The organism is Actimicrobium antarcticum (assembly GCF_039536745.1).
Taxonomy (GTDB): domain Bacteria; phylum Pseudomonadota; class Gammaproteobacteria; order Burkholderiales; family Burkholderiaceae_D; genus Actimicrobium; species Actimicrobium antarcticum.
In genome coordinates this window covers 972,551-1,019,610 of record NZ_BAAAZE010000008.1, presented here as the reverse complement: position 1 = coordinate 1,019,610, position 47,060 = coordinate 972,551, and the positions used below count along the sequence as shown (strand labels likewise).

Genomic DNA, 47,060 nt, shown 5'->3' with positions numbered 1-47,060 from the left:
CGAGAGTATGGAGGTTTGCCGCGCTGCCGTCAACTGTTTCGTTGCCGTGTTCTGCTGGTTACTGCCAGCAAAACCTGCGCTCCTTGATCAACTGCTACCAAAAGAACGCCTGCGCTTCAAACCCTTACTTACTGCGTACTGCTGCCCGTCTCTCGACGGGAGCCGAACTATATCAAATACCCCGGAAGGCTGGCAAGTATTTGGTATAAATAATTTCAAGGTTTCTTGTCAGACTTACGTTCGTGCCCGATCTCCGCGATCACTGCTTGAAATTCAGCGACATCCTCGAAACTCTTGTAGACCGACGCAAATCGGATATAGGCAATCTTGTCGAGGCGTTTGAGCTCATGCATGACCAGTTCGCCGATATACCCGGAAGTCACTTCGCGCTCGCCACTGGACCGAATTTTTTCTTCAATGCAATGAACCGCTGCGTCGACTGCTTCGGCAGGGACCGGACGCTTACGCAACGCAAGCATCAGGCTTCCACGCAACTTGCTGGAATTGAATTCGGTCCGGCTGCCGTTCTTTTTGACGATAGCAGGCATGATCAGTTCGATGCGCTCATAGGTAATGAAACGCTTCTCACAATTCGCGCAGCGCCGCCGCCGGCGTATGGCATCGCCCTCTTCCAACACACGCGTATCTAATACCTGCGTGTCGCCGTGCTGACAGAATGGACATTTCATTTTGCAGATACCGGACAGTGGCACTTAAAGTAAGGGCCCAAGGCGTTCCGGGCTACGCAGGAACCGGCACCAAAACCGGCCCCCTTTTTTTCCAAATCAACCGTAGACAGGGAAAGCCTTCGTGAGTTGCTGCACTTCTGTTTTCACCCGCTCGATCGTTGCCGCATCATGCGGATTGTCCAGCACGTCCGCGATGAGATGACCAACCTTGGCAGCTTCCACTTCGGTGAATCCACGGGTTGTCATTGCCGGACTTCCCAGTCGAATACCCGAAGTCACGAATGGCTTTTCGGGATCGTTTGGAATCGCATTTTTATTACAGGTCATGTGCGCCGAACCAAGAATGGCTTCAGCCTCTTTCCCTGTGATGTTCTTCGATCGCAAATCCACCAGCATGACATGCGACTCGGTACGCCCGGACACAATACGCAATCCGCGCTGGATCAAGGCTTTTGCAAGCGCATCGGCGTTTTTCACCACTTGCTGCTGGTAAATCTTAAACTCTGGCGACAGCGCTTCTTTGAACGCAACCGCTTTAGCCGCAATCACGTGCATCAGCGGCCCACCCTGAATTCCGGGGAAGATCGCCGAATTGATCATTTTTTCGAACTCGGCTTTCATCAGGATGATTCCGCCGCGCGGTCCACGCAACGACTTGTGCGTCGTCGACGTCACGAAATCGGCGTGCGGCACCGGGCTAGGATAAACACCAGCAGCGATCAGTCCCGAGTAGTGCGCCACATCAGCCAGGAAGTAAGCTCCGACTTCCTTTGCAATTTTTGCAAAGCGCTCGAAATCGATCCGCAGCGAATAGGCTGATGCGCCGGCAATAATCAGTTTCGGCTTGTGCTCCCGAGCCAACGCCTCCATCGCTTCATAGTCGATTTCTTCTGCGGCATTCAAGCCATAAGAAACCGCCTTGAACCATTTGCCGGACATGTTAAGTGACATACCGTGCGTCAGATGACCGCCTTCAGCCAAGGACATACCCAAAATCGTATCGCCCGGTTTCAATACGGCAAAAAACACCGCCTGGTTTGCCTGGGAACCGGAATTCGGTTGCACATTGGCGGCTTCTGCACCAAACAATTGCTTGATGCGATCAATCGCAAGCGTTTCAGCCACGTCGACATATTCGCAACCACCGTAATAACGCTTGCCTGGATAGCCTTCAGCGTACTTGTTGGTGAGCTGCGAACCCTGCGCTTCCATCACCGCAGGCGACGCGTAGTTTTCAGAAGCGATCAACTCGATGTGATCTTGCTGGCGCGCTGTTTCCAGTTGCATTGCTGCCCACAATTCCGGGTCAGTCTTGGCGATGGTGAGGTCTTTATTGAACATGGGGTACTCCAATCGATGAACGTGCAATAGGTCATTGCAAAGATCAACTGAGGCGCCAATAGGAAGTGACAGGCAGCCTCAGTCGTGCGCTCCATTTTTGGGCTGCCCAGGCGAACGGCTGATGAAAATCTCACGTTCCCCGGTGGTATCCACCTTGTCGTCGGCTTTGAAAAAAGCCGACTTTTCGCCAGTCACGTGAGCTGAAATGGTACGAAATTGTAAGTGAACGCGCTGCTTTCAGCAAGACAGCCGACAATCCGCGCGGATCGTAGTGGCCGTTTCGGCTACAATTTTGACCATTGTCAGTTCGAACCACACAAAGGAAAACCATGATTATTCTCATCACTGGCGCTACATCTGGCTTCGGCGCCGAAATGGCACGCAAATTTGCCGCGAACGGACACCAGGTCATTGCAACCGGCCGCAGGCGCGATCGACTCGACGCACTCAGTACCGAACTCGGCGCCAGCGTGCTGGCCGTAGAAATGGATGTCACTGACAAAGAATCAATCAAGCACGCACTGGCAAGCCTGCCAGCGGACTGGTGCGAAATCGATGTCCTGATCAATAACGCCGGACTGGCACTTGGCGTTGAGCCTGCCCAGCAAGCATCCCTCGATGACTGGGAAACCATGATCGAAACCAACTGCAAGGGCTTGGTCTCGATGACGCGCCTGATTCTTCCGCAAATGGTCGAGCGTGGCCGCGGCACGGTCATCAACATCGGATCGACCGCCGGTGCCTACCCGTACCCGGGCGGCAATGTATATGGCGCAACAAAGGCATTCGTGGATCAATTCACGATCAACTTGCGGGCCGACCTGGTCGGAACCGGTGTACGTGCCTCGAATATCGCACCCGGCCTGTCGGGCGGTACCGAATTCTCGAACGTCCGCATGAAAGGCAACGACGCCGCGGCAGCAAAAGTATACGAAGGAACGGTACCGCTGAGCGCCATCGACATCGCCGAAACCGCCTATTGGATCGCGACCTTGCCAGCACACGTGAACATCAATTATGTTGAAATGATGCCAACATGTCAGGGATTCTCGCCATTCACCATTAAACGCAATCCATAAAACGCCACCCATAAAACACGCCTTCGATGAACGCAGCCAATCAGCGCCTACCAGACAGCATCCCGCAGTCAGAATTTAGCTGGACGATTCGAGTGTATTACGAGGATACCGACGCAGGTGGTGTGGTCTTCTACGCCAACTATCTGAAATTTTTCGAACGTGCCCGTACCGAATGGTTGCGTGCTGCGGGCATCGGGCAACAGGCACTGTCCGAATCGGACGGTGTCATGTTCGTCGTGAAGAGCACCAGCGTCGACTATCATGCCCCCGCAAAATTAGATGATGAACTGAAACTAACTGTTGCGGTCGAACGGCTTGGACGGGCGTCGGTACAGTTTTTTCAGAAAGCGTGGAAAGTCACTGCATCCGGCTCAATGTTGCTTGCCGAAGGCAGGATCAAGGTCGGTTGCGTCGGCTGCGACAGCTTCCGGCCTAGCGCAATCCCGCAAGACATTTTGAATCGCATCCGGGAATAAACGCTGCGATGAACATCCGTTGCCGTCTATTTGAACGCTTCACCCGATTCACCCGATTAACAGCTGCAAACCGAACAGACCCTCAATGACCGTCACCCAAGACCTCTCTTTTCTTTCCCTGATCGCCAACGCATCGATACTGGTGCAACTGGTACTGGCACTGCTCCTCGCGGTATCCGTCATGAGCTGGACCTATATCTTTCGCAAAGTATTCGCGATCAAAAACGCTCAGTTGCAGACCGAAGAATTCGAACGCGCCTTCTGGGCGGGCGGCGACCTGAACACGCTCTATCAGGATGCAGCATCGACCCGCCGACGTACCGGTGCCGTTACCGGAGCACAGGAACGGATTTTTGCTGCCGGCATGAGCGAGTTCAACAAAGGCAAAGCCTCGATGTCCCAGCGCACTCCCGGGGACTCCGCAGTACTGATTGATGGCGCCCGACGCGCCATGCGCGCTGCCTATCAGCGTGAAATGGATGCCCTTGAATCGCACTTGTCGTTCCTGGCTTCAGTCGGCTCGGTCTCCCCTTACGTCGGACTGTTCGGCACCGTGTGGGGCATCATGAATTCATTTCGCGGACTCGCCAATGTGCAGCAGGCCACATTGACAGCGGTCGCACCAGGCATTGCCGAAGCGCTGATCGCGACTGCCATCGGGCTGTTCGCCGCCATCCCGGCCGTGGTTGCGTACAACCGCTTTTCGCATGACATCGATCGGTTATCGATCCGTTTCGAAAGCTTCGTCGAGGAGTTTTCGAATATTCTTCAGCGTCAGGCAAACTGACCATGAGCTCATCGATGCGCGGCAATCGTACCCGCAAATTCAAGGCTGAAATCAATGTCGTGCCCTACATTGACGTGATGCTGGTGCTGCTGATTATTTTCATGGTGGCGGCGCCCATCACTAATCCTGGCGTGATCAATTTGCCCAGCGCAGAAAAATCATCGCTGCCGCCGACCGAATATATTCAGATTTCCCTCAAGCCTGATTCCGCCTCCACCATCGGCATCAATGGTCAAAAAAGCGGCGGCGCACAACCGGAGTCCGCGTCCAGTCGTAGCGACCTGATGAAAAAGCTGCGCGACATCCACGAGGCGAATCCGGAATTGCCAGTGATGATCTCTGGCGACAAGGAAAGCCGCTACGACGATGTCATCCAGATTATTTCAGAGGCCAAGAAATTCGGCATTACGCGGGTCGGCCTCGCGACCAAATCCTGACATGGTCATGAAACCGGTGGCACCTTATTCCATACCCAAAGAGCCGGGTCGCGGGCGCGCTATTGCCATGGCGATTGCGGTTCATGGCGCCTTGCTGGCACTGCTGTGGATCGGAATCAGCTGGCAAAGCGAGACGCCGGTTGCGGTGGAAGCCGAGATCTGGAGTCCACAGATTCGTGAAGCTGCGCCCAAGCCGCGTCCGGAACCGGAGCCTCAGCCTGAAGTACGGCCTGAACCCAAACCAGTGGTGAAAGAAATTCCGGCACCGATACAAAAAGCGCCACCAAAGCCTGTTGAAAAGATCGAGCCAATCAAGCCACCCGATATCGCGCTCGAACAGGAAAAAAAGCGCAAGGCGGAACAACTCAAGGAACGGCTTGAAGAAGAACACCAGGAGAAGCTGAAAAAACTGGCGAAAGAAAAGCTGCTCGACAAAGAGAAGCAGGACAAGCTCGCCAAACAGGAAGCAAAAGAGAAGCTGGAAAAACAGGAAAAGCAGGCCAAGCTGGACCTCAAGGAAAAGCTCGACAAGCAGGCCAAGCTGGAGACACAAGAAAAGCAGGACAAGCTGGACAAGCAGAAAAAAGACGACCTGAAAAAAGCCGACCTCGACAAGAAACGCAAGCAGGATGACGCCGACAACAAAAGGCTCGCCAAGGCCCGCGACGATGAAATGAAGCGCATCACTGGTGTCGCCGTCGGCACCGGCGGAACCGGCGACGCACCAAAAAGCCAGGGTCCACGCGGCGACCCGAGTTACATCCAGAAGGTCGGCGCAAAGATCAAATCGAACACCGTATTCAATGGTGCCGAAACGGTCGAAGGGAATCCAGCCGTCGAATACGCAGTCGAACTGCTACCGGATGGGTCGTTACGCGGCATGCGCAAACTGAAGTCGTCGGGTGTACCCGGTTTCGATGAAGCAGTGCGCCGTGCGATCGAAAAATCCCAACCATTCCCTGCCGATAAATCGGGTACGGCGCCTTCCGGCTTCACCGTGTCCCACAAACCCAAAGATTGATCAGCCCATGAAAAAATATTTTGTGACTACCCTCGGCGCACTTGGACTGGTGCTCGCCACCGGCGCCCAGGCGCAACTGCGTGTCGACATCGCCGGTGTCGGCGCAAACCAGATCCCTATCGCCGTCGCCGCCTTTGCCGATGAATCCATCGCACCGGCACAAGTCAGTGCGATCATCAAGGCAGACCTGGCCCGCAGCGGATTTTTCAAGATCATCGATGCAGGTGCAACGCTGTCAGAAACCGCCAGCATCAACTATGGCGACTGGAAATCCCGCGGCGCCGATGCGCTGGTGATCGGCAGCGTCCAGCGCCTGGCGGATGGCCGCTACGATGTGCGCTACAAATTGCTCGATACCGTCAAGAGTGCGCAATTGTCGGCCTTGTCGTTGTCTGCGCCGGCAGACCGCACGCGCGTGACGGCACACAAAATAGCCGACGATATCTACGAAAAACTGACGGGTACCCGGGGTGCCTTCGCAACGCGAATCGCCTACGTCACCAAGTCAGGCAAGGAGTACCGCCTTGAAGTGGCAGATGCCGATGGCGAAGACACCAACGTCGCATTGCGGTCCAACGAGCCGATCATTTCACCGGCCTGGTCACCGGATGGCACCCGCGTCGCGTATGTGTCGTTTGAAAACAAGAAACCGGTCGTGTATGTACAGAATCTGCTGACCCGCCAACGCACCGTGCTGGCAAATTACAAGGGCAGCAATTCGGCACCATCGTGGTCGCCCGATGGCACGCGGCTGGCGATTGCACTGTCACGGGACGGACTGACGCAATCCTATATCGTGAACGCCGACGGGTCCGGTTTACGACGCCTGACGTCGACCAGCGGCATTGATACCGAGCCACAATTTTCTGCCGATGGACAAAGTATTTATTTCACCAGTGATCGCAGCGGTGGGCCACAAATTTACAAGATGCCGGTCAGTGGCGGCGACGCGCAACGCGTGACCTTCAAGGGTGCCTACAACATCAGTCCGCGTGTCTCGCCCGATGGCAAAACGCTGGCGTATATTTCACGCCGCGATAGCGGATTTCAGTTGTACGCAATGGATCTGTCGAACGGTCAGGAACAACGTCTTTCGGACACCGCCAAAGACGAGTCACCCAGCTTTTCACCGAACGGCAAATACATCATGTACGCGACCGAATCGGGTCGCCGTGGTTCGCTTGCGGTAGTATCCGTCGACGGTCGGGTGAAGCAACGCCTGACCACCCAGGCTGGTGATATCCGCGAACCGACCTGGGGACCGTTCATCAAATAAGAGATCCGTCACCTCATAACGTTTTCATTACCCTCATCAGGAGAACTAAATGCGTACCTTGTCGACCCTTGCCATCATCGCTGCAAGCACCTTGCTGTTTTCTGCATGTTCATCGACCAAGCTCGATGAAAAACCACCGGTCGAAGATCGCTCCGGCACGTCAGGCATGACGAACCCTGCAGCCGATCCACGCACCGTGAACACGGTCAATGCCGGTTCAACCGATCCGCTGAATGATCCGCAAGGCGTACTGGCAAAACGCAGTGTGTATTTCGACTATGACAGCTATGTCGTCAAGGACGAGTTCAAGTCGGTCGTCGACGCGCATGCCAAATACCTGAACGCCAACAAATCACGCAAGATCATCATCCAGGGCAATACCGATGATCGCGGTGGCCGCGAATACAACCTGGCCCTCGGCCAGAAACGTTCGGAAGCCGTGCGCAAATCGCTGAGCTTGCTGGGTGTCTCCGAAGGCCAGATGGAAGCAGTCTCGATGGGCAAGGAAAAGCCGAAAGCCACAGGTAGCGACGAAGCTGCCTGGACCGAAAACCGTCGCGCTGACATCGTTTATTGATTATCGCCATGACGCGCTTCAAAAAATCCATTTTTGCTGTGGCCCTGCTGGCCGCAGCGTCTTCCTTCACCCTACCCGCCCGGGCCGGGCTGTTTGACGATGAAGAGGCGCGCAAGGCCATCCTCGACATACGTAACCGGATCGACGGGCTCAGGCGCGATGTCGATGTCAAGCTGGAAGCGAAAGCCGACAAGAACAGCTTGCTCGATGTCGCCAGCCAGAACGAACAGCTCCGCCAGGAAGTCGCAAAATTGCGCGGACAACTGGAACTGCTGACCAACGATCTGGCCAACACGCAGCAACGGCAAAAGGATTTCTACATTGACCTCGACACACGCTTGCGCAAGCTGGAACCGCAAAAGCTGACCGTTGATGGCAAAGAAACCAATGTCGAACCTGCCGAGCAAAAAACCTACGAAGCAGCACTGGCGTTGTTCAAGGCAGGTGACTACAAGAATGCCAGTGCGTCATTCTTCGACTTCCTGCGGCGCTATCCCGACTCGGGCTTTGCGGCCTCGGCGCAGTATTTTCTTGGCACGGCCTACTATGCGCAGCGTGATTACCGCAATGCGATTACGGCACAGCAGGCAGTGATCAAGAATTATCCGGACAGTCCGAAGGCGGCTGACGCCTGGCTGAACATTGCCAGTAGCCACGCCGAGCTGAAAGATCGTCCAGCTGCAAAGAAAGCACTGGAAAGTCTGGTGTCGCAATATCCGAACTCCCCGGCGGCACAAACCGCCAAGGAACGACTGGCCGGATTACGTTGATTTGACGGGATGGTTGCGTGAGCCGGAGCTGCCAATTCAGGCGATCATCCGACTCCCGCAAATTAGTTTATACAATTCATCCCGGTTCATTTGACAGACAGGGTCTTAGTTCTTATAATCTTGGTCTTTCGGGTCGTTAGCTCAGCTGGTAGAGCAGCGGACTTTTAATCCGTTGGTCGCAGGTTCGAATCCCGCACGGCCTACCACGAATAAGTAGTATGTAGTAATTGGTACTAAAAAGCCCACAGCGATGTGGGCTTTTTTTTGGCCAAAACACGTGCAGCGCCATGTCTGCCAACGCGACAACACGGACCGCGCTGCCGGTCCGCTGTCACGCACCACTACACCACCGGCAATTTCACCACCGTGATCCGGTTGATGAAAAATTCTCCGTCTATGCACGTCCGATGCGGCACACCGGCCACCTCGAATCCGGCACCGCCGTATTCCACCCAGTCGCTCGCCAGCACATCAAACTCCTGCTCGGTCAATCCCAGCATCGGTGCCGTGATGACAAATCGGGCGCCTTCCTTTTGTCGCTGCACGACATCTTCAATCTTTGCCATTGCACATCCTCACTGATTTAAAAACAGCGCCATGATACCGCCGCGCAAGCGCACGCCATTACGCCTGCCAGACGCCGTAACCCGCCTCGCGCAAACTGATGCCGACTTCCACTTCCATGTCGCACGCTGCGTGATACGGCATCGGGTTATAGATCGCATACAGATGCGGCAGCAGGCGCAAGCCGTACGCCTTCACAAACTTGTTGGCCTGGATACCCGCCATGTGTTTGTCGAAACGCACATCCGGGTCCAGTCCGGTCATGCCAACATACACGCAGGGCTGGCCGGGCAGGTAATCAGGATTGGCTTTCCGAAAGCGGGCTTCATACAGCACCTCGCGGGAAAGCTCGATCACATAGACATGATGGTGGTGGCGTGGCATCGCGATGTCGGATCAACGGGTTAGAGAAACGGCTTAGTAAAACTTCGGCAAGACTCTACCCCGCGCACGTTCCGCTGACCATCGATTCAATGGGATAATCACTGTCCGCCCAACACCACGTACAGGTCATCATGATTCTCGAACTCGCAGACATTCGCATCCAGCCCGGCAAGCAAGCCGAATTCGATGTTGCCATCGCCCGTGGCGTCGAACAAGCCATCAGCAAGGCCGTCGGCTTTCGCGGCTTCAAGATCAATAAAAGTGTCGAATCCCCGGAACGGTACGTGCTGATGATTTACTGGGACACGCTGGAAAATCATACCGTCGACTTTCGCGAATCCGCAGCCTTCCAGGAATGGCGCGGGATTGTCGGCCCCTTCTTCGCAGCACCACCCGTGGTCGAGCACTTCACGCTGCTGAGCAAATCCGCCTGAGCGACTCCGCTATCGACTATTGCGCGATCGCGCGATCGCGCCATCCACCCGGACTACGATGTCACCACATACTTTTCTCTGGCACGACTACGAAACCTTTGGCGTGCAAACCCGTCGTGATCGCCCGGCACAGTTTGCGGCGATCCGCACCGATGCCGAACTCAACGAAATCGGCGACGACATCATGCTGTATTGCCAGCCGGCGAATGACTATTTGCCCGATCCGCAATCCTGCCTGATCACGGGAATCACGCCGCAGGTCTGCCTTGCACGCGGCTTGCCCGAGTTCGCATTTGCGGCAGCCATCGAGCAGGCGTTTTCGGTCAGCGGCACCGTCGGTGTGGGTTACAACACGATCCGTTTCGATGACGAGATCACGCGCTTCATGTTCTGGCGCAATCTGATTGATCCGTATGCACGTGAATGGCAAAACCAGTGCGGCCGCTGGGATCTGATGGATGTCGTGCGCATGACGTATGCGCTGCGCCCGGAGGGCATCGTCTGGCCGCGCAATGACGAGGGCAAGCCGAGCTTTCGGCTGGAGCTATTGACCAAGGCGAATGGGATTGCCCACGCTGCTGCGCACGATGCACTGTCCGATGTGCGCGCCACGATTGCGCTGGCACGACTGATACGCCAGCAGCAACCGAAGCTGTTCGATTTCTGTTTTTCGCTGCACAAGAAAGATCGTGTCAGTGCCGAGATCGGGCTGCCGGTGCAACGGCCTTTCCTGCATGTCTCGGGGATGTTTCCGGCGGAGTACGGATGCCTCGGCGTGATGTGGCCGCTGGCGGTTCATCCCACCAACAAGAACGAAGTCATCAGCTGGGATCTGTCGGCCGATCCATCCGAGCTGGCAACGCTGGACGCCGCCACGATACGTACCCGCATGTTCACCAAAACCGCCGATTTGCCGGAAGGGATGACGCGACTGCCGATCAAAACCATCCACCTCAATAAATCGCCGATGGTGGTCAGCAACCTCAAGACGCTGTCGGCACCGATGGCCGAACGCTGGCAGATTGATCTCGGCGTCGCACAGCAACATGCCGGGATTGCCGCGGCACTGCCGGACATGAGTGCGATCTGGCAGCAAGTATTCCAGCGCCCGGAAGAGGCAACACCGGATGTCGACGAAGACCTGTACGGCGGCTTCATCGGTAATGGCGACCGGCGCAAGCTCACCGAATTGCGCGCGCTGTCACCGGCGGCACTGGCCAAGGCGCGACCCGGCTTCGATGACCCACGACTGGAAGAACTGGTGTTTCGCTACCGTGCGCGCAATTTTCCGGCCACGCTGGCGGCGGAGGAATCAGAGCGTTGGGAACAACATCGCAGTGATCGGTTATTCGAAGGCAGTGCCGGTGCCCGCACCGTCGATGCACTGTTCGGTGAAATCGACGCCCTCTCGGAAACGGCCGATGAACGCGGTGAAGAAATCCTTGGCGCGTTGTACGAGTATGTCGAACTGATCGCCCCGGCACCGCACTGATTCCGGAATCCGCGCAAAGTCGGTTATCGTAAGGGTCAACTTTTCTTCCCGCAAAGCCTCCATGAATCGACCGCCGCCAACCATCCGCAAGCCACGTCCGCGCAGCCCCGATAACAAGGCGTCCGACGACGCCACCGTCAAGGGTCTGCGACAGCGGGTCGCCAAATTGCTGATCAGCGCCGACCAGTTCCAGGCCAGTGCACTGATCGTCGCCGAGCGCATCGACATCCGCACCACCGGACAGCTCCCCATCATCGGCCAGTCGCCGTGGATGACGCGCTTGCCGGGCGGTGGCGTGGCGGCGATTTTCCGGTACGGTGCCGTGGCGCTGTTTGCCGAAGAACCGGGCGACCGCGAGTGGTTGCTCAGTGGCTTGCAAGAAAACATGAGCGGTGCCGGCGATGTGCGCACCGAAGAAACCGTCTGGGTCACGATCGACGCGCTGGCCGATGAAGGTCCGTACGGCTCCAAGGTACGCATCCGCAGCGCCGATCTGGAGCGCCTGCAATTGCTGGCCGAAGCGCTGTCGAAAGCGGCGATGCTGTCGTTCCAGGAACGCCGCGCCGCCACCGACTTCGACCGCATCGAACCACTTGCGCAAGACCTGGCCGATGACGGCAAGTTCTCCGTGAAATCCAGCGAACTGCTCAAGGCCGTCGGCAGCATGCTGTTGTCCGAACATCGCCTGACCGGTCGCGCCGAAGTGATGGATCGTCCCGATGTGCTGTGGGATAACCCGCATCTGAACGGCCTGTATGCGCGTCTGGAAGGTGACTATGAATTGCGCGAACGGGCAGTTGCGCTCGAACGCAAGCTGGCGACGCTCTCGCGCACCGCCGACACGCTGGTCGAAACCGTGCGGTATCAGAGCTCGCATCGGGTCGAGTGGTACATCGTTTTATTGATCATGATCGAACTGGTGGTCGCGCTGTGGGAACGCCTGGCCCACTGAGCAATCCGGTATTCAGCACAGCACAGCACAGCACCGCCCACCAAAAACGCACAGGAAAGCAGCAATGAATCATCCTCAGCAAGACATCGCACCCTACGGCGCATGGCGCTCGCCGATCACCTCGGCGGCCATCGTCGCCGAATCCGTTGGACTGGACCAGCCCACCATCGCCGGCGATGCGATTTTCTGGATCGAGGGTCGCGCCCGCGAACAGGGTCGCAGCGTGATCGTTCGCTGTGATGCCGACGGCCAGACCAGCGACCTCACACCGACCGGTTTCAATGCGCGCACTCGGGTCCACGAATACGGTGGCGGTGCGCTGCTGATCGATGGCGACACGGTCTATTTTTCCAATTTCACTGATCAGCGCGTGTATCGCCAGACCGGCAACGTAGCACCGCAGGCGCTCACTGCCGCTGGCGCCCGCCGCTTTGCCGACGCTACGCTCGACCGCCGTCACCACCGACTGATCTGCATCCGCGAAAATCATGGCGACACGGCGCGCGAAGCGGTCAACACCGTGGTCGCGATCGACCTCGACGATGGCAGCGAAACGGTGCTGCTGACCGGACATGATTTTTATGCTGCGCCGCGCCTGAGTCCGGATGGCAGCCAGCTGGCCTGGCTCTGCTGGGATCATCCGAACATGCCCTGGGACGGCACGACGCTGTGGTGCGCCGCCGTCGCCGACGATGGCACGCTCGCTGGCGCGCGACAGGTGGCCGGCAGCAGCGACGACCCGGTGTTCCAGCCAGCCTGGTCGCCCGCGGGCGAATTGCACTTCATTTCCGAACAAAGTGGCTGGTGGAATCTGTACCGCCTGCGCGACGGCAGCGTTCAGGCCCTGTGTCCGATGGCGGCAGAATTTGGCCGGCCGCTCTGGAATCTCGGTATCTCGACCTATGGCTTCGATGGCACGGGAAGGATCGTTTGCAGCTATGCCCAGGAAGGCGACTGGCATCTCGCATTGCTCGATCCCGAGTCGGGTCTGCTCGACGACATCACGACGCCATTCCGCAAGATTGGCGACCTGAAAGTGGGCCGTGATTTCGTGGTCTTCATCGGTGGTGCGCCCACCAGCGCGGATGCCATCGTCCGGCTCGATCTGACCACACGCACGCATCAGGTGCTGAAGCGGGCAATCTCGTTGCAGGTGGATGCGGGGTATCTGTCGGTGCCACGGGCGATCACGTTTCCGACCACGGATGCGCAAGTTTCGCATGCCTTCTCGCATGCCTTTTATTACGCACCAGCCAATCGCGATTTCACAGCGCCGGCCGGCACCCGTCCGCCACTGCTGGTCTTCAATCATGGCGGCCCGACCTCGGCAGCCAGCGCGACCCTGAACCTGTCGATCCAGTTCTGGACCAGCCGCGGCTTTGCGGTGGTCGATGTCAATTACGGTGGCAGCACCGGTTATGGACGCGCCTATCGCCAGCGGCTCAATGGCAACTGGGGCGTGGTCGATGTCGACGACGCGCTCAATGCGGCACGCTTTCTGGTGGCAGAAGGCGCCGCCGATCCCGAAAAACTGGCGATACGCGGTGGTAGTGCCGGTGGCTACACGGCGCTGGCCGCCCTTACCTTCCATGATGTCTTCAAGGCCGGTGCCAGCTACTACGGCGTCAGTGATCTCGAGACGCTGGCACGGGATTGCCACAAATTCGAATCGCGCTACCTCGACAGCCTGGTTGGCCCGTATCCGGCACGCAAGGATATCTATGTCGCGCGTTCGCCGATTCATTTCACGGACAAGCTGGCCAGCCCGCTGATCCTGTTCCAGGGGATGGAAGACCGTGTCGTGCCGCCAGCGCAGGCGCAGCTGATGTTCGATGCCGTGCGCGCCAAGGGCTTGCCGGTGGCGTACATCCGGTTTGATGGCGAGGCGCACGGCTTCCGGCGCGCCGAGAATATCCGGCGCGCATTGGAGGCAGAATTGTATTTTTATGGCCGTGTTTTCGGCTTCCTGCCAGCCGATAATATCGAACCCGTTGCCATCGACAATCTGCCTGATTGATTGCCGGTGCCTCATCACTCATTGACCTGACAGGAACAACATGAATATTGCTTACTGGTGCATCCTGATTGCTGGCGTGATGCCGCTCCTGACCGTCATCGTCGCCAAAGCCGGGCGCAGTGACTATGACAATGCCGCACCGCGCGCCTGGATGGACAAATTACAGGGAATGCGGCGCCGTGCCGATTACGCCCATCGCAACCACTTCGAAGCCTTCCCGTTTTTTGCTGCAGCGGTGCTAATTGCCGAACAGGTCGATGCCAATCCTGAATATCTGGATGCACTTGCCGTCGGTTTCATTGCGGCACGCCTGCTGTACACCGCGCTCTACCTGGCGGATAAACCGACGCTGCGCTCACTGGCCTGGATTGCAGGTTACGGCTGCGTGCTTGCCCTGTTCGGCATTGCCGCCTATGCGAGCTGACTGGTTTCCTGATTCCTGACATTACCTGAAAAATCCATGCAAAAAATTGACTTTGAATTGAACGATGAATTTGTCGAACTGAACCAGTTGCTGAAGCTGGTCGGCATTTGCGACAGCGGCGGCGCCGGAAAAATGCTGGTTGCCGGTGGCAATGTCTCGGTCGATGGTCGCAACGAATTGCGCAAAACCTGCAAGATTCGCGACGGCCAGGTGGTCAGCCTGAACGGCGTACGTATCCAAGTAAAAGCCGGCTGACGCGGATGACCCCGGATTTGTTTGCCGGGACAGATCGGGGGCTGGAATCCTTGCCGCTACCGGATGGCGACCTGCGTTTCCAGCGCAATTTCTATCCTGCGGCGACCTGCTCGGCGCTGCAACGCGGCTTGATCGACGACACCGCCTGGCGGCACGAGCAACTCACGCTATTCGGCAAACGGCACTGGCAACCGCGCCTGGTCGCGGCCCATGGGGATACCGGCGTGATCTATACCTACTCCGGGCTGACTCTGCCCATGCAGCCGTGGACGCCTGCGCTGCGGCAGATACGCGACGACGTGGAACATGCGGCAGGCTGCCGTTTCAATACCGTGCTGCTGAATTTGTATCGCGATCAGCACGACAGCATGGGTTGGCACAGCGATGACGAAAGCGTGCTCGGTGACGCTCCCGTGATCGCCTCGCTCAGTCTCGGCGCCACGCGCTTGTTCCAGCTCAGGCACAAGAACCGGCGCGACCTGAACACCGTGTCGCTGGCGCTGGATGATGGCAGCCTGCTTCTGATGGCGGGATCGACCCAGCGCTTCTGGAAGCACGCGCTGGGCAAATCGCGGCAGCATTGCGAGGCCCGCATCAACCTGACATTTCGCCAGGTTTTTTCAGATGCATGCGTGCCAGCACACTCGGGGGCGCGACCGGCACATGCTATAAACGGCGACGGATAGTTCACGACATCGTTCAAGACAACCAGCAAGGACTGCAACATGAAATGGGATGGCAACCGCGAAAGCGACAATGTGGAAGACCGCCGCGGTGATGGCGGCGGCGGAGGCGGCGGATTCGGATTGGGCGGACGCTCGGTAGGAATCGGTACGATTGCGATCGCACTGGCCGCGTCGTATTTTTTCGGGATCAATCCGGCTACGGTCATCAGCCTGCTCAGCGGCGGCGGTGTTGGCCCAACCACGCAACAGTCCCCCGCCAAAGCGCCGCCGGCCAATGACGAAGCGGCCCGCTTCGTGAAGGTCGTCCTGGCCGATACGGAAGATGTCTGGACAACGTTGTTTCGTGCCGAGGGCGCCAGTTACATCAAACCGAAACTGATCCTGTTCAGTGGCAGCACACCGACCAGCTGCGGCCAGGGACAAAGCGCGGCAGGCCCGTTCTATTGCCCGGCTGACCAGAAGGTATATATCGACCTGAGCTTCTACAAGCTGATGCGGGAGCGCTTCAATGTCGAAGGCGAATTCGCCCAGGCCTACGTGATTGCCCATGAAGTCGGTCATCACGTACAGAACCTGATGGGCATTGCCGGCAAGGTCGATGAAGCGCGTCGCAATGCCACGCAGGTACGCTCGAATGCGCTGTCCGTGCGCATGGAATTGCAGGCCGACTGCTTTGCGGGCGTCTGGGCCTTTCATGCCAACGAGGCGCGCAATATTCTTGAAAGTGGCGATGTCGAGACGGCCTTGAACGCCGCCACCGCAATCGGTGACGATGCCTTGCAGCGCCAATCGCAGGGACAGGTGGTTCCCGACTCATTTACCCACGGCACCTCGGCGCAGCGGGTACGCTGGTTCAAGCGCGGCATTGCCACCGGTGTGGTCGCCGACTGCGACACCTTCAAAGCGCGCCAACTGTAGCCTTCCCTCTCGCAGCCATGCACATCCATCCGGCAGCACATCGCCGGATGCGACTCCACGGCGTGCCCTTTCCGGCACGACCGTCCCAAAAAAATATTCTGCACGTTCCCACCGAACTACCGAACCAATGCCGCAAGGCGGCCACTTAATCGTGCATTCGGCAATTCACCTGGTACCTGGCTCGTCTCGGATGTCCCGATTGCGCGACATCAAAATAATATATCGATAACTTATTTATAAAAAGTCGGCGATGTACCGCCGTTTCAAATTAACCCGGATATGACTCCATTAATCTTCGTTCTGATCAAAGACATCTCGATCGCGCTACACGTCTTTTGATCGATGCAAGTCACGCCAGCATCAGGCATTTTGCAGCACCATTTTTACCGCACGACAATCAGGCGGTTGATCCCATCGATGCTGATGGGACCAACGGTCATCATCATTCGCAGATCACTTTTTCGGTGGGGAAGTCATGTACAACAAGGTCGGTGAAGACACGCTGTCTTCAACCAGCAAGGCACGTGTCATCGTTTCGGCACGTGAAGGCATTATCGAGATCGAAGGCAGCGAGTCGTTTGTCGCTGACCAGCTAACCCGTCTCAAAACGGTAATTTGCCAGGTCGTGGCATCCAGCGGCAAATGGCGACCTGGTACAGAAACCGGCCTGCCATTGAAAGCCGGAACCAGTCCGCTCGCACTCCAGGCACTTGAAAAATTTTCCAATTTGTACACCCAGACTGACGGCAGGCTCCGTCTGTTAAAAGACCTGCCCGGCAACAACATGGCCAATAAAACCGTCAACGCAGCGCTGCTGGTGGCCCATGCGCATGCCCTGATGGGTGCAGAGCACACCACACTTGATACGATCCGCTCGGTGTGCAAGGACCATGCTTGTCATGACTCGAATAATTTTTCGGCTACCCTAAAGCGTGAAAAAGAATTTTTTGTCCATAGCGGCAGTCTGCACATCACCCTCAGCGCCGCGGGTCGCGAGCGGGCCGCCATGCTGGCCAGCCAGCTTAATCACGACGACTGACGTCAGCGAGAGATTTTTGGTGAACTGCGTGCAGGCGGAATGCATTGTGATTTCAGAAATGTCTTCTAAACTGGGCCGAGGGAAGCATGGTGAGAATGATCATTTTCCGGAGCTGCTGATGGATACTGAATCTGCAAAAAAGAGCGCCATCGAACTTGATGACCTGCATGAAAAAAATCGCCGCGACGTCATCAGGTCGATCGAGCCGTACGGGTTGCGGCCCTTGCGGGATCTCGCGGCGATGTCCGACAGCGAGCGCACCAAATGGCTGTTCTGGAACCTGCATGAAAACCTCGATGAAATTCGCCTGCTCGAACCGTCGCTGGTTGGTCAGATCATCCGTACCCAGCTCACCGTCAGCGACGGGCAGTCCATGTGGACAGAAAAATATGGCCTCGAAAAACGTGCGGAATTCGGTTGCAAATGGCAGTTGCTACTCAAGCCATCGCGTTACGAAACCGAGCAGGCCTATCCGGTCAACGACGGCTGGATCGACCTGTCGATCGGCGATGCGCCTCCGCCGCATCCGGTACTGCAGCCCGGACAGAAAGCCTATCTGGATATGGATAGCGCGCTGTATCCGAACCAGCTGTTCCTGTATGGCTGGATCGGCGAAGGTGTCTGGCAGGAAATCAAACCGCATTTGTACAATGCCAGTGCGAACTGCCACACCGATGTCTTTTTGCGTGACAACTTCCTGTTTCCGATCAAGCCGGGGCTGGGATTCCTGACCGGTCCTGCCGGTGCAATCGGGGTCACCAATATCGAATTCAGAACGGCGTCACAAGCGCGGATGACGTCGTGGGTCAAGCCTTGACAGGGTAGCTAGGCGGAATACACGGGATACCGCACCCGAGCGTAGGCGGCGCTGCGTCATGCCTTTGCATCGCACCGGGCCGTTTCTCCCGCATCACAATACGGCACGTCGATGCAACCACGCATCCATGGACACCTTGCCCGGTCCCCATGCCACCAGTACCAGCAATAACGCACCCCAGTAAAAATGGTCATTCAGCGCAGCCGGGCACTCGAACGTGAACAGCTGCGGATAAGAAATAACGGCGATCAAGTTCACCGCGAACAAACCCAGTGCTGCCGGTCGCGAAAACAGACCCACCACCAGCAATACCGGCAACACCAGTTCGCCGGCTGCACCCATCGCCGCGGCAAGTTCCGGCGGTACCAGCGGAACATGATATTCATCCCGGAACAGCGCCACCGTCGATCCCCAATCCGCCACTTTGACCAGTCCGGATTTGAAGAATTGCCATGCAATAAACACGCGCAATACGAGTGCGAAAGCCGAGCCACCAAACTCCTGCAAGGCCGTGTCGAAACGCGACGAGACATCATGCAAACGCAAAAAAGTGGTCATGTACGGATGGTCCTCAAGGTAAGAATTCAGCGATTTGCTGGTACCAGCACGGCATGGCTGGTCCATTGCTGCAAGTGCCCGGCCAAATCAAATCCGGCATCGATGGCGAGCGCCGCGTCGATGGCGTCGCCCAGGGTGCCGTCACGCTGCAAGGTATCCAGTGCGGCATGGCCGGCACGACTCAGCGGCAACAGTGCACTGCGCCAATGCGGACGCACCGTCACCGCAAAATTGTCCATCGCCATGTCGGTCGGGAAGATCGCCGTAGTGCCTGGCTGATGCGCCAGCCAGAGGTCGGCCACCGCCCATGGCGTGGCGATCAGGCAGCACGCCGGATGGAATCGAAAGCGCGCCTGCTCGAACTGCTCTGGTGTAAAAGCGGCCAGCGATGTGGCATCCAGAGTGGCCGATGCGCCCGCATAGTGCGCCCGATGCACTGCCCATTCACAGCGGGCCATGTCCGGAAAATACGGGAAGTCGGCAACATGCGGAAAGTCTGCCAGGAACCCGGCAAAGTCGGCGCCGTACTGGTTCAGGTCGCCATCACTGGACGGATGCTGTTTGCCATACGCCCTTGCCAGCGCATCAAAAAATTCTTCGCCGACCAGTGCTTGCAACACCGGATAGGCCGCCGCCAGCGTCTTGCTCCAGGTCGCACTCAGGTTGCCGCGGTAGAGCGCGATCCGCTGGCTCACCTGCTGCGCATCGCCCTTGAACAACGGCACGGCATCGGCTTCGGTTCGGGCATCGAACAAGGCGGCCGACATCCGGCTCTGCGCAGTCACCAGCGAGCCGGCGTGCTGCAACGCTTGCACCGTGGCGGCGATCTCGCGCGCTTGCCTGGCCTCATCCAGCAGAATCTCCAGCGCAGGAATATCGGTGTCCCACTCGATGAGCGTCGGTACCGGACCAAAGCGCTGCAGGGCTTCGCGATAGAGCGACCAGACCGCGGGCGCGACCCGGTCACCATGATTGTCGATCAGCACATCGGCCGTCACGAGATGTCCGGCCAGATGGAATTCGCCGATGCAGTCACGCGGCAAAACGTCGAAAGCGGCCATGGCCGCTTCGCCGTGATTATGTTGATTGACGTAGAGATTATTAATATCGAGCAAAACACCGCAACCGGTGCGGCTGCTGAGAGCTGCCAGGAATTCGGCTTCGCTCATGGCATCGTCACGGAAGCGCAGGTAGGTCGATACGTTTTCGATCAGCAGGCGACGACCCAGCGCTTGCTGGATGCGGTCGACCCGCTCGGACACCAGCAGCAGTGCATCACTGGTCAGCGGCATCGGCAGCAAATCGTTCAGGTGGCGGTCCTGCACAGCGCCCCAGCAAAGATGTTCCGAGACCAGGACCGGATCGATCCGGCGCACGGTGGCGCAAACGCGTTGCAGGTGCGACTCCGAAAAACCGGCGGCTGATCCTATTCCCAATCCGACACCGTGCAGGCTGATCGGATAATCCTGCCGCAGCTGGTCCAGTACATGGGCATCCCAGCCGCCGGACTCCAGATAATTTTCGGTATGGACTTCGAGCCAGTCCACTTTCGGACGATGCTCCAGAAACTCGCGGTAGTGAGGAGCACGCAATCCGATGCCGACGCCAAGCCGTGCAGTGGATGAGTGATCTGGCGCTGGAAAAGATTGCATGGCTCCGCTCGACGCTGATGTCGGTGCTAATTACTTCGACGGTGCCATCATCTTGCCACCCGCTTTTTCGCAGGTGCCTTTGGCGACATATTTCCATTCGTTGGCGTCCATGTCCTTCTTGGCCTGACCAGCGCAGGAATGGCTGCCGCTGGCAGTGGCGCAATCGTTTTGACCGGCCTTGGCAATACCAAAACATTTTTCCTTGTCTTCGGCGGCATTGGCGGAAGTCAGACCGGCGAGGCAGACAGCAGACAGGGCGGTAGCGAGCAGAGCTTGACGTGTGTTCATGAGAGATTCCTTTAAAAATTGATTGAGAAACGTGCGAGTGGACCTACTGAATTTCCGTACAACGGTGTAGCTGTGATCTAGTCGTGACCGGCAACCTATTCTTACACCGCATTCCAAAAATAAATCACCAATCTGCAGGGCAGTTGAAACGCTAAGTAAAATCCACGGAAGCCGTCCGAACCGCATGCTGGCGATTCGGCAAGACATCGTATCCTGCCTCAAATTTTTTAGTCCTGCGACAAGTCATCATTTACACTCATTGGTGTTCCCATTTCTGAAAGAGCATGCCGATGCCTAACCTCATTTATATCGCCGATCCCATGTGTTCGTGGTGCTACGGCTTTGGCCCGGAGCTGTCTGCCTTGCTGGAGGGACTACCCGGCCTGCCCGTCGAAATCATCGTCGGTGGCCTGCGTGCCTACAGCACCGACGTCATGGACGAGGCCATGAAAGAAGACTTGATGACGCACTGGAAAAAAGTCCACGAGACCAGTGGGCTTGCCATGTCAGATCAAGCAATCGAGCAACCGGGCTTCGTCTATAACACCGAACCCGCCTGCCGCGCCGTCGTGGCGGCACGCAGCATCGCACCATCCGCATCACTGGCCGTCTTCAGCGCCGTCCAGCATGCCTTTTACGTGGAAGGACGCGATGTGACGCGCGCCAATGTGCTGGCCGAAGTCGCCAGCAAGGCGTTGACAGCAGCCGGTTTCCCGATCGATGCAGCAGCCTTTGAGACTCTGTGGTCGTCAGAGAAAATCGTCATGGCGACCCATGCCGATTTTGTCCAGACCAAGAACTGGAAAATCGATGGCTTTCCGATGCTGGTGCTGGAGCGCAATGGCCAGCTCGACATGGTGACCTCGGGCTACACCCGGATGCCCGCACTGATCGAGCAATTGCAAATGCTGGTGGATAACAGCCCGCAAGCCTGACCAAAAAAATGACGTCGGCCCGGATCACGGGCAGACGTCATTCATTGCACTTCAGAGAATGCGCTGCATCAGCACATGTGCTGGCCACCATTGATGGCGATATTCGCACCGGTCAGGAACGCTGCTTCATCCGACGCCAGATAAGCGACCAGTCCCGCGACCTCTTCCGGCTTGCCCAGGCGCGCCATTGGAATTTGCGGAATGATCTTGGTATCGAGTACCTCTTGCGCAATCGCCATGACCATCTTGGTACCGATGTAGCCCGGCGAAATCGTGTTTACTGTCACGCCCTTGCGCGCCACTTCCAGTGCCAGTGCCTTCGTGAACCCGTGCATGCCGGCCTTTGCAGCCGAGTAATTGGTCTGACCGAAAGCACCCTTCTGGCCGTTGACTGACGAGATATTGATGATGCGACCCCAGCCCCGTTCGACCATGCCATCACAGACCGGTTTGGTCATGTTGAAAACGGAGTCCAGATTGGTCCCAATCACGGCATCCCAGTTTGGCTTGTCCATTTTCTTGAAGGTCATGTCGCGCGTGATGCCGGCATTGTTCACCAGCACATCGATCGGACCGATTTCGGCAGCGACAGCTGCAGCACATGCTGCCGCCGAATCATAATCAGCCACGTCACAGGGATACGCGCGGAAGCTGTAGCCCAGTTTTTCCATCTCGGCCAGCCAGGCAGCCGACTTGCCGTTGCCGGGTGAATAGGTGGTGACGACCTGATAACCCAGCGCCGCCAACTTGATACAAACTGCTTCACCCAAACCACCCATACCGCCGGTAACCAATGCAACACGTGCCATGTTCGTCTCCTCTATATCAATAAAATTATTGTTCGGCTTCGTTTTTTGCCGATTACCGCTCGATTGCCAGTGCGACGCCCATGCCGCCGCCGATACACAGGCTGGCGAGTCCGCGCTTGGCGTCACGCCGGATCATTTCGTGGATCAACGTTACAAGGATGCGGCAACCTGACGCTCCGATCGGGTGGCCCAACGCAATCGCACCGCCGTTGACGTTGATCTTGCTGGTATCCCAGCCCATTTGCTTGTTGACTGCGATTGCCTGTGCAGCAAACGCTTCGTTGATTTCCATCAGATCCAGGTCCTGATGTGTCCAGCCAGCTTTTTTCAGGCACAACTGGGCTGCAGGCACAGGGCCCATCCCCATGATGCTCGGGTCGAGTCCGGCTGACGAGTACGCTTTGATGCGCGCCAGCGGTGTCAGACCGAGTTCCTTGGCTTTTTGGGCCGACATCATCATGACCGCTGCAGCGCCGTCATTCAAACCTGACGCATTCCCGGCGGTCACGGTGCCATCCTTGGCGAAGGCAGGTCGCAAACCGCTCAGGGACTCCAGCGTGGTGCCGGCCTTGATGTATTCGTCCGCATCGAACTGAATATTGCCCTTCTTCTGGACGATCTCGAGAGGGACGATTTCGTCCTTGAATTTGCCGGCTTTTTGCGCAGCTTCCGCTTTGTTTTGCGATGCTTGCGCAAATGCATCCTGCTCGGCACGGGTGATTTCGTATTTTTTGGCGACGTTCTCGGCAGTGGTACCCATGTGGTACTGATTGAAGGCATCCCACAAACCGTCGACGATCATCGTATCGACCAGCTTTGCATCCCCCATGCGGAAACCATCACGCGAGCCATTCAGGACGTGCGGCGAGGCACTCATGTTTTCCTGGCCGCCTGCGATGATGATGTCGGCATCGCCACAGCGAATTGCCTGTGCTGCCAGATGGGTCGCTTTCAGGCCGCTGCCGCAGACCTTGCCGATCGTCATCCCGGGCACCATGTCTGGCAGGCCTGCATGGATCAATGCCTGACGGGCGGGATTCTGGCCGCAACCGGCTGTCAGTACCTGGCCCATGATGACTTCGCTGACAAGCTTCGGATCGATACCGGTCTGCGCCAGCAAGGCCTTGATCACATGTGCGCCAAGGTCCACTGCAGGAATTTTTGCCAGCGTGCCGCCAAATTTTCCGACCGCTGTTCTGAGGGCTGCGACGATGACAACTTCATTCATTCTGTTCTCCAGATGTAATCATTGATGGTGGTGCCGGGCGTTTCCCGGAAGGACCGGGTCGCGGACTAAAAAACCATGAAACTACCATTTGTTTTTCAGGCGCACTGAGTATTGCGCATTTTGTAATGCGCGGATAGGGGCGAACCATTGATGTACTGCGAGTTTCAGAGAGTTTTTTTTGCGACATGTCGGGTGCGGCGCAGCATCTCGCCACCATCATGGATCATTGCAGTGGCATGAATCCGGATTTTTTCGGCGCCACGGCATACCGTGCAAAGCCGCGCTCGCCCGACTACCGCGACCACTCCCCCTGACGCGGCGCACAATTCGCGCAGCACATGCAGAAAAGACGACGTTTGAAAAAAACAGCCTGTTCGGTGTCGCCAGGGAAAACGGCGTACGGTCAGCCGGTTGCTTTGTGGCAGAATAGGTTAGCGCGGCAACTGTTCCATGCCGTCGATATCCACGTGGCGCGCGACAGAAGGCATCTCCCGCAGCACTCCTGGCGGGCAATTATTGCAGATCGACTTTCAATGGAGTCTGTAAATTGAACCATCTCAATAAGAACAACTACAGCAACACTGCCGAACTCAAGGAAATCATGACCGCACCGCCGATGACGGCAGAGCAGCATGCCATCATCATCCGCAAGCGCATCAAGGATCGCCGGATGATCGAGGAAGCACGGGAGAAAAAAACCGAAGACGACGATCTGTTCGGCGACTGATGCCGACGCGGTACCACGGCGTCAAATCAACGATGTGATTCGCGCCTGCGCACTCGACTGTTGCTGTGACTGGTCACGTCGTCAGTCCAGCCTGAAAACTGATTGTCTCCACACGCGACTAATTAATTTCCGTCACCCGATGGCAAGCCACCAACCTTCCTTCATGTTCGGTGAGCACCGGCTCCTCGACGCGACAACGGTCGATCGCAAACGGACAACGGCTGTTGAACGCACATCCGGGCGGCGGCGCCATCGGCGACGGCAATTCACCGGTCAGAATCATTTTTTCCTGACGCTGCGCCGGATCGATGCGCGGCGTACTGGACAGCAAAGCCCGGGTGTAGGGATGCAGTGGTCGCGCAAATAATTGCGTCTTGCTGCCGTGCTCTACCGCTTTCCCGAGATACATCACCATCACCTCGTCGGCAATATGTTCGACCACCGCCAGATTGTGTGAAATGAACAGGTAGGCGACGCCACTGGCTTGCTGCAAATCCATCAGCAAATTAAGTACCTGCGCCTGAATCGACACATCCAGTGCCGATACCGGTTCGTCAGCGACGATCACTTTCGGGTCCAGCATCAAGGCCCGGGCGATCGCAATCCGCTGGCGCTGACCACCAGAAAACATGTGCGGATAGCGACCGTAATGCTCGGGTCGCAAACCGACTTTTTCCATCATTGCCAGCGCCTTGACAGCACGCGCAGGCTTGTCCAGGCGTGTATTGATTTCGAGCGGTTCTTCCAGCATGGCGCCGACTTTCTTGCGCGGGTTCAAGCTGGCGTACGGGTTCTGGAACACCATCTGCACCAGCGGGCGCACCCGCTTCAGTGTCGCCCGGTCTGCCGTGGCGACGTTGGCGCCGTCCATCCAGAGCTCACCACCAGTGGATGGTTCGATCATCGTGATCTGGCGTGCCAGCGTCGACTTGCCGCAACCGGACTCCCCCACCACGGCCAGCGTCTTGCCAGCCACCAGCGTGAACGAAACGCCGTCGAGCGCGCGGGCAGAGGCGGCCGGTTTCAGGAAGCCTTGCGAGACCGGGTAGTATTTCGATAGATTTTTAGCCTGCAGCAGTACCGGCGACCGGGTCGGAGTAATCGAATCGTTCATCACGCTGCCTTCTGCCAATTGTTGGTGGGCTGGCCCGCAGCATCGAGCGGGAAATGGCAACGCACTTGCGCTTCGGCAGGACCAGTCAGCGCCGGACGCTGGGTACGACACAACTCGGTCGCATAGGCACAGCGCGGACTGAGCAGACAGCCAACCGGACGATCGAACTGGCCGGGCACTACGCCCGGAATGGTCTGCAAGCGGGCCCGACCCAGATTGTGTTCCGGCAGTGCAGCCAGCAGCGCCTGGGTGTACGGATGGGTCGGCGCCGTGAAGAGTTGTGGCACGCGGCCGGTCTCGACCACCTGCCCTGCATACATCACCACGACGCGCTGGGCGGTCTGCGCGATCACGCTCAGGTCGTGCGTGATCAGCATCAGCGCCATGCCACGCTCGCGCTGCAATTGCAGCAGCAGTTCCAGCATTTGCGCCTGCACCGTCACGTCGAGCGCGGTGGTTGGTTCATCGGCAATCAGCAAGCGCGGATTGCAGGCGATGGCCATGGCCACCATCACGCGCTGGCTCATGCCGCCGGAGAGCTGATGCGGGTAGGCATCCAGACGGCGTTCGGGATCGGGAATATCGACCTGCCTGAGCAGTTGCAGCGCTTGCGCGCGCAGTTCGGATTTGCTGCCGCGCTGATGCACGCGCAATGTTTCGATCAACTGGAACGCCACCGTGAAGCATGGGTTGAGGCTGGTCATCGGGTCCTGAAAGATCATCGCGATATCCTTGCCGAGCAGGCTGCGCCGTTCGCGCTCGGGCATGGTTTGCAGGTCACGCCCATCGAACGCCATGCGCGTGGCCTTGACCCGGCCCGGATAATCGATCAGGCCCATCAGCGCCAGCGAGGTGACGCTTTTGCCGGAACCGGATTCGCCGACGATGCCGACCACTTCGCCTTCATCGATCGTCAGATCGAGGCCATCGACGGCCGTGAAGGGGGATTTTTCTGCACCGAATTCGACGCGCAGATTCTGTAGTTCGAGAAGAGCCATCGTGGTTACCGTTTCAGTTTCGGATCGAGCGCATCCCGCAAACCATCGCCCATCAGGTTGAAGGCCAGGACCGAGACCAGAATCGCCAGCCCCGGAAAGGTCACGACCCACCAGGCGCTCTGGATGAATTCCAGTGCACTGGCCAGCATCGAGCCCCACTCCGGCGTCGGCGGTTGTGCGCCTAGCCCGAGGAAACCCAGTGCCGCGGCATCCAGGATCGCACTCGAAAATCCCAGCGTGGCCTGCACGATCAGCGGTGCTGCACAATTGGGCAGCACGCAATTGAACATCAGCCGTACCGTACCGGCACCGGCAATGCGCGACGCACTGACGTAATCCTTCTGCATTTCGCCGATCACCGCTGCCCGGGTTTGCCGGGCATAGTGCGGCAGCATCACGATGGCGATCGCATACATCGCATTCATCAGGCCAGGCCCGAGGATAGCGACCACCGCTACCGCCAGCAGCAGGCTGGGCAGCGCCAGCATCACATCCATCAGGCGCATCAGCGCGATTTCCACCACGCCCCTGAAAAAACCGGCGATCAGGCCGAGCACCACACCGATCGTCAGCGACAGCGTCACCGACACCAGTCCGATGACCAGCGACAAACGGGTGCCATGGATCAGCCGCGACAGCATGTCGCGCCCGACCGGATCGGTGCCGAGGATGAATTTGCTGCTGCCACCGGCCTGCCACATCGGCGGTGCCAGTGTCGCGTCGCGGAACTGTTCGATCGGCGAATGCGGTGCAATCAGGTCGGCCGATAGCGCGATCAGCACCAGCAGGAGTACCACCACCAGACCGATCACGGCGCCGCGATTCTGGCTGAAGTAATTCCACAGCTCGCGCAGTGGATGAGGGGGTTGCTGCTGCAGCGATGTCGATGGAATGCCGGAGGTACTCATGCGCTGTGCCGGATGCGTGGATTGATGACACCGTACAGAATGTCGACGATCAGATTGACCAGAATGATGATGCTGGCCGACAGCAGGATGCCGCCCTGCACGACCGGATAATCGCGTCGCCGGATCGCTTCGACCAGCCACTTGCCGATACCGGGCCACGAAAATATCGTCTCGGTCAGAATCGCGCCGGCCAGTAGCGTACCGACTTGCAGGCCGATCACGGTAATCACCGGGATCAGCGCATTGCGCAGCGCATGCACGCCGACCACGCGCCAGCGCGACAGCCCCTTGGCCCGCGCGGTACGCACGTAATCTTCACGCAGTACTTCCAGCATCGCCGACCGGGTCATGCGCGCCACCACCGCCAACGGAATCGTGCCGAGAGCGATGGCCGGCAAAATCAGGTGCGAGACTGCAGACTTGAAGGCACCCGGCTCGCCCGACAGCAGGCTGTCGATCAGCATAAAACCCGTCACGGGCGGCAGGTCGAACAGGATATCGATGCGACCCGATACCGGCGTCCAGCCCAGCGTCACCGAGAACAGCATGATCAGCAGCAGCGCCCACCAGAATACCGGCATCGAATACCCGGTCAGCGAGACCCCCATCACGGAATAATCGAGCACGGTATTGCGCTTGAGCGCAGCCAGAATTCCGGCCGGAATGCCAATACACAATGCCACCAGCATCGCGCAGACCGACAGCTCGATGGTGGCAGGGAACAGCGTCAGGAATTCACGCAGAACAGGTTCCTGCGTCGTGATCGATCGGCCGAGGTCGCCTTGCAGCACATGCCGGAGATAGTCGAGGTACTGCACGTACAGAGGACGGTCGAGGCCGAATTCGTGCAGCAGGCGGGCATAGCGCGCCGCGTCCATGCCGCGCTCGCCGGACATGGCCTCGACGGCATCGCCGGGGATCATGTGGATCAGGGAAAACACCAGTAACGTAATACCAAGGAAGGTCGGTATGACCAGCCCGGCACGACGCAAGAAAAATCCAAACATGGGATACCTGTTCGATCAATGACGTGAAGCGCATCGAGGTCTCGTGAACCAGCGCTGAATCGCACGCATTGTAGCGGACAGACCCGCCACTGCGCACGACAGTCCGGTCACTCCATGATCAGGTTGCTAGGCGATTTCATACCGTGCGAGGACCGCAGGCATCTTCTGCGCCAGATCCCCGATGCCGCTGACGGTCACCCCCAGATCGCGCAGCAAGCCATCCTTGATGCCGTAAATCCAGCTGTGTATGGTCAGTTCCTGGCCGCGCTCCCAGGCGTCCTGCACCAGCGTGGTCTGGCAGACATTGCCGACCTGTTCGATGACGTTGAGTTCGCACAGGCGATCGAGCTGCTCGCCTTTCGGAATCGTCTCGTTGAAATAACGGCCGTGCTTCTGGTGCACGTCCTGCACATGGCGCAACCAGTTGTCGGCCAAACCGACCCGGCGGCCGGTCAGTGCAGCATGCACGCCGGAACAACCGTAATGGCCAGAGACGATGATGTGCCTGACCTTCAGCACATCGATGGCGAACTGCATCACCGACAGGCAATTCAGGTCGGAGTGGCACACCACATTGGCGACGTTGCGGTGCACGAATAACTCGCCGGGAAGCAGGTTGACGATTTCGTTGGCGGGCACGCGGCTGTCGGAGCAGCCGATCCACAGATAATCCGGTGACTGCTGTGCGGCCAGCTTTTCAAAAAAGCCGGCATCCTGACTGATCATCGACGCGGCCCAGTCACGGTTCTTGTCAAACAGGTGTTCCAGCCCGGCGCTGTCGGTGACTTCGTCTGCAGTGCTGTTGGTAGGTTGCTCGGTCATGGCATTGCTTTCTGGATAGATCAAGACGCGCGTGATTTTACAGACTTGCCGGTGGGGTAATGCGATTTGCTTCAAATGGTGCGCTGAATCGTGCCATGAACTTCCGATCTATCCTGTTCTTCCATTGCCAGACCCAGTCGCCTTGCCACACCAGTCCATACCAGCAACCGATCGCGTGACGCCCGCCCGTCGACAGCAGCGACAGGTAATCGCGCTGCGCCCGGTACTGCAACAGCGGCTGGCCGGAGGCATACCGCAGCAGGTTGTCTGCCAGCACCGGTCCCTGGCGCACCGCAAACACGCCGGCCTTGGGCCGGGGTTGTGTCGTATCGGTGGCGATGTCGCCGGCGGCGAACACGTGCGGATGGCTAACCGATTGCAAGTGCGCATTAACGCTGATGAAGCCGTCGTCCACGCACGCCAGACCGGCCGCACCCGGCCACGACTGCGCAGCCGAACCGGTAGCCCAGAGCACTTGGTCGCAGGCCGCCTGGCTGCCATCGGCAAAATAAATCCGGTCGGCTTCGGCGCGCACGATGGCGCTGCCGGTGCGAATGGCGATACCCGCCGCGGCGAGTCGCTGCGCCATCAGCCGGGCGGCGCGACGCGGATAGCCGGGCAACAGATCGCCGCGGCTGACCAGCGACCATTTGACCTGATGCCGGTGCGCCTGCAACCGGTGCGCCATGGCCAGCACCAGTTCCACCCCGCCAGCGCCACCGCCGACCATCACCAGATGGATCGGGCGAGCCAGCGCATCAACGTGGCTTTGCAAGCCGGCCCACTGCTGCAGGAAACGGTCAATCGGCTTGACCGTCAATCCGAGACCGCGCGCGCCGGGAATGCTGTTGACCGGAGGCGTCGAGCCGATATCCAGCGAGACCACGTCGAATGACCAGGAGTCGGTCGCCGAATAGGCGCAATTGCGCGTCAGATCGAGCCGTTCGACCGTCGCAGGCAGCAGGTGCACGCCAGCCTCAGCGGCCAGCGCGCGCAGGTCGACATGGCATTCGCTGCTGCGGTAATGTCCGGCAACCAGCCCAGGCAGCATGCCGGAATACGGCGTGTCCAGATCGCTGCTCAGCAGCGTGACATCCAGCTGCGCCCGCGCGGCGGACGGTTGCTTGCGCAAGGCTTCGAGGACAAACAGGTGGGAGTGACCGCCACCGATCAGCAGCAGTCGTTTTTGAGAGGCGTTCAACGTCGGTGTGTGGCAAAAATAAGGAGGCTCACCTTACCACGCAGTGCGACCCGGCGAGCCGCACGCACCTGGGGAATAGGTTGTGACATCCGTCGAAATTTCCTATGAAACACTTTTTTAAAAGCATTTTATATTAGAGAAAAGCCATCCTTTTCTGCGATTTGATTGTTCGACAACCTGCCTACACTAAGTCCGAACTTGAAAATCACCCACCAAGCAAGCAGCGGCAAAATCCGGACCACACAAAAGGCAAACATCATGAACGCAATGACCGAACACAAGAATTTGCGCCTGCCGCTGACATCGGCAGGCATACCCGTCACCGCATTTCGCCAGATCGACGTGGAATATGACGCCGAAAACAAGGTGTTGTGGACGTTCATGAAACCTGCCGGAGCGCCCTGCTTCAACCTCGGCCTGCTCAACGAAATCCGCCGCAGCGACAAGCGACTGGAAATCAATCGCGGCCAGGTGGAGATTGACGGGACTCTGTATCCGGTAGATTTTCATGTGGGTGCGTCGCGCATTCCGGATGTGTTCAGCTATGGCGGTGACCTGGCGTTGTTCAGGCAATTGATCAGCTCGCGCGACCGCGAGGCCCTGTTGCATTACGCCCGCCTGTGTGTCGATACCCTGCAGCATCGGCTGGAAAGCTTCAAAACCAATGTCACCACAATCTCGCTGATCCAGGGCGAGGCACTGGGTGGAGGTTTTGAGAGCGCACTGGCCAGCCATGTCCTGATCGCCGAAGAACACGCACGCATGGGTTTTCCGGAAATCCTGTTCAATCTGTTTCCGGGCATGGGCGCCTACAGCTTGCTGAGTCGCCGGGTCGGAGCCCGCAAGGCCGAAGAAATCATCCTGAGCGGAAAAATTTATACGGCACAGGAGATGTTTGCTCTGGGACTGGTCGACCTGGTCGTGCCAACCGGCCAGGGCGAAGCGGCGGTTACCAACTACGCGCGGCAACACGGACGACATCTGAACGGCATGCGCGCGCTGTTCGAATGCCGTCGCCACACGCAACCGGTGTCGTATGACGAGCTGATCGGCATTACCGAAGTATGGGTCGATGCGGCATTGCGCCTGCAAGACAAGGATCTGAAAATGATGGGCCGACTGGTGCGTTCGCAATTGCGCCAGCAGGAAGCACGTGACAGCGGCACTGCACTGGAACCGCAGGAACTGTCCCTGGCACATGGCTAAAAAAAGCTCAGTGCACCTTTGCCAGCAATTGCTGGCGGGTACATTGGTATTGGTCGAGCGCGGCCAGCAGTGTGGTCACTGCATCCTGCAGCAGCGCCACAACGGCTGACGGATCACGCGCGAGGTCGGCATCACTGGCGTCTTCCAGTGCGGCACACGTGGAGCGCAGGGCTAGTGCTCCGATACTCATTGCCGAGCCTTTCAAGGCATGCAGGACATCCCTCAGCCGGGCGATGTCGTTGTCCTCGCGCGCCTGTTCCACCTGCGCCATCAGCGAGCGCGCATCAACGATGAAACCCGTCATCAGGCCAGACACGAATTGCGGATTCTGGCCGATCGCGTCGAGCTCGGCCAGCGTGGCGTAATTGAGCACCACGGCGGCGGCATCCGGCTGTATCAGCAACGGTCGTACCAGCGCCTCGCGCTGCGACATGGCGGGCAGCCGCATCTTGCCATACTGCAGGATCAACCCGTCCAGGGTTTGCAGCAAGGCATCTATACGGATCGGCTTGGATAAAAAGTGATCGATACCTGCTGTCGCACAGTCGGCGCGGGTCTCGGCATTGACGTCTGCGGAAAGCATGATCAGCGGCAAATGGCTACCCGGCGATTCCATGAAGCGAATTGCCCGTGCCGCTTCGAGTCCATTCATGTTGGGCATATTCATGTCCAGGATCACGGCATCGAAACTGTCCTGTTCGAGCTGGTCCAGCACCTGTTCCCCATCCTCGGCCAGTACGCACTGATGACCGGCGCGCTCCAGCATCTGGCGGATCACGGTGCGGTTGGTGGCATTGTCGTCGGCGACCAGCAAGCGCAACGGTATGAACGGCGTCACGGGCAATGGCGGCGGTGGCGACATCGTCAAGGCCACCGGCGCACCAGTCAGAGTCGGCTGCTGTCGGCAGACATCAAGTTCAAACCAGAAAGTACTGCCGACGCCAAGTGTACTGCGCAGACCAAGCTCCCCACCCATCAGCCCGACCAGCTGGCGCGAAATGGTGGTGCCCAGTCCGGTACCGCCGTATCGCCTCGTGGTCGATTCGTCTGCCTGCACGAAACTGTCGAAAATGCGGCCTTGCGCAGCTGGCCCGATGCCGATACCAGTGTCTTCCACCTCAAAGCGCAGGCGCACATGGTCGATATCTCGCGGTGCCGAGGCCGATGCCGAGGCTGGCAACCTGATGCGTAACACAATACCGCCTTGTTCCGTGAACTTGATCGCATTCGACATCAGGTTGACCAGTACTTGTCGCAAATGGTGGGGGTCACCGCGCAGCGCACCGGGCGTGTCAGGGTCGATGTCGGTCACCAGTTGCAGGCCGCGTGCATTCACCTGGTACTTGAAGATGTCGAGGATGCCGCCAACCAGCTGGTGCAAGTCGAAGTCAATGTCTTCGATCACCACCTTGCCGGCTTCGATCTTGGCGAAATCCAGCACATCCTCGATCAGTGCCAGCATTAGTTGGGAGGCATTGTCCAGGCTGGACACCATCTCCTTCTGCCCGTGGTCGAGGTGCGTGCTTTGCAGAAGATCGGTCATGCCGATGATGGCATTGAGCGGCGTCCGCAGTTCGTGGCTGACCGACGAAATGAAACTGCGCTTGGCCTGATTGGCGGCTTCTTCCTGTTGCAGCGCCCGGGTCAGACGGGTCACCAGCGTGCTGAAATACAGGCCAACCAGTATCATCCCGACCCACAAGCCAGCACCGAGCGCCCGGTGCACCTGCCAATAATCGACAAACAGGAGCGCTAGCGAAAACCCGGTCAGCGAGGCCGCCAGCGTGGCATACAGGTAAGCGTTTCCAAAGCGAAAACCATTGCCAAACGTGATCCACAAATAAAACAGGTACAGCGGCACGCCCAGTTCGCCGGCATACAAAATACCGCAGGTAATACCCGCTGCATCATTCAGGATTGCCAGACCGCGCCGCGCAATCACAGGCTGCGGATGAAAGGCAATCGACAACAGGATCAGGCTGCTCAGGCACAGAAAAAACCCGATTACCAGCGCAAGCCGGAGAGAGATTGCGGCAACTGGCGTATGCCAAAGTACGAAGACGCAGATCAGTACGCCAATCGCAATGCGTACCAAGCCTTGCTCATGCTCGCTGTTGGGATGACGGGCGAAGCGACGCGCGCCCCCCATGGCAGCGCGCAACGCGTTCAGCATGGAGCGCGATCGACTCACCACGGCTACGGTGATGTGGGCTGATCGGCCAGCGCCGCGCAAATCGTGGCGGCCTCGTCGGCATGGCGAATGAATACGTCGACCACTTCCGGATCAAAGTATTTGCCCCTTTCGCTGGCCAGATGTGCGATCGCGGCGGGCCATTCCCAGGCCTTCCCGTAAGGCCGTGCCGAAGTCATTGCATCGAATACCTCGGCCAGCGCGACGATGCGCGCTTCCAGCGGAATCGCCGACCCGCGCAAACCCGACGGAGTGCCGGTGCCATCGAATTTTTCATGATGATTCAGGGCAATCCGGGCTGCTACTTGAAGAAACGGAGACGGGCTGTCTTTCAGGATGTCGTAGCCGATCTGCGTAGTTGACTGCATGACACCTTTTTCTTCGGGTGTCAGCGGGCCGCTTTTTTGCAGGACGGCATCCGGGATGCCGACCTTGCCAAGATCATGCATCGGCACGGCCAACTCGATTGCTTCGACTTCGCCCTCTGACAAACCCATGCCCCGCGCGATCAATGCCGAGTAACAGGCCATGCGCTTGAGATGCGGACCACGGATGGCATTGCGCAGATCGGCGGCGCGCGCCACGCGAGACAGGGTATCGACTTCAAGCAAGCGCAATGCACGGGTGACTTCGCTGACGTGCCGTTTCAGTTCGCTGGCATGGTTCAGGATGATGAGGTACTGCTGGCGCAAGTTCAGCAGGTTCTGGCAACGCGCGCGACATTCAATCGGATCGACCGGACGAATCAGAAAGTCGGTGGCACCCGCTTCAAACGCACTGTGACGCACTTCCCGATCGCTGACCACCGTTGTCATCACGATTGGCAACTGCTCGTAGGTGTACAGGCTGCGCATGCGACGGATGGTTTCGATACCATCGAGCAGCGGCATTTTGTAATCGGTCAGCACCAGATCGACCGGATTTTCACTGATATACGCGATCGCTTCGATCGGATTGTCATACATGACAACATTGATGTTGCGGTCGATCCCCCTGACTACTTCGGCAAGGATCAGGCGCCCTGTGCTCTGGTCATCGAGCACCAGAACGGTCGGCATACCGGCCCGTAGTTGATGACTATGACTGGCCGCGACTGAAGGAGTGATCTCAAGCATTGTTTGCATATAAGTAATATCCTGAACTCAAAGTATGCCGCAATTTAAGGCGCATTGTTAACTTATCGTTTTGTTTAATTTACAAAAAACTTGTGACTGGCTATCTCGACCAAGATAAAGCGGGCATCGGCCCGGCTGGTTAGCTCAGCTCCCCCCAATTCTGTGTGGATCGGCTGTCAAGCCGTTGCCGATCCAAACATTTAGTTCTTTGTGGAAATCAAATCGCCACAGATTAACTGAATGCCGAACCACATGCAGAGATAAAAAAACCGCCGCGCCCCAAGATGGGAACGCGGCGGTTTTCGCCATACGGCACTAGTCAGTCAAATCACTCGAAAAATCCCTTGACCTTCTCTTTCCAGGATTTCGATTGCGGGCTGTGTTTCGCGCCGCCCTCTGCCGTGAGTTCCTCGAACTCGCGCAACAGCTCGCGCTGGCGCTCGGTCAACTTGACCGGCGTTTCGATCACGACATGGCAGAACAGGTCGCCGGCATACCCCGAACGCACGCCCTTGACACCCTTGCTGCGCAAACGGAATGTCTTGCCGCTCTGAGTACCCTCGGGCAAGGTGAATGACGCTTTGCCACTCAGGGTCGGCACCTCGATCTCGCCGCCAAGAGCCGCCTTGGTAAATGAAATCGGAATCTCGCAATGCAGGTCGTCGCCTTCGCGCTGGAACACCGGATGCTGCTTGATATGGATTTCGACATACAGATCACCGGGCGGGCCACCGTTCATGCCCGGCTCACCGTTGCCGGACGAGCGTATCCGCATGCCATCATCGATACCGGCCGGGATTTTGACTTCGAGTGTCTTGTTGCGCTTGATGCGACCGGCACCGGCACACGTGGTGCACGGCTCCGGAATCACCTTGCCAGTACCATGGCACTTCGGACAGGTTTGCTGGATGCTGAAAAAGCCCTGCTGCATCCTGACCTGACCATGACCGCCACAGGTCGGACACGTGGTCGGTTGCGTGCCTGGCTTGGCACCGCTGCCGTGACAGATTTCGCAGCTGTCCCAGGAAGGAACGCGGATCGTGGTATCGAAACCGTGTGCCGCCTGTTCCAGCGTGATGTCGAGGTTGTAGCGCAAATCGGCACCGCGATAAACCTGCGGTCCGGCGCTACGGCCACCGCCACCACCGCCGCGGGCGGCATTGCCAAAAATATCGCCAAAGATGTCACCGAAGGCATCTGAGAATCCGCCTGCACCGGCCCCGCCGCCACCGCCGCCGCCCATATTGGGATCGACACCGGCGTGACCGTAGCGGTCATACGCTTCGCGTTTTTGCGGATCGGACAGCATTTCGTAGGCCTCCTTGGCCTCCTTGAATTTGTCTTCCGATCCCTTGCTGTCCGGGTTACGGTCAGGATGGTGTTTCATCGCGAGTTTGCGGTACGACTTCTTGATATCTTCGTCAGAAGCGTTTTTCGCTACACCCAGTATTTCGTAAAAATCGCGCTTCGCCATTTCTCGGCACCCTCTAAAATCTAAACAAAAAAGCCGAGGCGAGCGGCGTGCTCAACTCGGCGAGTCGAAACGGCGTGCACCGTTCGACGTAGTAGTGCAGCAATTTTACTTGCTATCTTTAACTTCCTTGAAGTCGGCGTCGACCACATCTTCTTCCTTGGCCTTGCCTTCGCCTGCTGATGCACCACCAGAACCACCGGCACCACCGGCACCACTGGCGTCACCCGCGCCGGCAGCTGCCTGCTGGGCTTGCGCATCAGCGTACATTTTTTCGCCGAGGGTTTGGGCTGCGGTCGACAAGGCGGCGGACTTGGCATCGATCTCGGCCTTGTCGCTGCCTTTGAGGGCCGCTTCCAGATCCGCGATCGCGCTTTCCACCTTGGCTTTTTCATCGGCGCCCAGCTTGTCGCCGTATTCGGTCAGCGACTTGCGGGTGGAGTGCACCAATGCGTCGCCCTGGTTGTGGGCTTCGGCCAGTTCTTTCAGGCGCTTGTCGTCTTCGGCATTGGCTTCAGCATCGCGCACCATCTTCTGAATCTCTTCTTCAGTCAGACCAGTGTTGGCCTTGATGGTGATCTTGTTTTCCTTGCCGGTGGCCTTGTCTTTCGCGCCGACATGCAAAATGCCGTTGGCGTCGATGTCAAAGGTCACTTCGATTTGCGGCGTGCCACGGGATGACGGTGGAATGCCTTCCAGATTGAACTCGCCCAGGCCTTTGTTACCAGCAGCCATCTCGCGCTCGCCCTGGAATACCTTGATCGTCACCGCAGGCTGGTTGTCATCGGCGGTCGAGAATACCTGGCTGAACTTGGTTGGAATCGTGGTGTTCTTCTTGATCATCTTGGTCATCACGCCACCCAGCGTTTCGATACCAAGTGACAGCGGAGTCACATCCAGCAGCAACAGATCCTTGCGCTCGCCGGACAGCACGGCGCCCTGGATCGCCGCACCGACCGCAACCGCTTCATCCGGATTGACGTCCTTGCGTGGCTCTTTGCCGAAGAATTCCTTGACCTGTTCCTGCACTTTCGGCATCCGGGTCATGCCGCCGACCAGAATGATGTCATCGATGTCGGTGACCTTGACGCCAGCATCCTTGATGGCGATGCGGCATGGCTCGATGGTTTTCAGGATCAGTTCCTCGACCAGCGATTCCAGCTTGGCACGGGTCATCTTCAGGTTCAGATGGACCGGTGCGCCGTTGGCCATGGCGATGTATGGCTCGTTGATTTCGGTTTGCTGCGCCGACGACAATTCGATCTTGGCGCGCTCGGCCGAACCCTTGATCCGTTGCAGTGCAATCGCATCCTTGGACAGGTCGATACCGTTGATCTTCTTGAACTCGTCGATGATGAAATCAATGATGCGCTGGTCGAAGTCTTCACCGCCGAGGAAGGTGTCGCCATTGGTCGACAGCACTTCGAACTGCATTTCGCCATCGACATCGGCGATCTCGATGATCGAGACGTCGAACGTACCGCCCCCCAGGTCATACACGGCGATCTTGCGGTCGCCCTTGCCGTTCTTGTCCAGACCGAATGCGAGTGCGGCAGCGGTCGGCTCGTTGATGATGCGCTTGACATCCAGACCGGCGATACGACCGGCGTCTTTGGTGGCCTGGCGCTGGGCGTCGTTGAAGTACGCAGGCACCGTGATGACGGCTTCGGTAACTTCTTCACCGAGGTAATCTTCGGCGGTCTTTTTCATTTTGCGCAGCACTTCGGCAGAAATCTGCTGTGCTGCCAATTTCTTGTCGCGCACCGAGATCCAGGCGTCGCCGTTGTCGGCCTTGACGATCTGGTACGGCATCAGGCCGATGTCCTTCTGCACTTCTTTTTCGTCGAACTTGCGACCGATCAGACGCTTGACTGCGTACAGCGTGTTCTTTGGATTGGTGACTGCCTGACGCTTGGCCGGTGCACCAACCATGATTTCGCCATCATCCAGATAAGCGATGATCGATGGCGTGGTGCGTGCGCCTTCCGCGTTTTCGATAACCTTTGGCTGTCCGCCCTCCATGATGGCGACGCACGAGTTGGTGGTGCCGAGGTCGATGCCAATAATTTTGCCCATGATTTTTTCCTTAGATGACTGGATAACGAGAGTTTGATGTGATGGATATTGGGAGCTGCTGCCAGCTTTCAAGCATTTTTTTGTAATGATTGACCACTTGGCCGGCAGCAGCGCCGACCCGGAATACGTCTATTGGGCGACGGTGACCAGCGCCGGGCGCAACAGGCGGTCGGAAATCATGTAGCCCTTTTGCAGCACGCTGACGATGGTATTGGCTTCCTGCTCTGCCGGTACCATCGAGATGGCCTGATGCTTGTTCGGATCGAGCTTGTCACCCGGCTGTGGTGCGACTTCCAGCATGCGGTTGCGCTCGAAAGCTGCGGACAACTGCTTGAGTGTCATCGCAACACCCTCTTTCAAGGATTCAACCGATGGCGAATCGACTTTCAGCGCCATTTCGAGGCTGTCCATCACTGGCACCAGCGCTTCGGCAAAACTTTCGATCGCAAATTTATGGGCACGGGCGATGTCTTCCTGGGCACGGCGACGGAAGTTTTCGGTATCGGCCTTGGCACGCAGGAAGGCGTCGTGCATTTCCGCGGCGCGGGTTTCGGCTTCGGCGAGGCGGGCCTCGAGCCCTGAATCGGCAGCAGCGGCATTCAATTCCGGGGCCTGATTTTCTTCGACAGACGGGTTATCAGCAGCTTGTTTTTCGTGGTCTTGCATGTAGAAATCCTCCAACTATCAGTGGCTTAGGTTAGGCATAGGCTGACCGGAAACGGCTAGCCTGAGTACAAAGTGATACGCAAATGGGGCTATGCCACACTTTTTCAAGGGGAATAATGCGCGCCCATTTCCATTTTTTGCATTGCCTCTGCCTGGCCCGTGCAGCACCACTGATTGACTGACAACCAGCCGCCAGAATGATTATCGCGCAGCGCCCAGCTGTTTTGCCGCGTTGGCAGCGATGCCCAACTGGATGATCTCCTCGGTTTTTTCGGCCTCGGTCGGACGGGTTGGCCAGCCTTGCAGATGACGGGCGGTGATCTCGGCAAGACCAGCGATCCAGCCCGGGTCTTCGTTGACGCACGCAATGTAATGAAATTCCTTGCCGCCGGCTTCGAGGAAGTCATGCTTGGCTTCGAGCGAAATCTCTTCCAGTGTTTCGAGGCAGTCACTGGTAAAGCCGGGACACATCACATCGACACGCTTCAAGCCATCCTTCGCCAGTTGCATCAGGGTCGGCGCGGTGTAGGGCTGCAACCATTCCGCCTTGCCGAAGCGCGACTGGAATGTCACCAGCAATTCGTCTTTGGACAGGCCCAGTTCCTGGCCGAGCAAACGGGCCGTTTTGTAACACTCGCAGTGGTACGGGTCGCCCAGCATCAGCGTGCGCTTCGGTACGCCATGAAAACTCAACACCAGTTTTTCGCCACGACCGTTGACATCCCAGTGTGCCTGCACGGTGTTCCTGAGCGCATTGATGTAAGCGGCGTCATCGTGATAGTGCTTGATGAAGCGTAGCTCGGGGACGTTACGCACCTTGCGATAGTGGCTCGTCACGGCATCGAAAATCGAGGCGGTCGTGGTGGCCGAATACTGCGGATACGCCGGCACGATCAGGATGCGGTCGCAACCGTCGGTCTGCAATTTGTTGAGCACATCCGGCAGCGACGGATTGCCATAGCTCATCGCGTACTCGACTTTGACGGCATGGCCCTGCTCGCCCAGCTGGCCGCGCAACAGCATGGCCTGCTTGCCGGTATGCACCTTCAGCGGCGAGCCTTCCTTGGTCCAGATCAGCGCATATTTCGCGGCCGATTTGCTGGCGCGGATCGGCAGGATGATGCCATTGAGGATCAGCCACCAGATCGCACGCGGGATTTCGACCACGCGCGGATCGGACAGGAACTGCTTCAGGTAACGCCGCACCGACGGGGCATCGGGCTGGTCGGGGGTACCGAGGTTGACCAGTACCACGGCGGTCTTGACGGGACTGCCATGGGTGTACTGCGGTGCTTTATTGAACGCCATCGAAATAATGCCTTTACAAATCAGTTAGGAAGCAAGCAGCTCGCGTGCGTGCTTGCGGGTGGTTGCGGTAATTTCGATGCCGCCGAGCATGCGGGCAATTTCTTCGACCCGGGCTTTGGTATCGAGCGCCTCGATGCGCGACACGGTTTTGCCGGCCGCATTGAATTTGCTGACCTGCAGATGCTGGTTGGCCTGACTCGCCACTTGCGGCAAGTGGGTCACGCACAGCACCTGGCGGTCCTGACCAAGTCGCTTCAGCAAGCGCCCCACCACTTCGGCCACGCCGCCGCCAATGCCGCTGTCGACTTCATCAAAGATCAGTGTCGGCGTCGATGTGGCACTCGACGCGATCACCGAAATGGCCAGCGCAATGCGCGCCAGTTCGCCACCGGAAGCGACCTTGGCCAGTGGCCGCGGGATGGTGCCGGCATGGCCAGCCACCAGAAACTCGACCTGTTCGAGACCGGATACGGCCGCTGCCGCCGGCACCAGGCTGACCTCGAAACGTCCGCCCGCCATGCTCAGGTCCTGCATCGCTTTGGTCACGGCATCACTCAGGGTGCGGGCCGCCTTGGCCCGGACTGCCGACAATTTTTGCGCCAGCGCCGTGTAGGCGACCTTGAGTTTTTCTTCCTGCGCGCGCAAGGCGGCGATGTCGCTGGCATCGGCCAGCTGGCGCAATTGCGCTGACAGCGTGGCAAATTCCTGCGGCAGCTCTTCGGGCGTGACATGAAATTTTCGTGCGGTCGAATGCAGGTCGCCGAGGCGCTGCTCAACCTGCTGCAGGCGACGCGGGTCGAGTTCGAGCCGGTCAAGATAGTCATTGAGTGCATACACCGCTTCCTGCAACTGGATGCGGGCCGGCTCCAGCAAATCGAGGACTGGCTTGAGGCCCTCGTCAATGTCAGCCAGTTTGTCGAGTTTCAGGTTCAACGCGGTCAGTTGCGACAGCATCGGCTGGCTGGCCGATTCGGCACCGGATTCGGAGAGTGCCGCCAGCGCATCCTGCGCACCATCAATCAGGCTGGCCGCATGCGACAGGCGACTGTGCTCGTTGCTGATCTCGGTCCATTCGCCTTCCTTGGCGGCGAGCTTGTCGAGTTCGCCGACCTGCCATTCGAGCCGTTCGCGCTCCAGCAAAACATTTTTGGCATTGGTTTCGAATTCTTCGCGCTGGCGGCTGACCGCCTTCCAGCTTTTGTAGGCAACACCTACGACCCTGACGTCTTCCTGCAAACCGGCCTGCGTATCGAGCAACTGGCGTTGCGCATCGGTTTTCAGCAGGGATTGATGCGCGTGCTGACCGTGGATATCGACCAGCAATTCGCCGAGGTCGCGCAATTGCGTGGCGGTCGCGGCAATGCCGTTGATATAGGCTTTCGAGCGACCGGCATTGTCGATCACACGACGCAGCAGCACACCGCCATCGGGGTCGGCAAAGGCATGCGTGGCGAGCCAGGCATCGGCTTCGGCATGGGTCGTGAAGTCGGCGCTGATGTCGGCCTTGGCAGCGCCGTCACGCACCACACTGGCGTCGCCGCGCCCGCCCAGCGCCAATGCCAGCGCATCGATCAGGATCGACTTGCCGGCGCCGGTTTCACCGGTCAGGACCGAAAAGCCGGCAGCGAATTCAAGTTCGATCAGGTCAACGATGACAAAGTCGCGGATGGACAGGGTACGCAGCATGGTGACTATTCTTTTGGGTAATGCCGATGCAACCGGCAGCAGGTCGTTATTTGAGTTGGCCTTCGACCGACGGGTATTCATTCCAGTGCAGCTTCTCGCGCAGCGTGTCGTAATAGCTCCAGCCCGGCGGATGCAAAAAGGTAATCGTGTGGGCCGAGCGCCTTATCACAACCCGGTCATGCAGTTGCAGGCTAGCCAGCGACTGCATGTCAAAATTCACGCCGGTGTCGCGGCCACTGATGACGGTGATCACAATTTCGCTGTAATCCGGCAACACGATCGGCCGGTTCGACAACGCATGCGGCGCAATCGGCACCAGCACGATGCCGCCCAGACTCGGGTGCAACAGCGGCCCGCCGGCCGACAACGAATAGGCCGTCGAGCCGGTCGGCGTCGCCACGATCAGGCCATCGGAACGCTGGTTGTACATGAAGTGACCATCGACATCGACCCGCAGTTCCACCATCCCGGACCCGGCCCCGCGCGACACCACCACATCATTGAAGGCCAGCGCATTAAAGACCGGCTGACCATCGCGATGCACCACACCTTCCAGCAAACTCCGGCGTTCCGATTCGATTTTGCCGTTCAGCATTTCCGCCAGCAGCGGCATCATCCTTTCCAGCGGGATATCGGTCATGAAGCCCAACCGGCCCTGATTGATACCGATCAGTGGCACGTCGAACGGCGCCAGCTGGCGGGCAATCCCGAGCATGGTACCGTCGCCACCAACGACGATGGCGGCGTCGACGCTCGCGCCGATCTGGGCCGGTGTCATTTGCCGGTAACCGGTCATGCCGGTGCTCAGGGCAGTTTCGTTTTCGAGTACCACGTCATGCCCGGTCGCGACCAGGAAATCGGCGATCTCGGACAGCGACTGCGCGATACCGGCGGCCATGGGCTTGCCGATGATGGCAATGGTTTTCAGCGGGGGGACCGGCAGACCGGCAGGGGTGGGAAGCGACATGCTTCGGATTAGACCATAATTCGTCGCCCTCTTGAAGGATGCCGCAGCCGGACCTACTTATGATGAACAACCCGACGGGAAACATGTGATGAACCAGCTTCCGATCAAGGCCTTACTGTTCGATCTCGACGATACGCTGTGGCCGATCGTGCCGGTGATCGTGCGCGCCGAAACCATCCTGCACGACTGGCTGCGCAGGCATGCGCCAGCCGTCGCGCAGGATCACAGCATCGAAACCATGCGCGCGCGCCGCCTGGAAATCCTGGCCGCCGAACCCCGTTACAAAGTCGATCTGGTCGGCCTGCGTCATGCCGGGCTGACCGAAGCCTTCCATGCCAGCGGTGCCGACCCGGTCCATGTCGATGGCGCGATGGCCATCTTCAATACCGCCCGCAATGCCGTGACACCGTACGACGATGTGCTGCCGTCGCTGCTGCGACTCGGCGGACGCGTGGCACTCGGGACGATCTCGAATGGCTCGGCGGACCTCGACACCATCGGCCTGGCCGGTCACTTCCGGATTTCGATTGCCGCGCACCAGTTCGGTACGGCCAAACCAGATGCGGCCATTTTTCATGCGGCCTGCAGCGCGCTGGAAGTTGATCCGGCCGAAACCGTGTACGTCGGCGACGATCCGCTGCTCGATGTGGTCGGTGCCCAGCAAGCCGGCCTGCGCGCGGTCTGGATGAACCGCTTTTCACGCACCCTGCCCGACCATGTCCGGCCCGATGCCAGTTGCGTCAGCCTGCTTGAACTGGAACACTGGCTGGAGCACCGGATAATACTGGCCCCGGCACCAATCGCTCGCTAAAATACCAAAATGCAACTAGACGCCCGCGCCCAAACCCTGCTCAAAGCCCTCGTGGAACGCTATATCGCCGACGGTCAGCCGGTCGGCTCGCGCGCGCTGGCGAAGATTTCAGGACTTGATCTGTCGCCGGCGACCATCCGCAACATCATGTCCGACCTGGAAGAAATGGGCTTCGTGTCCAGCCCGCACACGTCAGCCGGACGTGTCCCGACACCGCGCGGCTACCGGATTTTTGTCGATACGCTGCTGACGGTCGACACCATTGACGAGAGTGCGCTGGAATCGCGCCTGCAATCACGCATCCATAGCGGCTCATCGCAAAAAGTCATTGCCAATGCAGCGCAAGTGTTGTCTTCGCTGTCGCAATTCGCTGGTGTAGTGCTGACACCGCGACGTGAGTCAGTGTTTCAGCAAATCGAGTTTTTGCGTTTGTCGGAGCGGCGTGTTTTGCTGGTGATCGTCGCGCCCAATGGCGACGTGCAAAACCGCTTGCTAATGAGCGATGTCGATTACACCCCGGCGCAACTGGTGCAGGCGGCCAACTTCATCAATCTCAATTACGGCGGTTTGAGCTTCCATGACGTCCGCCTGCGCCTGCAACATGAATTGCGCCAGCTGCGCGACGACATGACGCCACTGATGCATGCCGCGGTCGAAGTGGGCAGCGACGCGATGGCCGACAACAGCGATGAAGTGGTGATTTCGGGCGAACGTAATTTGCTCAGCGTCAGCGACCTGTCATCGAACATGTCCTCGTTGCGCAAGCTGTTTGATTTGTTCGAACAGAAGACCAGCCTGCTGCAATTGCTGGATCTGTCGAACCGGGCCACGGGCGTACAGATTTTTATTGGCGGCGAATCCAGCCTGGTGCCGCTGGAGCAGATGAGCATCGTCACGGCGCCGTATGAAATCAATGGCCGCGTGGTCGGCACGCTGGGGGTGATCGGTCCGACCCGCATGGCGTATGAACGGGTGATTCCGATCGTCGATATCACGGCGAAGTTGCTGTCGAACGCACTGAGCAGCGCGACGGACAAACACTACAAATAAATCACTGCCCGCTTGCTTGCTGGCCCGCACACCGCATCACCGGGTGCGATGCGCGCAATCTTTCTTCGTGCAGTGGCCGTACAGTGCCAGCGAATGCTCGGCGATAGTGAAACCGCGCTCCAAAGCGACCTTCTGCTGACGCAACTCAATCTCTTCATCATAAAATTCTTCGACGATGCCACAGTCGAGGCACACCAGATGATCATGATGCGTGCCTTCGTTGAGTTCGAAGACGGCCTTGCTGGTTTCGAAATGGTTGCGGTGTAACAGGCCGGCCTGTTCGAACTGGGTCAGTACCCGGTATACGGTGGCCAGTCCGACATCCATGTTTTCTGCCAGCAGGATCTTGTAGACATCCTCGGCGCTCAGGTGACGCACCTGGCTTTGATGAAAAATATCCAGGATCTTGATGCGGGGAAGCGTGGCTTTCAGTCCGCTGGCTTTGAGGTCAGATGGGTTATTGGACATGTTGTTGGCTGGGTAGTGAGTAACTGCTTTATGATATAGCGCTTTCGCGCCCCGACTCAATCAATCGAGATCCTTCATGCAAATGCTGCTCCCCATTTCTCTGCCTCGTTCCGTACGGCTCGCTGCCGCTGGTTTTCTGAGTCTGTCGCTGCTGGCCGGATGTGCCTCCAAAAACCCGTTGATGGAAGCGCCGGCCAGCATGGCCAGTGCGACCAAAACCACTCCTGAAGTCACCGCCGAAAGCGCCAGCGCGGCAACCGCCAATAGCGGCATGCAGCGCAGCACGCCAACCAGCGCGCGACGCTTCCTGGGCGTGTTGTCACCGTACCGGATCGATATTCCACAAGGTAATTTCGTCTCCGAAGAAATGGTGCTGCAACTGAAAGAAGGCATGACGCCAGACCAGGTCCGCTTCGCACTCGGCACCCCGCTGATTACCGATATCTTCCATGCCGATCGCTGGGACTATGTCTTCCGCATGCTCAAGCGCAATGACGAAGTCCTGTCGAGCCGGGTCACGGTCTTTTTCAAGGATGGACGTGTCAGCCGATTCGAAGGCGGCAACCTGCCCACCGAAGTCGACTACCTGGCACTGATCGCGGGTGCCGTTCCCAAGAAAACCAAGCCACTTGCGCCGGCACCGGCAGTTGCTCCGTCCGCGGCCAGACCGACGCAATAAATGGGGTCTGCGCCTGACGTTCGGCTGACACCGACTTGACCAACACTCTGACGATTGCTTCCATGACTGTACTGAAAATTGCCATCGCCGGCGCGTCCGGCCGCATGGGTCGCATGCTGGCCGAAACCATCCTGGCCAGCGCTGACACCACGCTGACGGGCGCGCTCGATGTTGCCGCAGCACCAGCAATCGGCACCGATGTCACCGGGTTTCTTGGCAAAAACAGCGGCGTCCTGATTACTTCGGCACTGGCCGACGGCCTGGCGGATGCGGACTTCCTGATTGATTTCACCCGCCCGGAGGGCACGCTGGAACATCTGGCGTATTGCGCCAGTCACGGCATCAAGATGATCATCGGCACCACCGGTTTTGATGCTGCCGGCAAAGCGGCGATTGCTGCCGCAGCCGAACAGACCGCGATCGTCTTCGCACCCAACATGAGCGTGGGCGTGAATGTCACGATGAAATTGCTGGAGATGGCCGCCAAGAGTTTTGCCGAAGGCTACGACATCGAAATCATCGAAGCCCATCACCGCATGAAAGTTGATGCGCCATCCGGCACCGCACTGCAGATGGGGGAAGTCATCGCCAAGGCAGTCGGACGGGATCTCGATGAAGTCGGTGTCTTTGCCCGCCATGGCGTAACCGGCGAACGCGATCCGTCCTCGATCGGTTTTGCCACCA

At 58.3% G+C, this 47,060-nt stretch carries 49 protein-coding genes, 1 tRNA gene and 1 riboswitch (1 of these 51 cut by a window edge); of the genes, 26 read left to right on the top strand and 24 right to left on the bottom strand.

Going from position 1 to position 47,060, the window contains the following annotated elements; all coding sequences use genetic code 11:
• Nucleotides 1-215: 215 nt before the first annotated feature.
• A complete protein-coding gene (nrdR, locus tag ABD720_RS12625; RefSeq protein ID WP_344763656.1) occupies nucleotides 216-689 on the bottom strand; it encodes a transcriptional regulator NrdR in 474 nt (157 codons plus the stop codon).
• Nucleotides 690-785: 96 nt separating this feature from the next.
• A complete protein-coding gene (gene glyA / locus ABD720_RS12620; RefSeq protein WP_344763655.1) occupies nucleotides 786-2,030 on the bottom strand; it encodes a serine hydroxymethyltransferase in 1,245 nt (414 codons plus the stop codon).
• Between the two features lie 97 nt (nucleotides 2,031-2,127).
• Nucleotides 2,128-2,235, bottom strand: a riboswitch (ZMP/ZTP riboswitch).
• A gap of 124 nt (nucleotides 2,236-2,359) precedes the next feature.
• On the opposite strand from glyA, the gene ABD720_RS12615 reads away from it, so the two are divergent.
• The 9 genes from ABD720_RS12615 (at nucleotide 2,360) to ABD720_RS12575 (ending at nucleotide 8,659) form a co-directional block, all read left to right on the top strand.
• Nucleotides 2,360-3,109 (top strand): SDR family NAD(P)-dependent oxidoreductase, encoded by a 750-nt coding sequence (locus tag ABD720_RS12615; RefSeq protein ID WP_344763654.1) that lies wholly within the window; start codon nucleotides 2,360-2,362, stop codon nucleotides 3,107-3,109.
• Between the two features lie 26 nt (nucleotides 3,110-3,135).
• On the top strand, nucleotides 3,136-3,585 hold the full coding sequence (gene ybgC / locus ABD720_RS12610; protein ID WP_344763653.1) for a tol-pal system-associated acyl-CoA thioesterase: 450 nt from the start codon (nucleotides 3,136-3,138) through the stop codon (nucleotides 3,583-3,585).
• An 85-nt stretch (nucleotides 3,586-3,670) separates the two neighbouring features.
• A complete protein-coding gene (gene tolQ, locus ABD720_RS12605) occupies nucleotides 3,671-4,372 on the top strand; it encodes a protein TolQ (protein WP_344763652.1) in 702 nt (233 codons plus the stop codon).
• A gap of 2 nt (nucleotides 4,373-4,374) precedes the next feature.
• Entirely contained in the window at nucleotides 4,375-4,809 is a 435-nt protein-coding gene (locus ABD720_RS12600; RefSeq protein WP_344763651.1) for an ExbD/TolR family protein, read from the top strand.
• A 1-nt stretch (nucleotide 4,810) separates the two neighbouring features.
• Nucleotides 4,811-5,830, top strand: coding sequence for a cell envelope integrity protein TolA (gene tolA / locus ABD720_RS12595; RefSeq protein WP_344763649.1), 1,020 nt, complete (start codon nucleotides 4,811-4,813; stop codon nucleotides 5,828-5,830).
• A 7-nt stretch (nucleotides 5,831-5,837) separates the two neighbouring features.
• A complete protein-coding gene (gene tolB / locus ABD720_RS12590; protein WP_344763648.1) occupies nucleotides 5,838-7,106 on the top strand; it encodes a Tol-Pal system beta propeller repeat protein TolB in 1,269 nt (422 codons plus the stop codon).
• A gap of 49 nt (nucleotides 7,107-7,155) precedes the next feature.
• Nucleotides 7,156-7,683 (top strand): peptidoglycan-associated lipoprotein Pal, encoded by a 528-nt coding sequence (gene pal / locus ABD720_RS12585; protein WP_344763646.1) that lies wholly within the window; start codon nucleotides 7,156-7,158, stop codon nucleotides 7,681-7,683.
• An 8-nt stretch (nucleotides 7,684-7,691) separates the two neighbouring features.
• On the top strand, nucleotides 7,692-8,453 hold the full coding sequence (gene ybgF / locus ABD720_RS12580) for a tol-pal system protein YbgF (protein WP_344763645.1): 762 nt from the start codon (nucleotides 7,692-7,694) through the stop codon (nucleotides 8,451-8,453).
• 130 nt (nucleotides 8,454-8,583) lie between these two features.
• Nucleotides 8,584-8,659 (top strand) — tRNA-Lys (locus ABD720_RS12575).
• Nucleotides 8,660-8,794: 135 nt separating this feature from the next.
• Here ABD720_RS12575 and ABD720_RS12570 read toward each other — a convergent pair.
• Both ABD720_RS12570 and ABD720_RS12565 read right to left on the bottom strand, forming a co-directional pair.
• Nucleotides 8,795-9,019 carry a hypothetical protein gene (locus ABD720_RS12570; protein WP_344763644.1) on the bottom strand — a complete coding sequence of 75 codons (225 nt, stop codon included), beginning with the start codon at nucleotides 9,017-9,019 and terminating at the stop codon, nucleotides 8,795-8,797.
• 58 nt (nucleotides 9,020-9,077) lie between these two features.
• Entirely contained in the window at nucleotides 9,078-9,401 is a 324-nt protein-coding gene (locus ABD720_RS12565) for a hypothetical protein (RefSeq protein ID WP_344763643.1), read from the bottom strand.
• 131 nt (nucleotides 9,402-9,532) lie between these two features.
• Here ABD720_RS12565 and ABD720_RS12560 point away from each other — a divergent pair, with 131 nt between their 5' ends.
• From ABD720_RS12560 to ABD720_RS12515, 10 genes are all read left to right on the top strand, one after another.
• Nucleotides 9,533-9,835: an antibiotic biosynthesis monooxygenase family protein gene (locus ABD720_RS12560; RefSeq protein ID WP_344763642.1), complete on the top strand. Its 303-nt coding sequence runs from the start codon at nucleotides 9,533-9,535 to the stop codon at nucleotides 9,833-9,835.
• 58 nt (nucleotides 9,836-9,893) lie between these two features.
• On the top strand, nucleotides 9,894-11,327 hold the full coding sequence (gene sbcB / locus ABD720_RS12555) for an exodeoxyribonuclease I (RefSeq protein ID WP_344763641.1): 1,434 nt from the start codon (nucleotides 9,894-9,896) through the stop codon (nucleotides 11,325-11,327).
• Nucleotides 11,328-11,388: 61 nt separating this feature from the next.
• A complete protein-coding gene (locus ABD720_RS12550; RefSeq protein ID WP_344763640.1) occupies nucleotides 11,389-12,279 on the top strand; it encodes an RMD1 family protein in 891 nt (296 codons plus the stop codon).
• Between the two features lie 64 nt (nucleotides 12,280-12,343).
• Complete coding sequence (locus ABD720_RS12545; protein ID WP_344763639.1) at nucleotides 12,344-14,296, top strand: S9 family peptidase; 1,953 nt, start codon at nucleotides 12,344-12,346, stop codon at nucleotides 14,294-14,296.
• Between the two features lie 40 nt (nucleotides 14,297-14,336).
• Complete coding sequence (locus tag ABD720_RS12540; RefSeq protein ID WP_344763638.1) at nucleotides 14,337-14,720, top strand: MAPEG family protein; 384 nt, start codon at nucleotides 14,337-14,339, stop codon at nucleotides 14,718-14,720.
• Between the two features lie 36 nt (nucleotides 14,721-14,756).
• Entirely contained in the window at nucleotides 14,757-14,975 is a 219-nt protein-coding gene (locus tag ABD720_RS12535; RefSeq protein WP_344763636.1) for an RNA-binding S4 domain-containing protein, read from the top strand.
• Between the two features lie 5 nt (nucleotides 14,976-14,980).
• Entirely contained in the window at nucleotides 14,981-15,661 is a 681-nt protein-coding gene (locus ABD720_RS12530; protein WP_344763635.1) for an alpha-ketoglutarate-dependent dioxygenase AlkB family protein, read from the top strand.
• A 39-nt stretch (nucleotides 15,662-15,700) separates the two neighbouring features.
• Nucleotides 15,701-16,579, top strand: coding sequence for a KPN_02809 family neutral zinc metallopeptidase (gene ypfJ, locus ABD720_RS12525; RefSeq protein ID WP_344763634.1), 879 nt, complete (start codon nucleotides 15,701-15,703; stop codon nucleotides 16,577-16,579).
• A 475-nt stretch (nucleotides 16,580-17,054) separates the two neighbouring features.
• A complete protein-coding gene (locus ABD720_RS12520) occupies nucleotides 17,055-17,618 on the top strand; it encodes a hypothetical protein (protein WP_344763633.1) in 564 nt (187 codons plus the stop codon).
• Between the two features lie 118 nt (nucleotides 17,619-17,736).
• Nucleotides 17,737-18,435, top strand: coding sequence for a hypothetical protein (locus ABD720_RS12515; RefSeq protein WP_344763632.1), 699 nt, complete (start codon nucleotides 17,737-17,739; stop codon nucleotides 18,433-18,435).
• Nucleotides 18,436-18,528: 93 nt separating this feature from the next.
• Here the strand turns inward: ABD720_RS12515 and ABD720_RS12510 are convergent, their stop codons facing one another.
• From ABD720_RS12510 to ABD720_RS12500, 3 genes are read right to left on the bottom strand one after another with little or no spacing between them, the layout of a single operon-like run.
• Entirely contained in the window at nucleotides 18,529-18,993 is a 465-nt protein-coding gene (locus ABD720_RS12510) for a DoxX family protein (protein WP_344763631.1), read from the bottom strand.
• Nucleotides 18,994-19,019: 26 nt separating this feature from the next.
• The gene (bufB, locus tag ABD720_RS12505; protein WP_344763630.1) at nucleotides 19,020-20,645 is read right to left on the bottom strand and encodes an MNIO family bufferin maturase; all 1,626 of its coding nucleotides are present in this window, start codon (nucleotides 20,643-20,645) and stop codon (nucleotides 19,020-19,022) included.
• A gap of 30 nt (nucleotides 20,646-20,675) precedes the next feature.
• Nucleotides 20,676-20,933: a BufA1 family periplasmic bufferin-type metallophore gene (locus ABD720_RS12500; RefSeq protein WP_344763629.1), complete on the bottom strand. Its 258-nt coding sequence runs from the start codon at nucleotides 20,931-20,933 to the stop codon at nucleotides 20,676-20,678.
• A gap of 290 nt (nucleotides 20,934-21,223) precedes the next feature.
• Between ABD720_RS12500 and ABD720_RS12495 the strand changes: the two genes are divergently transcribed.
• Nucleotides 21,224-21,868 carry a DsbA family protein gene (locus ABD720_RS12495; protein ID WP_344763628.1) on the top strand — a complete coding sequence of 215 codons (645 nt, stop codon included), beginning with the start codon at nucleotides 21,224-21,226 and terminating at the stop codon, nucleotides 21,866-21,868.
• Nucleotides 21,869-21,936: 68 nt separating this feature from the next.
• On the opposite strand, the gene phbB is transcribed toward ABD720_RS12495, so the two are convergent.
• Complete coding sequence (phbB, locus tag ABD720_RS12490) at nucleotides 21,937-22,677, bottom strand: acetoacetyl-CoA reductase (protein ID WP_344763627.1); 741 nt, start codon at nucleotides 22,675-22,677, stop codon at nucleotides 21,937-21,939.
• A 52-nt stretch (nucleotides 22,678-22,729) separates the two neighbouring features.
• On the bottom strand, nucleotides 22,730-23,905 hold the full coding sequence (locus ABD720_RS12485) for an acetyl-CoA C-acetyltransferase (protein WP_344763626.1): 1,176 nt from the start codon (nucleotides 23,903-23,905) through the stop codon (nucleotides 22,730-22,732).
• A 547-nt stretch (nucleotides 23,906-24,452) separates the two neighbouring features.
• On the opposite strand from ABD720_RS12485, the gene ABD720_RS12480 reads away from it, so the two are divergent.
• Nucleotides 24,453-24,632 (top strand): hypothetical protein, encoded by a 180-nt coding sequence (locus ABD720_RS12480; protein WP_344763625.1) that lies wholly within the window; start codon nucleotides 24,453-24,455, stop codon nucleotides 24,630-24,632.
• Nucleotides 24,633-24,750: 118 nt separating this feature from the next.
• Here the strand turns inward: ABD720_RS12480 and ABD720_RS12475 are convergent, their stop codons facing one another.
• The 6 genes from ABD720_RS12475 to ABD720_RS12450 form a co-directional block, all read right to left on the bottom strand.
• Nucleotides 24,751-25,746, bottom strand: coding sequence for a peptide ABC transporter ATP-binding protein (locus ABD720_RS12475; RefSeq protein ID WP_344763624.1), 996 nt, complete (start codon nucleotides 25,744-25,746; stop codon nucleotides 24,751-24,753).
• A complete protein-coding gene (locus tag ABD720_RS12470; RefSeq protein ID WP_344763623.1) occupies nucleotides 25,746-26,744 on the bottom strand; it encodes an oligopeptide/dipeptide ABC transporter ATP-binding protein in 999 nt (332 codons plus the stop codon). The genes ABD720_RS12475 and ABD720_RS12470 overlap by 1 nt, the downstream gene beginning before the upstream one ends.
• Nucleotides 26,745-26,749: 5 nt before the next feature.
• Nucleotides 26,750-27,652 (bottom strand): ABC transporter permease subunit, encoded by a 903-nt coding sequence (locus ABD720_RS12465; protein WP_344763622.1) that lies wholly within the window; start codon nucleotides 27,650-27,652, stop codon nucleotides 26,750-26,752.
• On the bottom strand, nucleotides 27,649-28,659 hold the full coding sequence (locus tag ABD720_RS12460; RefSeq protein WP_344763621.1) for an ABC transporter permease subunit: 1,011 nt from the start codon (nucleotides 28,657-28,659) through the stop codon (nucleotides 27,649-27,651). The genes ABD720_RS12465 and ABD720_RS12460 overlap by 4 nt, the downstream gene beginning before the upstream one ends.
• A 126-nt stretch (nucleotides 28,660-28,785) precedes the next feature.
• Complete coding sequence (gene can, locus ABD720_RS12455; RefSeq protein ID WP_344763620.1) at nucleotides 28,786-29,481, bottom strand: carbonate dehydratase; 696 nt, start codon at nucleotides 29,479-29,481, stop codon at nucleotides 28,786-28,788.
• A 37-nt stretch (nucleotides 29,482-29,518) separates the two neighbouring features.
• Nucleotides 29,519-30,682 carry an FAD-dependent oxidoreductase gene (locus ABD720_RS12450; protein WP_344763619.1) on the bottom strand — a complete coding sequence of 388 codons (1,164 nt, stop codon included), beginning with the start codon at nucleotides 30,680-30,682 and terminating at the stop codon, nucleotides 29,519-29,521.
• A 258-nt stretch (nucleotides 30,683-30,940) separates the two neighbouring features.
• On the opposite strand from ABD720_RS12450, the gene ABD720_RS12445 reads away from it, so the two are divergent.
• A complete protein-coding gene (locus tag ABD720_RS12445) occupies nucleotides 30,941-31,888 on the top strand; it encodes a crotonase/enoyl-CoA hydratase family protein (protein ID WP_344763618.1) in 948 nt (315 codons plus the stop codon).
• A gap of 7 nt (nucleotides 31,889-31,895) precedes the next feature.
• Here ABD720_RS12445 and ABD720_RS12440 read toward each other — a convergent pair whose 3' ends face one another.
• The 8 genes from ABD720_RS12440 to ABD720_RS12405 form a co-directional block, all read right to left on the bottom strand.
• Complete coding sequence (locus ABD720_RS12440; protein ID WP_344763617.1) at nucleotides 31,896-34,061, bottom strand: response regulator; 2,166 nt, start codon at nucleotides 34,059-34,061, stop codon at nucleotides 31,896-31,898.
• A 23-nt stretch (nucleotides 34,062-34,084) separates the two neighbouring features.
• On the bottom strand, nucleotides 34,085-35,203 hold the full coding sequence (locus ABD720_RS12435) for an HD domain-containing phosphohydrolase (RefSeq protein WP_344763616.1): 1,119 nt from the start codon (nucleotides 35,201-35,203) through the stop codon (nucleotides 34,085-34,087).
• 319 nt (nucleotides 35,204-35,522) lie between these two features.
• Nucleotides 35,523-36,668, bottom strand: coding sequence for a molecular chaperone DnaJ (gene dnaJ, locus ABD720_RS12430; protein WP_344763615.1), 1,146 nt, complete (start codon nucleotides 36,666-36,668; stop codon nucleotides 35,523-35,525).
• Nucleotides 36,669-36,773: 105 nt separating this feature from the next.
• Nucleotides 36,774-38,741 carry a molecular chaperone DnaK gene (gene dnaK / locus ABD720_RS12425; RefSeq protein WP_344763614.1) on the bottom strand — a complete coding sequence of 656 codons (1,968 nt, stop codon included), beginning with the start codon at nucleotides 38,739-38,741 and terminating at the stop codon, nucleotides 36,774-36,776.
• 129 nt (nucleotides 38,742-38,870) lie between these two features.
• A complete protein-coding gene (gene grpE, locus ABD720_RS12420; protein WP_344763613.1) occupies nucleotides 38,871-39,407 on the bottom strand; it encodes a nucleotide exchange factor GrpE in 537 nt (178 codons plus the stop codon).
• Nucleotides 39,408-39,608: 201 nt separating this feature from the next.
• Nucleotides 39,609-40,715 carry a ferrochelatase gene (gene hemH / locus ABD720_RS12415; protein ID WP_344763612.1) on the bottom strand — a complete coding sequence of 369 codons (1,107 nt, stop codon included), beginning with the start codon at nucleotides 40,713-40,715 and terminating at the stop codon, nucleotides 39,609-39,611.
• 24 nt (nucleotides 40,716-40,739) lie between these two features.
• Nucleotides 40,740-42,401 carry a DNA repair protein RecN gene (gene recN, locus ABD720_RS12410; protein ID WP_344763611.1) on the bottom strand — a complete coding sequence of 554 codons (1,662 nt, stop codon included), beginning with the start codon at nucleotides 42,399-42,401 and terminating at the stop codon, nucleotides 40,740-40,742.
• Between the two features lie 46 nt (nucleotides 42,402-42,447).
• The gene (locus ABD720_RS12405; RefSeq protein ID WP_344763609.1) at nucleotides 42,448-43,368 is read right to left on the bottom strand and encodes an NAD kinase; all 921 of its coding nucleotides are present in this window, start codon (nucleotides 43,366-43,368) and stop codon (nucleotides 42,448-42,450) included.
• 88 nt (nucleotides 43,369-43,456) lie between these two features.
• On the opposite strand from ABD720_RS12405, the gene ABD720_RS12400 reads away from it, so the two are divergent.
• Both ABD720_RS12400 and hrcA read left to right on the top strand, forming a co-directional pair.
• Nucleotides 43,457-44,179 carry an HAD family hydrolase gene (locus ABD720_RS12400; RefSeq protein ID WP_344763607.1) on the top strand — a complete coding sequence of 241 codons (723 nt, stop codon included), beginning with the start codon at nucleotides 43,457-43,459 and terminating at the stop codon, nucleotides 44,177-44,179.
• A 9-nt stretch (nucleotides 44,180-44,188) separates the two neighbouring features.
• Nucleotides 44,189-45,229, top strand: a complete 1,041-nt coding sequence (hrcA, locus tag ABD720_RS12395; protein WP_344763606.1) for a heat-inducible transcriptional repressor HrcA — start codon at nucleotides 44,189-44,191, stop codon at nucleotides 45,227-45,229.
• Between the two features lie 36 nt (nucleotides 45,230-45,265).
• On the opposite strand, the gene fur is transcribed toward hrcA, so the two are convergent.
• A complete protein-coding gene (gene fur, locus ABD720_RS12390) occupies nucleotides 45,266-45,697 on the bottom strand; it encodes a ferric iron uptake transcriptional regulator (RefSeq protein WP_344763605.1) in 432 nt (143 codons plus the stop codon).
• A gap of 76 nt (nucleotides 45,698-45,773) precedes the next feature.
• On the opposite strand from fur, the gene ABD720_RS12385 reads away from it, so the two are divergent.
• Nucleotides 45,774-46,376 carry an outer membrane protein assembly factor BamE gene (locus ABD720_RS12385; protein WP_425547970.1) on the top strand — a complete coding sequence of 201 codons (603 nt, stop codon included), beginning with the start codon at nucleotides 45,774-45,776 and terminating at the stop codon, nucleotides 46,374-46,376.
• A gap of 62 nt (nucleotides 46,377-46,438) precedes the next feature.
• On the top strand, nucleotides 46,439-47,060 hold the 5' portion of the coding sequence (dapB, locus tag ABD720_RS12380) for a 4-hydroxy-tetrahydrodipicolinate reductase (protein WP_344763602.1). It continues 185 nt past the right edge of the window; 622 of the gene's 807 nt are visible here — the first part of the coding sequence; it begins with the start codon at nucleotides 46,439-46,441; its stop codon lies off the right edge, out of view.

Bases quoted from the DNA above. Each gene is read 5' to 3' on its own strand.
- ABD720_RS12485 (WP_344763626.1), bottom strand. From the start codon at position 23,905: ATGAATGAAGTTGTCATCGTCGCAGCCCTCAGAACAGCGGTCGGAAAA.
- fur (WP_344763605.1), bottom strand. From the start codon at position 45,697: ATGTCCAATAACCCATCTGACCTCAAAGCCAGCGGACTGAAAGCCACG.
- ABD720_RS12615 (WP_344763654.1), top strand. From the start codon at position 2,360: ATGATTATTCTCATCACTGGCGCTACATCTGGCTTCGGCGCCGAAATG.
- recN (WP_344763611.1), bottom strand. From the start codon at position 42,401: ATGCTGCGTACCCTGTCCATCCGCGACTTTGTCATCGTTGACCTGATC.
- tolQ (WP_344763652.1), top strand. From the start codon at position 3,671: ATGACCGTCACCCAAGACCTCTCTTTTCTTTCCCTGATCGCCAACGCA.
- grpE (WP_344763613.1), bottom strand. From the start codon at position 39,407: ATGCAAGACCACGAAAAACAAGCTGCTGATAACCCGTCTGTCGAAGAA.
- ABD720_RS12550 (WP_344763640.1), top strand. From the start codon at position 11,389: ATGAATCGACCGCCGCCAACCATCCGCAAGCCACGTCCGCGCAGCCCC.
- ABD720_RS12510 (WP_344763631.1), bottom strand. From the start codon at position 18,993: ATGACCACTTTTTTGCGTTTGCATGATGTCTCGTCGCGTTTCGACACG.
- ABD720_RS12600 (WP_344763651.1), top strand. From the start codon at position 4,375: ATGAGCTCATCGATGCGCGGCAATCGTACCCGCAAATTCAAGGCTGAA.
- ABD720_RS12515 (WP_344763632.1), top strand. From the start codon at position 17,737: ATGGATACTGAATCTGCAAAAAAGAGCGCCATCGAACTTGATGACCTG.
- bufB (WP_344763630.1), bottom strand. From the start codon at position 20,645: ATGCAATCTTTTCCAGCGCCAGATCACTCATCCACTGCACGGCTTGGC.
- ABD720_RS12470 (WP_344763623.1), bottom strand. From the start codon at position 26,744: ATGGCTCTTCTCGAACTACAGAATCTGCGCGTCGAATTCGGTGCAGAA.
- glyA (WP_344763655.1), bottom strand. From the start codon at position 2,030: ATGTTCAATAAAGACCTCACCATCGCCAAGACTGACCCGGAATTGTGG.
- can (WP_344763620.1), bottom strand. From the start codon at position 29,481: ATGACCGAGCAACCTACCAACAGCACTGCAGACGAAGTCACCGACAGC.
- ABD720_RS12560 (WP_344763642.1), top strand. From the start codon at position 9,533: ATGATTCTCGAACTCGCAGACATTCGCATCCAGCCCGGCAAGCAAGCC.
- ABD720_RS12545 (WP_344763639.1), top strand. From the start codon at position 12,344: ATGAATCATCCTCAGCAAGACATCGCACCCTACGGCGCATGGCGCTCG.
- pal (WP_344763646.1), top strand. From the start codon at position 7,156: ATGCGTACCTTGTCGACCCTTGCCATCATCGCTGCAAGCACCTTGCTG.
- tolB (WP_344763648.1), top strand. From the start codon at position 5,838: ATGAAAAAATATTTTGTGACTACCCTCGGCGCACTTGGACTGGTGCTC.
- ABD720_RS12465 (WP_344763622.1), bottom strand. From the start codon at position 27,652: ATGAGTACCTCCGGCATTCCATCGACATCGCTGCAGCAGCAACCCCCT.
- ABD720_RS12540 (WP_344763638.1), top strand. From the start codon at position 14,337: ATGAATATTGCTTACTGGTGCATCCTGATTGCTGGCGTGATGCCGCTC.
- ABD720_RS12530 (WP_344763635.1), top strand. From the start codon at position 14,981: ATGACCCCGGATTTGTTTGCCGGGACAGATCGGGGGCTGGAATCCTTG.
- nrdR (WP_344763656.1), bottom strand. From the start codon at position 689: ATGAAATGTCCATTCTGTCAGCACGGCGACACGCAGGTATTAGATACG.
- ABD720_RS12385 (WP_425547970.1), top strand. From the start codon at position 45,774: ATGCAAATGCTGCTCCCCATTTCTCTGCCTCGTTCCGTACGGCTCGCT.
- ABD720_RS12460 (WP_344763621.1), bottom strand. From the start codon at position 28,659: ATGTTTGGATTTTTCTTGCGTCGTGCCGGGCTGGTCATACCGACCTTC.
- ABD720_RS12495 (WP_344763628.1), top strand. From the start codon at position 21,224: ATGCCTAACCTCATTTATATCGCCGATCCCATGTGTTCGTGGTGCTAC.
- hrcA (WP_344763606.1), top strand. From the start codon at position 44,189: ATGCAACTAGACGCCCGCGCCCAAACCCTGCTCAAAGCCCTCGTGGAA.
- tolA (WP_344763649.1), top strand. From the start codon at position 4,811: ATGGTCATGAAACCGGTGGCACCTTATTCCATACCCAAAGAGCCGGGT.
- sbcB (WP_344763641.1), top strand. From the start codon at position 9,894: ATGTCACCACATACTTTTCTCTGGCACGACTACGAAACCTTTGGCGTG.
- ABD720_RS12520 (WP_344763633.1), top strand. From the start codon at position 17,055: ATGTACAACAAGGTCGGTGAAGACACGCTGTCTTCAACCAGCAAGGCA.
- ABD720_RS12445 (WP_344763618.1), top strand. From the start codon at position 30,941: ATGAACGCAATGACCGAACACAAGAATTTGCGCCTGCCGCTGACATCG.
- dnaJ (WP_344763615.1), bottom strand. From the start codon at position 36,668: ATGGCGAAGCGCGATTTTTACGAAATACTGGGTGTAGCGAAAAACGCT.
- hemH (WP_344763612.1), bottom strand. From the start codon at position 40,715: ATGGCGTTCAATAAAGCACCGCAGTACACCCATGGCAGTCCCGTCAAG.
- ypfJ (WP_344763634.1), top strand. From the start codon at position 15,701: ATGAAATGGGATGGCAACCGCGAAAGCGACAATGTGGAAGACCGCCGC.
- ABD720_RS12570 (WP_344763644.1), bottom strand. From the start codon at position 9,019: ATGGCAAAGATTGAAGATGTCGTGCAGCGACAAAAGGAAGGCGCCCGA.
- ybgF (WP_344763645.1), top strand. From the start codon at position 7,692: ATGACGCGCTTCAAAAAATCCATTTTTGCTGTGGCCCTGCTGGCCGCA.
- ybgC (WP_344763653.1), top strand. From the start codon at position 3,136: ATGAACGCAGCCAATCAGCGCCTACCAGACAGCATCCCGCAGTCAGAA.
- dnaK (WP_344763614.1), bottom strand. From the start codon at position 38,741: ATGGGCAAAATTATTGGCATCGACCTCGGCACCACCAACTCGTGCGTC.
- ABD720_RS12405 (WP_344763609.1), bottom strand. From the start codon at position 43,368: ATGTCGCTTCCCACCCCTGCCGGTCTGCCGGTCCCCCCGCTGAAAACC.
- ABD720_RS12440 (WP_344763617.1), bottom strand. From the start codon at position 34,061: ATGCTGAACGCGTTGCGCGCTGCCATGGGGGGCGCGCGTCGCTTCGCC.
- phbB (WP_344763627.1), bottom strand. From the start codon at position 22,677: ATGGCACGTGTTGCATTGGTTACCGGCGGTATGGGTGGTTTGGGTGAA.
- ABD720_RS12500 (WP_344763629.1), bottom strand. From the start codon at position 20,933: ATGAACACACGTCAAGCTCTGCTCGCTACCGCCCTGTCTGCTGTCTGC.
- ABD720_RS12565 (WP_344763643.1), bottom strand. From the start codon at position 9,401: ATGCCACGCCACCACCATCATGTCTATGTGATCGAGCTTTCCCGCGAG.
- ABD720_RS12535 (WP_344763636.1), top strand. From the start codon at position 14,757: ATGCAAAAAATTGACTTTGAATTGAACGATGAATTTGTCGAACTGAAC.
- ABD720_RS12400 (WP_344763607.1), top strand. From the start codon at position 43,457: ATGAACCAGCTTCCGATCAAGGCCTTACTGTTCGATCTCGACGATACG.
- ABD720_RS12475 (WP_344763624.1), bottom strand. From the start codon at position 25,746: ATGAACGATTCGATTACTCCGACCCGGTCGCCGGTACTGCTGCAGGCT.
- ABD720_RS12435 (WP_344763616.1), bottom strand. From the start codon at position 35,203: ATGCAAACAATGCTTGAGATCACTCCTTCAGTCGCGGCCAGTCATAGT.